Here is a 46,604-nt window from a genome sequence, read left to right on the forward strand (position 1 = left end):
GTTGCCCAGGTGGTCGGCCATGAGGGGCTTCAGCGAGGCGTCGATGGAGGCAGCCGTGCATGATGCCGTTCGCGTCGATGTCGTCGTCAGGCTTCGGCGAACTCGAACGGCAGTGCGTCCACGCACGCCTGGTACTTCTGCACCATTTCGTGTTCGGTGTGCGCCGCGACGAACAGGTGCGCCAGCTCGAAGCTGTAGCTGTCCTGCTCGGGCAGGTCCGACAGCCGCTGCCCCGCCTCCGGCACGATCGTGATCTGGGTGCCGTCGATGCGGTCCTGCACCGCGGCGATCTCCTCGGGCGTCGGCACCCGCGTCACCACGCCGTCCTCGAACCGGCGCAGGTACCACTTGGCGGCGATCTGGTAGGTGCCCTTGGTGGGGCGGCGGCCGGGGTCCTGGCCCAGGCCGAGCCGCACCATGATCTCGTGGTTGGCGACGCCGTCGACGAACTCGAACAGCTCCGCGTGCGACTGCGAGTGCCGGGGGTTGATCTCCAGCAGGGCGACCTGGCCGGACTCGGGGTCGCAGAAGAACTCGATGCTGAAGGTCCCGTTGTCGAAGCCGATCTGCTTCATCACCCGCTCGGCGACGTCCCGCATCCGCTGCACGGGCTCCTCCCCCAGCTGCGACGGGTACTGGTGGCGCAGGAAGGACGAGCTGTCCGGGTAGTTGATCGAGTCGAGGGCGCCGTAGACGGTGACCTCACCCTGGTAGACGTACCCTTCGACAGCCGCCTGGACGCCGCGCAGCGCTTCTTCGGCCAGGCACGCGGCGCCCCCGACCCTGGCGATCTCCGGCGGGAGCTCGACCTGCTCGAGCACGGAGCCGAACGGCTCCCCCACCCGGCCGACACCGGCGCGGATCTCGGCCACGGCGTCGGCGAATTCGGCGTCGTTCTCCGCCTTGAAGGCGAGCTCGGAGGAGAACGACTTCACCGGCTTGAGCCACATCGGGTAGCCGACGCCCTCCGGCGGGGCGGGTTTCCGGTCGTCGAGGTCGACGATGCCGAAGCTCGGCAGCTCGTCGATGACCTTTCTCTGCTCGAGCCGGCTCCAGTACTTGTGTTCGCACTTCAGCACGGCCTCCAGCGACACGCTGGGCAGGCCGTACCGGGCGCACAGGATGGGAACCAGCGACGCGGCCGGGAAGTCCCAGTAACTGACGATCGCGCCGACGTCGCCGTCGAACGCGTCGAGCTCGTGCTGCGCCGTCTTCAAGAGCGCTTCGAAGTCGATTTCGCCGTGTTGCAGCTCTTCGGGGGTCAGCAGGCCGTGGAACCGGTAGCCGGAAGCCCACGGCAGGCGCTCCAGCACCCGCTGGTTCTCCTCGTCCAGGCCGATCACGAAGATGTCGGTACTCATGCGAAAGGGCTACCCGACGCGCCGAGCGGGCCAAACGGGCCGGATGGCCGGTTTGGCCGGACCGGCAGCGGGCATCCGCAGGCATGACAGCCCTGCCCGAACCGCTTTCGCTGTGGGTGGAAACCGCCCCTTCCCCGGACCGCACCGGCGTGCCGGTGCCGGAGTCCGTCGATGTCGCGGTGCTCGGCGCGGGCATCGCCGGGCTCACCACCGCGCTGCTGCTCGCGCGCGCCGGCCGGTCGGTCGTCGTGCTGGAGGCCGAGCGGGTCGCGGCCGGGGTGTCCGGCCACACGACCGCGAAGGTCAGCGCCCAGCACGGGGCCAAGTACGCGGACTTGGCGTCCCGCCACGGCACCGGCGCCGCGAAGGCCTACGCCGGAACCCAGACGGCGGCGCTCGAATGGATCGCGGCCACCTCGGCCGAACTGGCGATCGACTGCGGTTTCACCCGCGCGGACAGCTACGTCTACACGACCCGGGACAGCACCGTGGACTCCCTCAGGCGGGAGGCGGACGCGGCCGCCGCGGCGGGCCTGCCGGCGTCGTTCACCGAAGAAGTCGCGCTCGACGTGCCCGCGCTCGGGGCCGTGCGGACCATCGGGCAGGCGCACTTCCACCCGCGCCGGTGGCTGCTCGGCCTGGCCGCCGAGATCGAGCGCGCGGGCGGCACCATCGTCGAACACGCCCGGGCGACCGCGCTCAACGGGCAGACCGTCCGCACTTCGCGCGGCGACGTCGTGGCGGGCGAAGTCGTCGTCGCGACCCACTACCCCGTGCTCGACCGCGGCCTGTACTTCGCCCGGCTCGACCCGATGCGCGACCTCGTCGTCGCGGGCCCGGCGGCGGGCGGCACCGCACCGGAGGGCATGTTCCTCGACGCCGACACGCACCACTCCGTGCGCGGGTACACCGAACAGGGCACGCCGATGGTGATCGCCGGCGGCGAGCACTACCGGGTGGGCGCGCACGTCAACGTCGAACGCCGGTACCGGCGGCTCGCGGAGTGGGCCGACGCGCACGCGGGCCTGCACCGGGTGACCCACCGCTGGTCGGCCCACGACATGTCGACGCCGGACCTGCTGCCCTACGTCGGCCGCTACCTGCCCGGGACGAAGAACCTGTGGGTGGCCACCGGGTTCGGCCAGTGGGGCATGACCGGCGGCACCGCCGCGGGTCACGTGCTGGCGGCGCGGATCCTCGGCGAGCCGCACCCGGCCGCGGACCTGTTCGACCCCAACCGCTTCGACGCCCGTTCCGTGCTCGAGGTGGCCCAGGACAACCTCACCGTCGCGAAGTACCTCGTCGGCGACCACGTCGCCGCGCTGTGGCGGTCCGAGAAGCTCGACGACCTGCAGCCCGGGGAGGCCGAGGTCGTCCGCGTGGGCGGCGAGCTCGTCGCGGCCCACCGCGACGACGCCGGCAAGCTGCACACGGTCGGCGCGCACTGCACCCACCTGGGCTGCCTGGTTTCGTTCAACGACGCCGAGAAGACCTGGGACTGCCCCTGCCACGGCTCGCGGTTCGGCGTCGACGGCGAAGTGGTGCAGGGCCCGGCGGTCCGCCCCCTGCGCCGCGGCCCGGAATGAGCCGGTGGGGGACGTTCCTCCCCTCTGCCCGAGGAACGTCCCCCACCGGTCCGCCCGGCTAACCGGACGCCAGTTTCTTGCCCGCGTCGTACAGCAGGTGCAGGGCGTCGGCCACGCCCACTGCCGTCAGCACCGTCGCCGCCAGGCGGGTCCCGCGCGGCGCGATCACCAGGCCCGCGGCCAGCCCGGTGCCGATCCAGACGTCCAGGCAGAACGGACACGACAGCAGCTCACCCGCGGCGTGCTCGACGTGGCTCTTGCCGGGCACGGACTCGTTCAGCTCGGTGGCGCCCGCCGGCTCCTCGTAGCGGGTGAACGGGGCTCGCAGCGGGCTCGTGACCGCCGCCTTCGCGAGCATGCGGCTGGCCTTGAACGTCGCGGTGCCGAGCAGCGCCGTGTCGCCGAGGCCGAACCGGCGGGGCAGCCCGGCTCCGAGGAGGCGCCCCAGCACGGTCAGCCCGCCGACGAAGGCCGCGTAGGCCCCCATCGCGCCGACGTAACCGACCAGCGGCCGGTCGGCCTCCCCGGCGTAGTCGCGCTGGACTTGCTTCGCCTTCTCGGTGACGTCCTCGAGCACGCTCATTCGTCCGCCGATCCGGGCTTCATCATCTTGCCCTGCTGTTTTGCCTTGGCCTCGTCCGGCAGGAGGCGGGAGCCGGCCGCCTGGACCTTGTTCTTCACCGCGCCGGGCACGATTTTGTCCTTCCCGGCCATCAAGGCTTCGTAGCCGGCCTCGGCGATCTCGGCCGGGGAATCCTTGTCCCCGGCGGCGATCTTGGTGTCCGTCATGTCGGCTCGCTCGAAGAACTCGGTGTCGACCGGGCCGGGCAGCATCGCGGTGACGGTGACGCCCTTGTCCTTCACCTCGGCGCGCAGGCCTTCGGAGAACGACGTCAGGAACGCCTTCGAGGCGGCGTAGACGGCCTGGTAGGGCGCGGGCGACGTGCCGGCGATCGACGAGGTGAACAGCACCCGGCCGTGGCCGCGGCCGACCATGCCGGGCACGACCCGCTTGGTCAGGTGCACGGCCGAGCGGACGTTCAGGTCGACGACAATCAGCTGGTCCTCCAGCCGGGTGTCCCCGGCGAACTCGCCGTTGATGCCGACGCCGGCGTTGACCGCCAGTGCTTCGACCGGGCGGTCCGCGAGGTGGCGGACGAGCTCTTCGACGCCGTCCGGGGCGGCGAGGTCGGTGCGGACCGCTTCGACCCGCGCGCCGCACGCGCGGACCTCGTCGGCGGCCGCGGCGAGCTCGGCGTCTTCGGCCGCCAGCACGAGGTCGAAGTCGTGCCGGGCGAACTGTTTCGCCAGCTCCAGCCCGATTCCGCTCGACGCGCCGGTGACGACGGCCAGTGGCCTGGTTGCGGTGGTCATCATGCTCCTTCCGGGGTTCGCCCGCTGGCTACCCGCCGCCGCGGGCGGCAATCATGGTTTCCCGGTACGCCGGGCGGGTATTTCGCGGCGGTGGGACGCACCAGACTCCGGCGCAGTGACCTGCGCGGCCCGGGCATCAAGCGCATCCGCCGCGGCCGCGGGTTCTCCTACGCCATGCCCGACGGCTCACCGGTCACCGACGACGAGCTGCTGGCCCGGATCAAGGACCTCGTCATCCCGCCTGCCTGGCGGAACGTGTGGATCTGCCCGTACCCGAACGGGCACGTCCAGGCGGTCGGCACCGACGACGCCGGGCGGCGCCAGTACCTCTACCACGACCAGTGGCGGCGCGACCGCGACGAGGAGAAGCACGACCGCGTGCTGCAGATGGCCCGCCGGCTGCCGCAGTGGCGCGCTTCGGTGGCGGACGACCTCGCCGGGCGTGGCTTGACCCGGAAGCGGGTGCTCGCCGCGGCCCTGCGCATGCTCGACCGGGGGATCTTCCGCACCGGCGGCGAGGAGTACGCGGAGGAGAACGGCACCCACGGCGTCGCGACGCTCCTGCGCGAGCACGCGGCGGTCCGCGGTGACGAGTGCCGGTTCTGCTACGTCGCCAAGGGCGGCCTGGACCGTGAGGTGGCCATCTGCGACGCGGAGCTGGCCTCGGTGCTGAAGTCGCTGCTGCGCAGCCGGCCGGACAGCGACCGGCTGCTGGTCTACCGCGAGGGCGGCAGCTGGCACGAGGTGCACGCCGCGGACATCAACGAACGGTTCAAGGAGCTGGCGGGCCAGGACTGCACGGCGAAGGACATGCGGACGTGGAACGCGACGGTGCTGGCGGCAGCGGCGTTCGCCGCGGCGGACCCCCCGACGTCCGAGACGGCCCGCAAGCGCGCCGAGGCGAAAGTGATGAAAGAGGTCTCGACGGCGCTCGGGAACACCCCCGCGGTCTGCCGGTCGTCCTATGTGGACCCCCGGTTGGTGGAGGCGTACCGCGCGGAGAAGACGATCGCCCCGGCGCTCAAGCGCGCGGCCCGCCTCGAGGGCGACGAGGCGCGGGCGGTGCTGGAGAAGGCGTGCGCGCGGCTGCTGAACGCGTCGTGACGGTGTGGAGTGGGAGGCACGGTGGGATCCATCCGAACGTGTACTGGCCCGCGGCAGCGGTCGTCGGGGAACCTGGAGAGGATGACATCTTCCGCAGTGCGCTGGCGCGCGTCGATCAGCCTCACCGTGGGCGACGACGGGCCGGTGTCGAGCATCCTGGAGTCCGACCACGGGAGTGAGGGGTCGGCGCGGGAGTGGATCGAGCGGAAGCTCCCCCGGACGCGCTTCCCGGCGTGGATCCCGGCAGCCCGGCGGCGGGACGGCGTGGAGTTGTTCGGCCGGGTGGCCCGCGGCCGGGTGGTGCCGGACCAGCTGCTCCCGACCTGGGAGTCGGAAGCAACGCCGGTGTGGCACGCCGACCGAGCCGGGGACCAGGTCCAGTGGCGCCGCTGCGCGGCCGACGATCGCTGAGGTCAGGCCCGCCTCGAATCGCTCGACCTGGCCCCGAGCTGGCCAAGCCGCCCGCCTGGTCCCCCTACGGGATGGATCAGTACTCGCGGAATTGCCAGACCGGCAGGCGAACCCACTCGAGCGACTTGACCGCGATCTGCGCGCCGGCCGCCGGGCTCAGGCCTTGCCCACGTCCGTGCGCAGGAGGCAGAACTCGTTGCCCTCCGGGTCCTGCAGCACCACCCACGACTCCTCCCCGGTCTGGCCCACGTCCGCCGGACGGGCGCCCAACGCCGTCAAGCGTGCCAGCTCCGTCTCCTGGTCCACCCCCGCCGGGCTCACGTCGAGGTGCAGCGGGAGCTTGCCCCGGCGGGGGTCTTCCGTCCGAGCCAGGATCAAGGTCGGCGGCCCTTCGCCGAACCGGGCGCCCGGCGGGCCCAGGGCCAGGCCGTCCGGCTCGTGGCCGATCACCTCGTAGCCGAGGACCGCGCACCAGAACTCCGCCAGGCGGTCGGGATCGTGGCAGTCCAGCACCAGTTCGGTGATCCGGCAGGCCATCCGCTCACTTCCGTTCGGACTCCGCCACCGCCGCGGCTTCGTCGTCGTCCATCGCCTTCGTGTCCCGCGGCGGCAGGAACGGCTCCTCCTGGTCCTCCACGCGGCCCGCCTCGATGGTGCGGCCGCGGGCCAGCTCCGCGTCCAGCTCGGCTCCCAGCAGGATCGCGAGGTTGGAGATCCACAACCATACAAGGAACGCGATCACCCCGGCCAGCGAACCGTAGGTCTTGTTGTAGGAGCCGAAATTCGCGACGTACAGCGCGAAACCGGCCGACGCCGCCACCCACAGCACCACGGCCAGCAGCCCACCCGGCGTCAGCCACTTGAACCCCGGCAGCCGCACGTTCGGGCCCACCCAGTACAGCAACGCGAACGCCAGGCTGACGAGCAGCGCGATCACCGGCCACTTCGCGATCTCCCACACCAGCACGCCCGTCGAACCGAGGCCGATCAGGTCGCCGATCCGGCGGGCCACCGAACCGGTCGCCACCACGCCGAGCGCGCACGCCGCCAGCAGCACCACGATGCCGACCGTCAACGCGACCCGCAGCGGGATCGTCTTCCACACCGGCCGTCCCTCCGGCATGCCGTAGATCGCGTTCGACGCCCGCATGAACGCGCCGATGTAGCCCGACGCCGACCACAGCGCGCCCAGCAGGCCGATGATCGCCAGCGGGCCGGCCAGGCTCCGCGAGCCTGTCAGCTCCTTGATCGCACCGACGATGATGTCCTTGCCCTGGCCGGGCACGAGCTGGTTGACGTTGTCGATCACCGTCTGGATCTTGTCCGGGCCGAGCAGACCGAGGATCGCGGTGAGCACGATGATGCCCGGGAACAACGAAAGCACGCCGTAGTAGGTGAGCGCCGCGGCCCAGTCGGTCAGGTTGTCCCGGTTGAACTGCTTGAAGGTCCGTTTGAGCGCCGCACCCCACGACTGTTTCGACAGCTCTCCCGGTCCTTCGGGTTCTTTACCGTGTCTGGCCACCGTCGCCACCTCCTGCTCCGTCCCGGCGGGCATACCCCGTCCGGGAGTGGGTATGCCTGTTTCGTCACCCCGAACCAGGAGGAAGCCGTGCCCGAGGTCAGCCGCGTGATCGACGTACCGCCCGACGCCGTGTTCGCGGTGCTCGCCGACGGCTGGCTCTACGCCGGCTGGGTGGTCGGCAGCTCCCACATCCGCGACGTTGACGAGGACTGGCCCGCGGTGGGCTCCCGGATCCACCACAGCGTCGGCCCGTGGCCGGTGCACATCCAGGACGTGACGGTGGTCCGGGCGGTCGAGCCGGGCTTGTCCCTGTCGTTGGAGGCGCGCGGCTGGCCACTGGGCGCGGCCGCGGTCGGCCTGACGCTGGTCCCCCACGGCGACGGGCAGACGCTGGTCCGGATGACCGAGCACATCGTCCGCGGACCCGGCAAGGTGCTCCCGGAGGCGGTGCAGGCGCTGATCGCGAAGCCGCGCAACACGGAGTCGCTGGCCCGCCTCGCGGACTTGGCGACGGGCAAGCACGCCCGCGCCCGGCACGGCCACCCGAGCCCCTGAGCCGCGGGCGCCGGCCGGATTGCCCCTGAGCAGCGCGGGTGCCGGCCGGATTGGCCCCCGGCAGGTTCGGCAACCCGACCGCGGTCGGTCGCGGATCGCGGCCGACCGCTGGGCCTCTCGGGCGTTCCCGGCCTCGACCGCGGATCGCGCGCCCGGCCCGCTCAACCGCTTCCCGGCCGAGCCGTAGATCGCCCGGCCACTCAAAGCGCTCCGGGCTTCAACCGTAAATCGCGCGCTCGACCACTCAGCCCGTCAAGCGCCCGTCCTCAACCGCAATCACGCGCTCGGCCACCCATCCCCTCGACGCCCCGCCTCAGCCGTAGATCGCGCGGTGGGCCGCCCGGATCACCGCCGCGTATCCGCCGCCCAGCATTCCCGCGCGGGCCATCGCCGCGCGGGCCGCGTTCGCTCCCGGGCCGCCGTGGACCGCTCCTCCCGGATGGGCGGATGCTCCCGCCAGGTACAGGCGGTCCACCGGTGTGTCCGCGCGGCCCGTGCCCGGCACCGGGCGGAAGAACAGCTGCTGGTGGATCGCCGACGTGCCGCCGTTGACCGCGCCGCCGACCAGGCCCGGATCGTGGTCCTGGAGCTCGACGGGGCCCTGGATGTACCGCGCCTTGATCAGGCCGGTGAACCCCGGCGCGTTGGCCTCGACCGTCTCCTCCATCCGCCGCGCCCGCCGTTCGAGCGCGGCCCGGTTCTCGCACGTGCCGCGCGGCACGTGCGTGTACGCCCACGCCGACTCCGTTCCCGGCGGCGACCGGTCGGGGTCGGTCGTGGTCATCTGGCCCAGCAGCAGGAACGGGCGGCGCGGCATCCGGCCACGGCCGAGTTCGCCGCCGAACGCCGACAACCCGTCCAGGTCCGTGCCGAGGTGGATGGTGCCGGCCCCGCGCGCCGCTTCGGCCGTCCACGGGATCGGGCCGGACAGCGCCCAGTCCACCTTCACCGTCGCGCTGTCCCACTGGAACCGCTCCAGGTCTTCGACGAACCGGGAGGGCAGCCACTCCGGCGCGAGCAGCTCGCGGTACAGCAGCGGCGCGGGAACGTCGGCGAGCACGGCCTTGCGGGCCCGCACCGGGGCACCGGCGGCGTCCCGGACACCCAGCGCCCGCCCGCCGGCGACGAGCACTTCGCGCACCGGACGTCCACAGTGGACTGTGCCGCCGCGCGACTCCAGCCGGCGCACCAGCGCCGCGGTCAGCTCGCCCGCACCGCCCGCCGGCACCGGGAACCCTTCGCCCTGGCCGATCATCGCCATCAGCCAGCCGAACACCGCGCTGCCCGCGTTGTCCACCGAAACGTCGCTGTGCGCGGCGTTCCCCGCCAGCAGCAGCTTCGCGCCTTCCCCGGTGAACAGCTCGTCGCCGAACCGGCGCACCGGCAGCGTCAGCATGCGCGCCAGCCGCAGCGCGTCGCCCGTTCCGGTGCGGCGCAGCAGCTTCAGTGCCGGGCGCACCGGCGGGAACGACGCGAACAACGTCTCCACCAGCGGCTCGCGGATTTCGGCCCACTCTTCGAACAGCCGGCGCCACGCATCGCCGTCGCCGTCGCCGAACTCCTCGACCGACGCCGCCGTGCGGTCGATGTCCCGGGAAAGCACCACGCACCGGTCGTCGGGCAGCACGTGCGCCAGCACGTCGGGCGCGTGCCGCCAGCTCAGGCCGTGCTCCTCGAGCCGCAGGCCCCGGATCGCCGGGGACACCGCGCTCATCGGGTAGAAGGCGCTGAAGAGGTCGTTGCGGAAGCCCGGCTCGGTGACTTCGGCGGTCCGGACGGCGCCGCCGGCGTGCTCGGTCGCCTCCAGGACCAGCACCGACCAGCCCGCGTCGGCCAGGAGGTTCGCCGCCACCAGGCCGTTGTGCCCCGCGCCGATCACCACCGCGTCGACGGCTTCCGTACTCACTCCGGCCTCCTGGCTGGTCAGGCTTGCGACTGGTGGCTCGGCCCGACCCGGGTGAGCGAGCGGAGCCGGGCCAGGACCCCGTCGCGGCGCGGCGGGGCCAGGGGCGGGCTCGCCGCCCCCGCGCCCGACCGGAGCCCGGCGACCAGGTCGGCGAGCGCGGCCGCGGCGTCATACCGAGGTTGCCAGCCCAGGGCGGTCTCCGCCAGCGTGGTGTCCCCGAGCGCGGCCCGGTCGGCCAGTTCGAGCCAGCCGGGGTGCACCGGCAGCACCCCGCCCAGCCACGCCGCCCGGGTCGCGAGCTGCACCACCGGCTTCGGCACCGGGACGCGGGTGCCGCCGAGAACCCCGGCCAGCGCGTCGGCGTCGAGCACCTCCGGCGCGGCCAGGTTGACCGCGCCGGTGAAGCCGGTGTCCAGGATCAGCCGGATCGCCTCGGCGACGTCGGTGGTGTGCACCACCTGCGCCCGCAGGTCCGTCCACAGCGGAACCGGCAGCCGCCGCCCGCCGACGAGGTGGGCGGGCACCGCCGGGCCGAGCAGCCAGCGCGCGAACTCCCCCGCCGCGCTCCGGTGCAGGATCGCGCACGGCCGGATCCGCGCCACCCGGACCTGCGGGTACGTCTCTTGGAACCGGTCGAGCAGGGCTTCCAGCGCGGCCTTGCCACGGCTGTAGGCGCTGCCCGCGATGCCCTCGCACGGCCAGTCCTCGGTCACCTTCTCCCAGCGGGGCGCCGGCCCGTAGGCGGCCACGGACGAAGCGACGACCAGGTGCGGCACCCCGGCGCCCGCCGCCGCGGCGAGCACGTGCCGGGTACCTTGGTCGTTGGTGCGCGACATCGGCGGGTCGCCGCGCACCGGCGAGATCGCCCACGCCAGGTGGACGACGGCGTCCGCGCCCGCGAACACCTCCACCAGCTCCTCCTCCGCGCCGGGGCGGCCGACGTCGACGGCCCGCCAAGCCGCCCGGCGGTACGGCTCGGCCGCGGTGTCCGGCAGCCGTCGCGCGAGCCCGACCACGTCGTGGCCGGGCTCGAGCGCGTCCAGCAGGGCCGTTCCGACGTTCCCGGTCGCCCCGGTGATCACGATGCGCACCCGAAAGGCTTACCCGGTGTCGCCACGGTGAAACTCGGTGACAACCGGGGCTTCGCCCCGGGGCGGGGGCTTCGCCACCCGGACCCCCGAAAACTCAGACCAGATCCCGCGGGATCCGCCGGTGCCAGTTCCGCGAGACGATCCGGCGGGCCCCGTCGTAGCCGTCGAGCTGCGCGTCGATGACGAACTCGGTGTCGGTGCACGAGACGCGCGTGCGGGTCTCGCTGCGCGCCACCCAGTCGCCGCGCGCGAAGGTGACGTCCCACGCGGTTTCCGCCACCGGGGAGCAGAAGTCGTCGGCGACCCAGCTGTACCGCTCACGGACGTCCCGGGTGACCTCCAGATCGAGGTCGTCGTACCGGACCGTCCCCGCGTCCTTCACGATGTCCAGCGCCGACCGGTAGTCGACGAGGTCCCGCGAGACCGTCCAGCGCTGCTCCCCCGGCGTCACGGCCGTCACGGACATCGGCGGCGCGCCCTCGGGTTCCCCGAACGGCCGGGCCGGCAGTTCGTCCGGCTCGGCGACCGGGCGGACCGGCAGCTCCAGCGCGCTGTGTCCGGTGTGGACGGACAGCAGCACCGGCGTCGGCGGCGGCCAGGCCAGCGGCCAGTACGACGTGGACAGCGAGAGCCGGATCCGGTGCCCCGCCGGAAAAGCCTGCGCCACGGCGTTCAGCTCGATCTCGACCGGGCACCGCTCGCCCGGTGCCATCGGGGCCGGCTCGTCGTGGCCGTCACGGTGGGTCAGGTTGAGCAGCCCGTAGGTGACGCGGGTGGCCCGCCCGTCCGGTGCGACGTCGGACAGCCGCGCCGCCACCATGGCGACCGGCTGGTCGGCCGAGACCTCCAGCCGCACCTTCGGGGACCCGAGGATCTCGCAGCGCTCGGTGAGCACGTCGGTGTCGAAGACGAGCGACCCGCCGTCCTCCTCGCGCTGGTCGTAGGGCAGGTCCGGCGGAGCGCTGTAGGACGCCCACTTCCCGGAGAACTGCCCGACCGACAGCGGCGACGACACGGTCAGCGCCTCATCGGGCACCGTCTCCCCCGGCCGCGCGAGGCGGTGCGGGGCCAGCGGCAGCTCCTGCGGCTTGACGTGCGGCGACGGCCAGGTGGCCTCCCCGACCCAGCGGCCGGGGCGGTCTTCGTAAGACGTCGACGGCGGCACGCTCTCCTGCATCCAGGTCCGCAGCACCGGCCCGTCCATCGCGCCGTTCTCGTCCCCGCGCAGCCAGTGGTCCCACCACCCGACGACCTCCTGGAGGTAGCCGATCGCCGGGCCCGGCTCGCCGAGGTGCGGGTACTTGTGCGACCACGGGCCGATCAGGCCGCGCCGCGGCACGTCGAGGTGGGCCAAGAGCCGGATCACGGCGTTGGAGTACCCGTCGGCCCAACCGCTCGAGGCCAGCACCGGCACCTGGACGTCGCTGTAGTTCTCCGACACCGACGCGTGCCGCCAGTAGTCGTCACGGCGCTGGTGGCCGAGCCAGTTTTCGATCCACAGGCTGCAGTTGTCCAGCCGCTCCAGCCACATCTCCCGCCAGCGGTCGCCCACGACCGCCGGGTCGGGCGGCAGCGTGGCGTAGGCGAACATCGTGCCGGACTCGGCGACGTTGTCCGACAGCAGGCAGCCGCCCATGTAGTGCATGTCGTCGGCGAAGCGGTCGTCGGTGAACGACGAGATCACGATCGCGCGCAGGCTCGGCGGTTTCCGGGCCGCGACCTGCAACGCGGCGAACGCGCCCCAGGAGATCCCCATCATCCCGGTGTCGCCGGTGCACCACGGCTGCCCGGCGATCCACTCGAGGACCTCTTCGGCGTCGAGCTGCTCGCGTTCGAGGTACTCGTCGGCCAGGACGCCTTCGGACTCGCCGGTGCCGCGGATGTCCACGCGCACGCAGGCGTACCCGTGCCCGGCGAGGTAGGGGTGGTGGATGGAGTCGCGGGGCGCGGTGAGGTCCCGCTTGCGGTAGGGGATGTATTCGAGGATCGCCGGCACCGGCTCGGTGTCCGACGAGACCGGCCGCCAGATGCGGGCGGACAGGACGGTCCCGTCGGACATCGGGATCCGGACGTGGTCTTCCTCGGTGATTTCGTACGGCAGCGAGGTGACGGCTCGCAAGAGCAACTTCCTCCCGGGGTTACTTGGCGGGCTGCAGCAGGATCTTCTGGGCGCCGTCGAGCTTCTTCTGGAAGATCTCGTACGCGCGGGGCGCCTCTTCCAGGGGCAGCTTGTGCGTGGCGAAGCCTTCGACGCCGAGCGGGTCGCCGTCGCCGGTGAGCACCGGCATGATGTCCTCCAGCCAGTGCCGGACGTTGGCCTGGCCCATTCGCAGCTGGATCTGCTTGTCGAACAGTTCCATCATCGGCATCGGGTCGACCATCCCGCCGTAGACGCCGGACAGCGAGATCGTGCCGCCGCGGCGGACGCTGTCGATGGCGGCGTAGAGCACGCTCAGCCGGTCGATCCCGGCCTTCTCGGTGATCTTCTCGCCGAGCGGCTGCGGCAGCAGCCCGACCAGGGTGTGCGCCAGCTTGCCGACCGGGGCGCCGTGCGCCTCCATGCCGACCGCGTCGATCACCGAGTCCGCGCCGCGCCCGTTCGTCAGCTGCCGGATGGAGTCGCCGATCTCCTTGTGGTCACGCGTGTCGAGCGCGGTGGCGCCGTGTTCGCGGGCCCGGGCGAGGCGCTCGGGCACCAGGTCGACCCCGATCACCTGGCCGGCGCCGCGGTGCCGCGCGATCCGGCAGCACATCTGCCCGATCGGGCCGAGGCCGAAGACCACGACCGTGCCGTCCTTCGGGACGTTCGCGTACTCGACGGCCTGCCAGGCGGTCGGGACGACGTCGGAGAGGTAGACGAACCGCTCGTCCGGCGGGCCGTCCGGCACCTTGATCGGCCCGTAGTGGGCCTGCGGCACCCGCAGGTACTCGGCCTGGCCGCCGGGGACCTGGCCGTAGAGCTTGGTGTAGCCGAGCAGCGACGCGCCCTTGCCGTGCTCTCTGACCTGCGTCGTTTCGCACTGCGACTGCAGGCCGCGCTCGCACATCCAGCAGTGGCCGCAGGAGATGTTGAACGGGACCACCACGCGGTCGCCCGGCTTGAGGTTCGTCACCTCCGGCCCGACCTCCTCGACCACGCCCATCGGCTCGTGGCCGAGGATGTCGCCCTCGGTCATGAACGCGCCCAGCACCTCGTACAGGTGCAGGTCGGAGCCGCAGATCCCGGTCGAGGTGATCCGCACGACCGCGTCCGTCGCCTCCTCGATCTTCGGATCCGGCACCTCTTCGACGCGGACGTCGCGTTTGCCGTGCCAGGTCACTGCCTTCATGGCTCTCCCTTTCCGCGGACGGGGGTGTCAAGCCCCGGCTTCCCGCGGGTGGCAGCCGACAAACTCAAGTGAGCAGGTCGGCCACCAGGTAGACGGCCGCGGCCACCGCTGCGGCGGCCGGGAACGTCAGCACCCAGCCCATGATGATGTCGCGGGCGATGCCCCAGCGGACCGCCGAAAGCCGCTTGGTCGCCCCCACTCCCATGATCGCCGCCGTGATGACGTGCGTGGTCGAAATCGGCGCCTTCACCGCGAACGCCGTCACGTACAGCACCGACGACGCCACCGACTCCGCGACGAAGCCGTGCGGCGGGTCGAGCGGGAACACCCGCCTGCCGAGCGTCCGCATGATCCGCAGGCCACCCGAATAGGTGCCCAGCGACAAGGCCGCGGCGCACGCCAGGGTTACCCACAGCGGGACGGCGAACGTCGGCTGCTGCCCGGCCGCCACCAGCGCCAGCACGATCACGCCCATGCCCTTCTGGGCGTCCTGCAGGCCGTGGCCGAGCGCGAGCGCCGAGGCGGAGACGATCTGGAACCGGCGGAACACCCGGCCGCTGCGGTGCGGGTTCGCCCGCCGCAGCAGCCACAGCGCGGCGACCATCGCGAGGTAGCCCAGCACCAGCCCGATCAGCGGCGACGCCACCATCGGGATCAGCACCTTCTCGGCGATCCCGGCCCAGTGCACGGTGCTCGCGGCGGCCAGTGCCGCGCCGACCATGCCGCCGATCAGCGAGTGCGAGGACGACGACGGGAGCCCGAAGTACCAGGTGATCAGGTTCCAGGTGATGGCCCCGGCCAGCGCGGCGAAGACCACGGTGAGCGCGTCCGGCCCCACCGGGACGTCGATGATCCCCTTGGCCACCGTCGCCGCGATGCCGGTCGAGAGCAGCGCGCCCGCCAGGTTCATCACCGCCGCCAGCACGAGGGCGGCCCGCAGGGTCAGCGCCCGGGTCGACACCGCGCTGGCGATGGCGTTGGCCGCGTCGTGGAACCCGTTGGTGTAGTCGAAGACGAGCGTCAGCACGATCACGGTGACCAGGGCGGCGGTCCCCGTCACTCAGGACTCCTTGACCGCGATGGTCTGCACCACGTCGGCCAGGTGCTCGAACGCGTCGGCGGCCAGCTCGAACTGCTCGACGACCTCCTTGGTCTTCAGCACCTCGAGGGCGTCCCCACCCGGCTCGAACAGGTGGGCCAGGATCCGCCGGTAGACGCGGTCGGCCTCGTTCTCGAGCTCGTTGATCTCGATCCAGAACGGCTCGAGGTCCCCCACCTTGGCCAGGCCGGGCATCGACGAAGCCGTCAGCTCGGCGGCCCGGCAGAGCACCCGGACCAGGACGTCGGTCCCCGGCGGGAACGAGCCGATGCGGTAGAGCACGGCCAGGTCCGCCGCGGTGTCCGTGAAGTCCAGCACGTCGTCGATCTTGGCGGCGAGCGCTTGGATGTCCTCGCGGTCGAACGGCGTCACGAACGAGCTGTTGAGCTCCACCATGATCGTGTGCGTGAGCTCGTCGCCCTGGTGCTCGACCTCGTGCAGGCGCTTCGCGATCGGTTCCCGCTCGGCCGGGTCGGCGGCCACGAGTTCCCTGAGCAGGGCGGTCGCGGTGACGAGGTTCTTCGCCGCCTCGGCGAGTAGGTCGAAGAACCGGGTGCCCCGTGGGGTGAAGCGCATGGATGTCCCTTCGTCGCGCACGCCCGTCCGGGGCCGGGTACCCCGTCCGGCCGAACGTTTAACGGCCGATCTCCGGGAAATCAGGAGTCATGACCGATCCCGGATCCCGGCGCCTGAGAGTACTGCTCTGGCATGTGCACGGCTCGTGGACCGACGCTTTCGTCCGCGGCCGCCACGACTACCTCCTGCCGGTGTCTCCCGACGGTGCGCCCTGGGGCCTCGGCAAGGCGGGGCGGAACTGGCCGTCGGTGACCGAAGTGCCGCTCGACCGGCTGGCCGAGGCCGAGCCCGACGTCGTCGTCCTGCAACGCCCGGAGGAACTCGACTTCGCCGCCCGCCTGGGCGTTCCGGCCGTCTACGTGGAACACAACGCGCCCCGGCCGTACGCCGCGGCCAGCGAACACCCGCTCGCCGGCCGCTCCGACATCACCGTGGCGCACGTCACCCACTTCAACGCCGCCATGTGGGACTGCGGCCGCGCGCCGGTGACCGTGGTGCCGCACGGCATCCCCGATCCGGGACCGCGCTACACCGGCGAGCTCGCGGCCGGTGTCTCGATGATCAACGAGCCGGTGCGGCGGGAGCGGGTCACCGGCGCCGACCTGCTCGGCACGCTCGCCGAGGGCGCCCCCGTCGACGTCTTCGGCATGGGGACCGAGGAGCTCGGCGCGCCGCTGCGCGGGCTGGGCGACGTCCCGGCGCCGAAGCTGCACGACGAGATCGCCCGCCGCCGCGTCTACCTGCACACCGCCCGGTGGACGTCGCTCGGACTGTCCCTTTTGGAAGCCATGCACCTGGCGATGCCGGTCGTCGTCTTCGCCGCCACCGAGGCGGTCGAGGCGGTGCCGGACGACGCGGGGGTGCTCTCCACCGACGTCTCCGTGCTGGCCCGGGGTTTCCGCGAGCTGCTGCACGAGCCCGACTTCGCCGCCCTGGCCGGCAAGAACGCCCGCGAACACGCCCTGAAGCACTACGGGCTGGACGCCTTCCTGACCGCTTGGGACCACCTCCTCGCCGAGACGGCCCGTTGAACCGTGAAGGGAACGCCTCACCGATGAAGATCGCCATGGTGTCCGAGCACGCCAATCCCCTCGCCGCGCTGGGCGAAGCCGACGCCGGTGGCCAGAACGTGCACGTCGCCGAGCTGTCGGCCGCGCTGGTGCGCGCCGGGCACGACGTCACCGTCTACACGCGCCGCGAGAGCCGCGACGAGCCGCCCGAGGTCCGGACGCCGCACGGGTACCGCGTCGTGCACGTGCCGGCCGGGCCGGCCCGCAAGGAGCCGAAGGACCACCTCCTGCCCTACATGGGCGAGTTCGGCAGCTTCCTGCGGGACCGGTGGGCGCTCGAACGCCCGGACGTGGCGCACGCGCACTTCTGGATGTCCGGCCTCGCGACCTCGCTGGCGGCGAGCGCGACCGGGACGCCGGTGGCCCAGACCTTTCACGCCCTGGGCGTGGTCAAGAAGCGCTACCAGGGCGACCAGGACACCAGCCCCGCCGACCGCGTCCGGCTGGAGCGGATCATCGGCCGCCAGGCCGGGCGCGTGATCGCGACCTGCTCCGACGAGGTCTTCGAGCTGTCCCGCCTCGGCGTCCCGCGGTCGCGGATCTCGATCGTGCCCTGCGGCGTCGACCTCGGCCGGTTCTCCCCCGACGGGCCGATCGCCCCCCGTCGGCTGCCGCACCGGCTGGTCGCCGTGGGCCGGCTGGTCCCGCGCAAGGGGTTCGACATCGCCATCGCCGCGCTGGCGCAGCTGCCGGATACCGAACTTGTCATCGCCGGCGGCCCCGAGCGGGGCAGGCTGTCGCAGGACCCCGAGGCCGGGCGGCTGCGGCAGCTGGCCGACCGGCTCGGCGTCGGCGACCGCGTCCGCTGGCCCGGCCAGGTGTCCCGGGAAGGCATGCCGGCGCTGCTGCGCTCGGCCGACGCCGTCGTGTGCACGCCGTGGTACGAGCCGTTCGGGATCGTGCCCCTGGAGGCGATGGCCTGCGGCGTCCCGGTGGTCGCGGCCGCGGTGGGCGGCCTGACCGACACCGTCGTCGACGGCGTCACGGGGTTGCTGGTCCGCCCGCACCAGCCGAAGGAACTCGCGTCCCGGGCGCGGCGCCTGATCGACGACCCAGCGCTCTGCCACGCCTACGGCACCGCGGGCCGCGACCGCGCGATGGCCCGCTACTCGTGGGACCGCGTCGCCGCCGACACGCTGCGGGCCTACCACAAGCTGGTCCCCCAGCAGGCCGCCACGGCCGAGGCCCGCTGACGGCAACGCCCTGAACGACTCTTTCCTGACGCCGGATGCCAGGAAAGAGTCGTTCATGACATGCGCTCAGCCCACGTAGCGGCGCGCCTTCGACTCACGCTGCGGGGCTTCCAGCAGGCGCAAGCCGTGTTCGACGTGCTGCGGGACCACCCGGCGATCCCGCAGCACCGACGGCAGGCCGCGGGCCACGTCCAGGAGCGCCGCCGCCGTGGCGCCGTCGAGCGGGGCCGAGCGCAGCACGTCACGGCCGCGGCGGAAGACCGCCGGCCAGGGACGGCGCAGCAGGAGCGTCCACAACGTGTTGCGGATGCCGAGGCGACGGCGGTGGCGCGGGTCGCGCAGCTTCGACGGCGCGTGGTGGATCACGACGTCCTCGGCCCAGCACATCCACCAGCCGCGCGCGGCCAGGTCCAGGGCGAACAGCTCCTCCTCACCGCCGAGCCACATCCGCGTCGAAAAGCCGCCGACCTCGCGGAACGCGCTGACGCGCACCGCCGTCAGGCCCGCCATGATGCCGAGCAGCGCCGGCCCCGGCAGCCAGTCCGGGCCGGGCACCGGCGACTCGCGCAGCTCCGGCGTGATCGGGTCCTCGGCCAGGCCGGGCTCGACCAGGCAGCGCCCGGTCACCGACCCGAGACCCGGATACGCCTCCAACAGGTCGGCGGCCCGGGTCAGCGCGCCGGGCTGCCACGTCGTGTCGTCGTCGCAGAAAGCCACGTACGGTGTCGTCACCTCTTCGACGGCGATGTTGCGTGCCACCGCGCCGAGGTTCTCCGCCAGCCGGAACAGGCGGACGCCGGGGAATTCCCGGGCGACCATGCCGGCCGTGCCGTCCGCGGATCCGTTGTCCGCGACGAAGACCGGCGCCGCGTCCGGCAGGGACGTCATGTGCGCCAGCGTCTCGCGCAACTGCTCGCGGCGGTTGCAGGTGATGATCACGACCGAGATTCGCGCCATTCGGCGGTCCTTTCCAGAGTCCGGGCCTGGTGTTCGACGTGGGCGGGCAGGACGCGCCGCGAACTCAGCGCCCGCGGCAGCCGCGGTACCGCGCCGAGGACGGCCCCGGGGGCCCGTACCAGCGTCCGCGCCACCTCGCGGCGGCAGACGCGGGGCGGGCGGCGCAGCACGGCGATGAGCAGCCGGTTCCGCAGTTCGGCCCGGCGGCGCCACGACGAGGGCGGACGCGACCGGGACGGGTGGTGGTGCGCGCGCAGGCGCCCGACGTAGCAGACTTCCCAGCCGTGCGCGGCCAGGTCGTAGGCCAGCAGTTGTTCCTCGGCCCCGAAGTGCAGCAGCGGGCTGAAGCCGCCGACCTGCAGGTACGCCGTGCGGCGCACGATCGCGGAGCAGGCCAGGAAGCCGAGCACCAGCGGCCCGGGCGCGCCGGCCGGGTGCCCCAGCGGGCTGCGCTCCATTTCGGGCGTCACCGGGTCGTCCCGGCATTCCGGGCCGACGAGGGTGCGCGCGGCGAGCAGGCCGGTCTTCGGGTGTTCGTCGAAGATCCGCTCCGCCTCGGCCAGCGCGTCCGGCGCCCACCACGAGTCGTCGTCGCTGAAGGCGATGTACGGCGTGTCGGCCGCGATGACACCGAGGGTGCGCGCGGCGGCGCCGAGGTTCTGCGGCAGGCGGATCACGCGCACGTTGGCGTGCCGTCCGGCGACCTCGGCCGTGCCGTCCTCGGAAGCGTTGTCCAGCACGATGACCGGCGGCCGGGGGTCCAAGGAGGACAGCCGGCCGAGGGTGCGTGCCAGCTCGGTGGCGCGGTTGCGGGTGGCGATGACGACGGTCGTGCGCGCGCTCACCGCGGCCCCACCAGTTCGTCCACCAGCGCGGCCAGGGACGCCGGGTGCGCGGGCGGCCGCACCGACGCCGGGAGGCACCACTTCAGGCGGGCGTCGAGCAGCGCTGGGTCGGCGACGTCTTCGGCGGCCACCACCGGCCAGTCCAGCGCCCGCCCCTGCGCGGTCACCTTCCCGCCGCCGGCCACCGGGTCGACGGCGAGCACCGGGACCCCGGCCTTGAGCCCGAAGACCAGCCCGTGCAACCGGGTCGTCACCACGGCGTCCATTTTGGACACCAGGGCGGCGAACTGGTCCGGGGTCGCGCACCGCTCCCAGTCCGCGTGCGCGAGCCGGGTGTCCAGCGGCACGCGGGCGCAGTCCAGGCCGGCGAGCCAGCCGGTCAGCGCCGCGTGGACGTCGGCGTGCCGCCCGGCGCTGCCGTATTCCGGCTGGTGCGGCGCCAGGATCACCCCGAGCACCGGCGTGGGCGAGACCTCGGCCCCCAGGGACAGGTCGAGTTCGGCGGTGACGCCGTCGTCGCGCGGGAGAACCCGGTGGAACCCGGTCACCGCCGGGTCTTCGGCGTCGGGCACCGACACCCCGACCGCGATCCGGCGGCAGGCGGCGTACCGCTCGTGCAGCGAACGCACCTGCGGCCCGTGCACCGGGCCGCAGGCGAACACCACGTGCGTGTAGTCCTCGGGTGGCGCGTCGGGCAGGTGCAGGGCGCCGGGGCGGAAGCCCGGGCTCCACGCGACCCGGTGGTCGATCCCCGCCTCCGCCAGCGCGGCCCCGGCCGCACGCAGGCTGAGGACGTCACCCGCCGTGGCTTCCCCGTGCAGAAAACTGGCCCAACCGGTGAGCAGAACTCGCATGGTACGGGCGATTACCCGCTCTCCACCCCCTTACACAGTTTTGCGGCCACCGGGGCCGGGTAGCCGCGACGACATGGAGAATCCGGCAGTGACCAGGCGGTTCGGGCGTGCGGTGGTGACCGGGGGTGCCGGCTTCGTCGGCGCGCACCTGTGCGAACTCCTGCTCGAAGAAGACATCGAAGTCGTCGCCGTCGACAACCTCGTGACGTCCTCGGCGGACAGCCTGGACCACCTGCGCCGCCACGCGGGGTTCCGGTTCGTGCGCCACGACGTCACGCAGCCCATGCCGCCGGGCTGCGAAGCCGACGTCGTCTTCCACCTGGCCTCGGCCGCGTCGCCCCGTGACTACCTGGCTCTGCCGCTGGAAACCCTGCGCGCGGGCTCGCACGGCACCGAGCAGGCGCTCGAGCTGGCCCGGCGCGAGGGGGCCCGGTTCGTGCTCGCCTCGACGAGCGAGGTCTACGGCGATCCCTTGGAACACCCTCAGCGCGAAGGGTATTGGGGCAACGTCAACCCCATCGGGCCGCGCAGCGTCTACGACGAAGCCAAGCGCTACGCCGAAGCGCTGACGTCGGCCTACCGCCGCGAATTCGGTACCGACACGGCGATCGCGCGGATCTTCAACACCTACGGGCCCGGCATGCGCGCCCACGACGGCCGGATGATCCCGGCGTTCCTCGACCAGGCGCTCAAGAACGTGCCGATCACCGTCACCGGCACCGGCGAACAGACGCGGTCCATCTGCTACGTCGAGGACACCGTCCGTGGCCTGCTCGCGCTCGCGCGGTCCGGCCACGCCGGGCCGGTGAACATCGGCAACCCGCACGAGCTGACCGTCCGCCAGGTGGCGGAACGGATCAAGGACATCACCGGGTCCGGTTCGCCCATCGAGTACGTCGACGCCGTCGTCGACGACCCGCAGCGGCGCTGTCCCGACATCTCCCTCGCGCGTGACGTCCTCGGCTGGGAACCGAAGATCGACGCCGACGACGGGCTCCGTCGCACTGCGGCGTGGTTCCGCCGGGCGCCGTTGCGCTGAGTAGCGACGCCCAGGGCTTTTCGCGCCATCGTTTATCAACGACTTCGCCGGGTAGCGCTATAGGCGAGAGCGGGCCTCACGAGTCCGCACCGGAACGCCAGAGGCAGGTCGATGCGCATACTCGGGATCAATGCCGTCTTCCACGACCCGGCCGCCGCGCTGGTGGTGGACGGGGAGATCGTCGCCGCGGCGGAGGAAGAGCGGTTCAGCCGCCGCAAGCACGGCAAGCAGGCGGTGCCGTTCTCCACCTGGGAACAGCCCGCCCAGGCCGCCGCCTGGTGCCTGGCCCAGGCGGGACTGTCCGCGAAGGACCTCGACGCCGTCGGGTACTCCTACGACCCGGCACTCGTCGAGCCGGGCCTGGCCGGGCACGACCCGAGCGGCGAGGAACTGCGGACGGAGTTCGCCAAGCGGGCACCGTTGTTCCTGAAGTCCGCTTTGCCCGGGCTCGACCCGGGGATCGTCAAGTTCGTCCGGCACCACGTCGCGCACGCCGCGTCGGCCGCGCTGGCCGCGCCGTTCGGCGACTGCGCCGTGCTCGTCGCCGACGGACGTGGCGAGAGCACGTCCTATCTGGCCGGTGAGTACCGCGACGGGCGGTTCAAGGAACTGGCCGCCCAGAAGCTGCCGGACTCGCTCGGCCTGCTCTACGAGGATCTCACCGAGCACCTGGGCTTCGCGCGGTCCAGCGACGAGTACAAGGTCATGGCGCTCGCCTCCTACGGCAAGCCGGAGTTCCTCGACGAACTCTGCGAACACGTCCACGTCACCGGCGACGGCGGTTTCCACGCCTCCGGCGTCGATCTGGCGTCGCTGGCCCCGCGCCGCGACGCCGGCGAGGAGCTGACCGGCCGGCACGCCGATCTCGCCGCGAGTGTCCAGAAAGTCCTCGAAGACATCCTGCTGGAGCTGGCGGACTGGCTGCACGAGGCCACCGGCCAGCGCGACCTGGCGATGGCGGGCGGGATCGCGCTCAACTGCGTCGCCAACAGCCGGCTGCACGCCGAGGGCCCGTTCGAGCGGATCTGGGTGCAGCCCGCCGCCGGGGACGCGGGCACCGCGCTCGGCGCCGCACTGCAGCTGGCGGCCGAAGCCGGGGAACGCGGTGCTCCCATGGGGGACGCCGGTCTCGGCCGCGGGTGGACCGACGAAGAACTCGAAGAGATCCTGATCAAGGCCAAGCTGCCTTACGAACGACCGGACGACCTCGCCGAGACGGTCGCCGAAGCACTGGCGAACGACGAGGTGATCGCCTGGTTCCAGGGCCGCGCCGAGTTCGGCCCGCGGGCGCTGGGGCACCGGTCGCTGCTGGCGCACCCGGGCCGCAAGGCGAACCTCGAGCGGCTCAACGACGTCAAGGGCCGTGAGCAGTTCCGCCCGGTGGCGCCGATGGTCCGGGCCGAGCGGGCGGCCGAGATCTTCACCCGCGGCCCGCTCCCCAGCCCGTACATGCTGTTCGTGCACGACGTCGCCGAAGAGTGGCGCGACCGCATCCCGGCGGTCACGCACGTCGACGGCACCGCCCGCGTGCAGACCGTCGAAGAACGCGAAAACCCGGTACTGGCCCGGATGCTGGCCGCTTTCGAGCGCCGGACCGGCCTGCCGGTCGTGATCAACACCAGCCTCAACACCGCCGGCCGCCCGATGGTCGACTCGCCCCGGGACGCGCTGGAGTGCTTCGGCTCGGCCCCCATCGACCTGCTCGCGCTGGGGCCGTTCGTGCTCCGGCGTCCCCGTCCCACCCGAACCGGCGCGGCGTCGCCGGAGGAGAAGGAGGTGCCGTGATGGAAGACCATCTCGCCGCGCTGGCCGAGGCCGCCGGCCGGGCCCGCGAATCCGCCCCCAAGATAACCGCGTGGGGCCGGCACCTCGCCGGGGTCTTCGAGGCCGGCGGCAAGCTGCTCGCCTGCGGCAACGGGGGCAGCGCGGCCGAAGCCCAGCACCTGACCGGCGAGCTCGTCGGCCGGTTCCGCCACGAACGCCGCCCCCTTTCGGCCATCGCGCTGCACGCGGACACGTCCGCGACCACGGCGATCGTCAACGACTACGGCGACCACGAGGTCTTCGCCCGCCAGGTGCACGCGCACGGGCGGCCGGGCGACGTGCTGGTGTGTCTGTCCACCAGCGGCGGCAGTCAGAACGTCGTCGCCGCCGCCAAGGCCGCGCACGAGCTCGGCGTGACGACGTGGGCGCTGACCGGGCCGGCCCCCAACCCCCTCGCCGCCCTGTGCGACGACGCCGTGACGGTCGAAGCGCCGAGCGTCGCGACCGTGCAGGAAATGCACTTGGCGCTCGTGCACGGCCTGTGCGCGGCCCTCGACAACGCGCTCGGGGTGACCGCGTGAGGCCGCTGGTCGTCCTCGGCGACACGCTGCTGGACGTCGACGCCGAAGGCACCGCCGAACGGCTGTGCCCGGAGGCGCCGGTGCCGGTGGTCGACCTGACGGCCCGGCGCCGCCGCCCCGGTGGGGCGGGGCTGGCCGCGTTGCTGGCCGCGCGGTCGGCGGCCGAGGTCGTCCTGGTCACGCCGCTCGGCGGCGACGAAGGCGGCCACGCGCTCACCGGGCTGCTGGAACCGGACGTCACCGTGCTGCCGCTGCCGCTGCGCGGCACGACGGTGTGCAAGACCCGGATCCGCGCGGGCGGGCAGTCGTTGCTGCGCCTGGATTCCGGCGACGGCACGGCGACCGCCGACCCGCTGCCCGCCCGGGCGCACGACGTCCTGGCCGACGCCGGTGCGATCCTCGTGGCCGACTACGGCCGCGGCCTGACGCGCAACCCGGACGTCCGGCGGCTCCTGCGGGAGCTGGCCGAACGGATCCCGGTGGTGTGGGACCCGCACCCCCGCGGCGCACAGCCGGTACCCGGGACCCGGCTGGTCACGCCGAACCTCGCCGAAGCGCGCGCGGTGCTCGCCGGGCACGAGGAACCGGCCGAGCTCGCCAAGCTGCTGCGCGGCCACTGGCACGCCGACGCGGTCGCGGTCACCGTCGGCGCCCGCGGCGCGGTGCTCGCCGACGGCCTCGGCGAAACGACGGTCCCGATCCCCGCGGCGGCCCGGACTCCCGGCCACACCGCGCCGGACACCTGCGGTGCGGGCGACCGGTTCGCGGCCGCGGCCACCGCCGCCCTGCTCGGCGGCGCCGACACGACCGAAGCCGTGGTGACCGCCGTCGAGGCGGCCGCCCGGTTCGTCGCCGCCGGCGGCGCGACCGCGCTGTCCACCGACGACGGCCCGGTGCCCGACCCGCAGCCGGCGACCGACGCCTTCGGCCTCGCCGAGCGGATCCGCGGAACCGGCGGCCGCCTGATCGCCACCGGCGGCTGCTTCGACCTGCTGCACCCCGGGCACGTGAGCCTGCTGCGGCAGGCCCGCGCCCTCGGCGACGCGCTCGTCGTCTGCCTCAATTCCGACGCGTCGGTGCGGGGCCTGAAGGGACCCGGCCGCCCGCTGGTCCGCGACCGCGACCGCTCCCGGCTCCTCTCCGCTTTGTCCTTTGTGGACGCCGTCGCCGTCTTCGACGAGCCCTCGCCCACCGCCGTCCTGGAGAAGCTGCGGCCGGACGTGTGGGTGAAGGGCGGCGACTACGCGGAAGCGGACCTGCCCGAACGCGAAGTGGTCGAACGGCACGGCGGCGAAGTCGTGCTCGTCCCGACCGTGCCCGGCTACTCGACGTCCCGGCTGGTCGCCGCGGCGGCCAGCGCCTGACCCCCTCGCCCGCGAAGGAGAGCGATGCGACCCCTCGGCAACGTCCTGATCACCGGTGGCGCGTCCGGCCTCGGCGCCGCCACCGTCGACGCCGTCCGCAAGGCCGGTGGCACCCCGTACGTCCTCGACCGGGTCCGCCCGGACGACCCGGCCGAATACGTCGAAGCCGACCTGACCGACACCGCCGCGACCGAGGCCGCGGTGCGGGAGCTCGCCGAGCGCGCGGGCGGCCTGGACGGCGTCTTCACCGCCGCCGGCACCGACGCCTGCGGCCCGCTCGGCGAAGTGTCCACCGAAGACTGGGAGCGGGTCGTCAAGGTGAACCTGTTCGGCACGGCCGCGGTGATCCGCGCAGCGCTCCCCTACCTGGAACGTTCGCACGGCACGGTCGTCACCGTCGCGTCCACCCTGGGTATCAAGGCGGTGAGCGACGCGACCGCCTACTGCGCCTCGAAGTTCGGCGTCGTCGGCTTCACCCGGGCGCTGGCCGCCGAGCTGGCCGGGCGCGTCGGCGTCACCCTGCTCGTCCCCGGCGGGATGTGGACGCACTTCTTCGACGACCGCACCGACCAGTACAAGCCGCCGCCGGACGCGAAGCTCAACCAGCCCGAGCACGTCGCGGGCACCGTCGTGTTCGCGCTGCAGCAGCCGCCGGGCGCCGAGGTCCGGGAACTGGTCGTGTGCGCGTCCGAGGAGGGGTCGTGGCCGTGAGTGCCGCGGTCCTCGTGCTGCGCGCGCTCGGCGTGGGGGATCTGCTGACGGCGGTGCCCGCGTTGCGCGCCCTGCGTGCGGCGTACCCGGGCGACCGGCTGGTGCTGGCGGCGCCGGAAAGCCTGCGGGACCTGGTGGAGCTGATCGACGCGGTCGACGAGCTGCTGCCGACCCCGAAGCTCGGCGAGCTCGCCTGGCCCGGCCCGCCGCCGCGGCTCGCGGTGAACCTGCACGGCAGCGGCCCGGAGAGCATCCACGACCTGCTCGCCGCCGACCCCGCCGAGCTGCTGACCCACCGCCACCCCGACTTCCCCGACGTGCCCGGCCTCGACTGGCGCGACGACGTGCACGAGGTGGACCGCTGGTGCCGGCTCGTCGAATACCACCACCTGGAGGCGGACCGGTCGGCGCTGGCCCTGCCCGTGCCGACGGGCCCGAGCCCGGCCCCGGACGCCGTCGTGGTGCACCCCGGCGCGGCGTTCCCCGCCCGGCGCTGGCCGCCCCGGCGGTTCGCGACGGTCGTCCGGGACCTGGCCGCGCGCGGGCACCGGGTCGTGCTCACCGGCAGCGCCGGCGAACGCGACCTCGCGCTTTCGATCGCCGAAGCGGCCGGGCTCGGCGACGACGCCGTGCTGGCCGGGCGCACCGGCCTGGCGGAACTGGCCGCGCTGGTGGCCGGGGCGGCGCTCGTCGTCTGCGGCGACACCGGTGTCGGGCACCTCGCCACGGCGTTCGGCACGCCGTCGGTGCTGCTGTTCGGCCCGACCCCGCCCCGGCTGTGGGGCCCGCCGCCGTCCGCCCGGCAGCACGTCGTGCTGTGGGCCGGGAATGTCGGCAACCCGCACGGCGAGGAGCCCGACGGCGGGCTGCTGCTGCTCGGCGAGGAGCGCGTGCTGGCCGCGACGCGGTCGGCTCTCGAAATGCGGGTGGCCCATGGCTGAGCACATCGGGATCGTCGGTGCCGGCTACGTCGGGCTGACGAGTGCCGCCTGCTTCGCGCGGCTCGGGCACCGGGTGACCTGCGTGGACGCCGACGCGTCCAAAGTGGATGAACTGGACCACGGCGTGGTTTCCATCGCCGAACCCGGCCTCGCCGAACTGGTCGGCCAGGGCCTCGCCGACCGGACCCTGAGCTTCACCACCGCCCAGGCGGAGCTCTACGGCGCGGACCTCGTCTTCCTGTGCCTGCCCACGCCGCCCGCCGAAGACGGGCGCCCCGACCTCGGCGTCCTCGAACAGGTCGTGCCGCAGCTCGGGCGGCTGCTGCGGCCGGGTTGCGTGGTGGTCACCAAGTCGACGGTGCCGGTCGGCACCGCGGCTCGACTGCCGCACCTGCTCGGCCGCGACGACCTGCCGGTCGTGGCCAACCCGGAGTTCCTCCGGGAAGGGCACGCCGTCGAAGACTTCCTGCACCCGGACCGGGTGGTGGTCGGCACCGACCCGGCGGATTCGCCACCGGCGCGGCGGGTCGCGCGGCTGTACGAACCGACCGGTGCCCCGGTGGTGGCGACCGACTCGGCCAGCGCCGAACTCGCGAAGTACGCGAGCAACGCGTTCCTCGCCGTGAAACTGTCCTACGTGAACGTCCTGGCCGAACTGTGCGAGCGGTTCGGCGCGGACGTCCGCGAGGTCTCGCGCACCATGGGCCTCGACGCGCGGATCGGCCCGGAGTTCCTCGCCCCCGGCCCCGGCTGGGGTGGTTCGTGCCTGCCGAAGGACACCTCCGCCCTGCTGCACGCGGCCGAGTCGGCGGGCGTCGACTTCGGCATCCTGCGCGACGCGGTCCGCGTCAACGCCCGCCAGCGCGCCCGGGTGGTGCGGGCCGTGCGGCAGGCCGTGACCGGTTCACCCGCCGGCTCCCTCGCCGGAGCCCGCATCGGCCTGCTGGGCCTGGCCTTCAAGGCGGGCACCGGCGACCTCCGCGACTCCCCCGCCCTGGCCGTGGCCGACGACCTGGCCCGCGCGGGTGCCGAGCTGACCGCGCACGACCCGGCCGTCGGGTGCGTGCCCGGCACGGGTGCGGTCCAGGTCGTCGACGACCCGTACCTGGTGGCCAAGGACGCCGCGGCGCTCGTCGTGCTCACCGAGTGGCCCGAGTTCCGGGACCTCGACTGGGCCCGGCTGGCCGCGTCCGCCGACCGCGCGGTCGTCGTCGACACCCGCAACCTGCTCGATCCCGACGTCCTCGCCGAGGCCGGGTTCGCCCACGTCGGCGTCGGCACCCATCCCAGGAGGAAGTCATGACCCTGCGCGTCCTCGCGCTGACCTGCACGCTCAAGCCGTCGCCCGCGAAGTCGAGCAGTGATCTCCTCGCGCGGCAGCTGCTCGACCTCTTCGCCGAACGCGGCGCCACCGGCGAGCTCGTGCGCGTGGTCGACCACGACGTCCGCCCGGGCGTCGAGGCCGACATGGGCGACGGCGACGCGTGGCCGGACATCCGGCGGAAGGTCGCCGCCGCCGACGTCCTGCTGATCGCCACCCCGACGTGGGTCGGCCACATGTCGAGCGTCGCGCAGCGAGTCCTGGAACGCCTCGACGCCGAGCTGTCGGAAACGGACGACGAGGGCCGCCCGGCGATGTTCGGCAAGGTCGGGGTGGCCGCGGTGGTCGGCAACGAGGACGGGGCCCACAAGATCATCGCGGACCTGTTCCAGGCGCTGAACGACGTCGGCTTCACCGTCCCGGCCCAGGGCGCGACCTACTGGAACGGCGAAGCCATGCAGGGCGGCGACTACCAGGACCTCGACGAGACGCCGGAAGCCGTGGCCTCGACGAACGCGACCCTGGTGCGCAACGCCGTCCACCTGGCCACGGTGCTGCGGGAGCAGCAGTACCCGGCCAAGTGACTACGCCATTCGAGTGACATCACTGCGCCGGACGAGTGTGGCGCAGGACACGTGGGTAACCCACCGGGACCTATCGTCCGCGTCAGGGGGCTCCACCATGCCGAACCGTGTCATGATCAGCCGCGACAGCAAGCCGATCCCCTGCGAAGAGTGCGGCCTGCCCACGTTGCACGTCGCGCGGCTGGTGTCCGGTGACGGCACGCTGCTGGGCCAGACGATGGTGTGCACGGCCTGCCGCCGGCACCGGTCCGAAGCCGAGGCGGTCGCGGTCCAGTAGTCTTCAGCACGTGAAGGCCGCCTCTTCGGAGGCGGCCTTCACCGCTTTTCCAGCTGTTCGAGGAGCAGCCGCGCGGGCAGTGTCATGCTGCCGAGGCCCAGCCGGGCCGGGACGCCGTCTTCCTCGGCGGTCACCAGCCGGTGTTCGAGCTTTCCCAGCAGAGCCCGGCATTCGTCCAGTTCGACGGGCTCCCCGGCCGTCGCCACGGACTGCACGGCTCCCGCCAGGTGGTGCATCAGGTCGGCCAGCGCTTCCCGCGCGTCCGGCCACGGGTACTCGAACGGGTGCTCCCGCCGGCCCGCCGTCATGCGCACGCCGGCGATCAGCTGCGACATCGCGGGCCAGAGCCCGATGAGGGTCCGAAGCGGACGCTCGTGGCGCGTCCCGGCGGACGGCCGCCCGCGCCGGAGGTTCAGCATCCGCCCTTCCCGCGTCAGGCCGACGGCTTCTTCGGCCGCCAGCACCTGGCTGCGCGTGTCCTGCTCGTGCGACAGCAGGTGGCCGAGGTCCTCCGGCGGCTCGTCCCGGCGGATCAGGTCGGACAGCGACTCCAGCAGGTCCGCCAGGGCTTTCCCGAGCCGCCCGGCGGCCGCGGCCAGCCGTTCGCCGTAGAGGGGCGGGAAGATCAGGGTGTTGACCGCGACGCCGATGGCCGCGCCCAGCGCGGTTTCCAAGAGGCGGTCGCCGAGCAGCACGGGCTCACGGGCGGTGCCGTAGGAGATGACGAGCATGCCGGTGACGCCGACCCAGACGCCGGCCTCCCCGAACCGCCGCCAGCTGCCGGCCAGCAGCCCGAGAAAGACCACGGCGGCGAGAGCGACGGCCTGCCACGGGATGAAGTGCCCGGCAACGGCGGCGAGGAGTACCCCGGAGGCCACCGAGCCGACCTGCTGGATCCACCCGCGGAGTGACCGGTAAACGGTGGCTTCGACGAGGAAGACGGCGGCGTAGGGCGCGAGAAACGGCTGGGGCAGGTGCAGGACGAGGGTGGCGAGAAGCCAGGCGGCGGTCGCGGCGAGGGTGGCTTTGGCGCTCTGGACGAGGATCCGGCGTTCACGGCCGGGGACGCGGAGAGCACGCGCGATCCAGCCGGCGGGAGTGCGGTCGCGGGGTTCGGTCTCCGCCGCGGATCCGGTACTCGCGGAGTTGTCGCCGCTCCGCAGCCGAAGCACGCGGGCGAACCGGCTCCTCCCCCGCCGGGCCGCCTCCGGCGAGCCGGCGGATCGCTCAGCGCGCACCGCGGTGGCGGACCGGCCGGCCGGGGTGCGGCCGTGCCGCTCCCCCGCCGGGGAGGCATGGCCGCTCCGCCCATCCCGCACCGCGCCGGCATCCCCGCCACCGACAATCCGATCGTGCCGCTCCTCCGCCGGCGAGGCATGGCCGCTCCGCCCATCCTGCACCGCGCCGGCATCCCCGCCACCGGCAGCCCGATCTTGCCGCTCCTCCGCCGGCGAGGAGCCGGCGTCGCTCTTCGGCCGGCCTCCCCGATCCGGATCTCCCGGCGAACCGGGTCGTTGCTCCTCCAGCCGGTGTTCGCCCGGTCTTTCCCGCTGTCCGGTCATGCGGGCGGGGCGATGTGCACGAGCTTCGTCTGGGTCATCTCGTCGAGCAGCTCCGGCCCGTAGCCGTACCCGTTGCCGCTGCGGCCGCGTGGGTGGGCCGCGCCGCCCGGGGCGCCGCCGAACACGTTGTTCACCTTGACCGTCCCCGCCGGCAGCTCGCGCCACGCGCGCTGGGCGTGCGCCATCGAGGCCGTCAGCACCGTCGCCGCCAGTCCGTAGTCGCCCTTCGCCGCTTCGGCCAGGCCCTCGTCGAAACTGTCCACCACCCGGACCGGCGCCACCGGGCCGAACGTCTCCTCCGTCATCACGCGCAGATCCGGCGCGCAGCCGGTCAAGACCGTCGCCGGGTAGTGCGCTCCGGGACCGTCCGGCACCGAGCCTCCCGTCAGCAGCCGGGCGCCGCGAGCGACCGCGTCGGAAACGTGGGCCTGCACGTGGTCGCGGTGCCGCCGGTCCACCAGCGGGGCCACTGTCCGCGACTCGGCCTCCTTCACCAGGGCCGCCAGGAACGGCTCGGCGATCGCGGCGCACACGTAGATCCGTTCGACCGCCACGCAGATCTGGCCCGAGTTGGCGAACGCCCCCAGCGCCGCCTGACCCGCCGCCCACGCCGGGTCGACGTCTTCGTCGATCACCAGCGGGTCGTTGCCCCCGTTCTCCAGCAACGTCTTCGCGCCCGTCGCGGCCGCGCTCGCGGCGATCGACCGGCCGGTGGCGGTGCTGCCGACGTGGGCGATGACGTCGACGTCGTCACGCGTTGCGAGGATCGCGCCGACCCCGCCGTCGCCGTGCAGGGTCTGCAGCGTGCCCTCCGGGAAGACACCGCCGAGCACCTCGCCGAGCAGCTGCCCGGTGTGCGGCGCGCGCTCGCTCGGCTTGTGCACCACCGTGTTCCCGGTGGCCAGCGCGGCACCCAGCAGCCCGCAGGCGACCGCGACGGGGTCGTTCCACGGGGTGAGCGCCACGACCACGCCGTGCGGCTCGGGCACCATCAGATCCGTCGCACCGACGTCGCCGAGCAGGCTGCGGCCGCGGTGGACCGGGCCGAGCTCGGCGTACTGGTCCAACGTGCCGGCACCGGCGAGCACGCCTTCGCGGGCTTCGTCCCGGGGCTTGCCGGTCTCCGCTTCGTTCGTCTTCGCCAGCTCGCCGGCGTGGGCCCGCAGCCGTTCCGCCGCGGTGTGCAGCAGCGCCCCGCGCTCGGCGGCCGGGGTCCGGGCCCACTGCGCCCGGGTCCGGCGGGCCAGCGCGAGCGCCGCGTCGATCTCGTCTTCGCCCGCGGTCGGCACAGTGCCCACCACGCTGCCGTCGGTCGGGTTCCGGATTTCGATCGTCCCCGCGGTCATCCGCACCTCCTTGTCGTCGCTCGCCGGTTACCCGCGCCCGACGGCTTCGACACGCCGTTTGATCACCCCCGCCCCGGGTATCCCGGTCCGGTGACTGCTTCGCTCGACTACACCGTGGTGATCCCCACGACGGGCCGCGAGACGCTTCGGCCACTCCTGGAAACCCTCCTCACCGGACCGGACCCGCGGCCGGCGGAAATCCTCGTCGTCGACGACCGCCCGGGCGGAGGTGAACTCGCCGTCCCCGACGGCGTCCGTGTGCTCCGCTCCGGTGGACGCGGGCCGGCGGCGGCGCGGAACCTCGGCTGGCGCACCGCGAAGAGCGAGTGGATCGCGTTCGTCGACGACGACGTCGTGCTCGCCCCGGACTGGCCGCGGCAGCTCGCCGCCGACCTCGGCTCGCTGCCGCCGGACGTGGCCGCCTCCCAGGGACGCATCACCGTCCCGCTGCCGGCGGACCGGCGGCCGACCGACGACGAGCGCGGCACCGCGGGCCTCGAGCACGCCCGGTGGATCACCGCGGACATGGCCTACCGCCGTCGCGCCCTCGTCGAGGCGGGCGGTTTCGACGAGCGGTTCCCACGCGCCTTCCGCGAAGACTCCGACCTGGCGCTGCGGGTCGCCGAAGCCGGGCACCGGATCGACCAGGGCGAACGGCTGACCACGCACCCGGCCCGGCGGGCCGGGTTCTTCTACAGTCTCAAGGCCCAGCGCGGCAACGCCGACAACGCGCTGATGCGGGCCAAGCACGGGGTCCTCTGGCGGCAGCGCACCGGCGCCGGGCACGGCAGGCTCGGGCTGCACGCACTGTCCACAGTGGCCGGTTTGGCCGCGCTCGCGCTGCCGGTGCTGCGCCACCGCGGCAAGGCGCTGCTCGCGGCCGGCGTGTGGGCCGGGCTGACGGCGGAGTTCGCCACCCGCCGGATCCTGCCGGGCCCGCGGACGCCCGGTGAAGTGGCGCGCATGGTCGTCACCAGCGCCCTGATCCCGCCCGCCGCGTGCTACCACCGGCTGCGCGGCGAGATCGCGGCCCGGCGGCCCCGGCCCCCGGTCGCGGTGCTGTTCGACCGGGACGACACGCTGATCGTCGACGTCCCGTACCTCAACGACCCGGACGGCGTCCGCCCGGTGCCCGGTGCGGTCGAGCTCGTCCGCGGGTTGCGGGAGCGCGGCATCCCGGTCGGGGTGGTGAGCAACCAGTCCGGTGTCGCGAAAGGACTGATCACGCGGGAGCAGCTCGACGCGGTGAACGCCCGCGTCCAGGAACTCTTCGGCCCGTTCGGCACCTGGCAGGTCTGCGTCCACGACGACGGCGACGGCTGCGCGTGCCGCAAACCCGCGCCCGGCATGGTGTTGCGCGCCGCCGGCGAGCTCGGCGTCGACCCCGCCTCCTGCGTGGTCATCGGCGACACCGGCGCCGACGTCGACGCCGCGCTGGCGGCCGGCGCCCGCGCCGTGCTGGTACCGACCGGCCGCACGCTCGAACCGGAGATCGCCCGGGCCCGCCGGCACGCCGCCGTCGCCCGGGACCTGTCCGAGGCGCTGCGCGTCGCCGGGGTCGCCGGATGACCCGGGTGCTCGTCGCCCGCCAGGACAACCTCGGGGACGTCCTGCTCGCCGGGCCCTGCGTCCGCGCGGTCGCGGCGTCCGGTGCGCACGTCACGCTGTTGACCGGACCGCACGGCCGCGCCGCCGGCGAACTCCTGCCGGGCGTGGCCGACGTGCTCACCTGGACCGCGCCCTGGATCGACCCGGAGCCGCCACCGGTGACCGCCGAGGACACCGGCGCCTTCGTGTCCTCGATCCGGTCCCGGTCCTTCGACCGCGCGCTGATCCTGACGTCGTTCCACCAGTCCCCGCTGCCGCTGGCGCTGCTGCTGCGCCAGGCCGGCGTGCCGTGGATCGGCGCGATCTCCGAGGACTACCCGGGCAGCCTGCTCGACCTGCGCCACCGCGTCGACGGCGATCCCCCGGAGCCGGTCCGCATGCTGTCGCTCGCCGAAGCGGCCGGGTTTTCGCTGCCGCCCGACGACCACGGCGCCCTGGCGCTGCGGCGCCCGCTGCCGAACATGGCCCGGTTGACCGGCGGCGGTGCGTACGTCGTGGTGCACCCCGCGGCGTCGGTGCCCGCCCGCCAGCCGTCGGCGGCCTGGAGCCGCGAAACGGTGCGGGCCCTGGCCGCCGACGGGCACCGGGTGCTCGTGACGGGCGCGCCGTCGGAACGCGCGCTGACCCAGGAGGTGGCCGGGACGTCGGCGGTCAACCTCGGCGGCCGGACGACCGTGGCGGAGCTGGCGGCGGTGCTGTCCGGCGCTCGGGTGGTGGTGGCGCCCAACACTGGTCCCGCGCACCTCGCCGCCGCGGCGGGCACCCCGGTGGTGTCGCTGTTCGCCCCGGTCGTGCCGCAGGAGCGGTGGGCGCCCTACGGTGTCCCCACGGTGGTGCTCGGCGACCAGCACGCGCCCTGCCGCGCCACCCGCGCCCGCGTCTGCCCGGTCCCGGACCACCCCTGTCTCGACACGATCGACCCCGCCGACGTCTGCCGCGCGGTGACGGCCCTGGCGCTGCCCGGCACCGTCGTTCCGGAAACTGTGGAGGCATCGCGGTGATCGCGGCCCGGGCGCACCGCCCGGGCCGCGGGGGACGTCAGCCGCCGATCTCCTTGCTCACACCGCTGGGCCCCTCGTAGGTCCGGTCCGGCAGGCCGCGCACGACGTCCAGCGTGCCCGGGTCGGCGCCGTTCTTTTCGGCCGCCCGCACCAGGTCGTCCCGCTTCGCCGGGTAGTCGACACCGGACAGGTACTTCTGCAGTTCGATCGGGTTCGGCTTGCTCACGGGAGCTCTCCTTCCGTTCGGGAACGGCGCGGTTACCCCGTCTTCCCGCCGGCACACGCTCAGGACGGCACCGGCTGCTCCCCCGCCGCCGGGACGCGGCCCGGCCGGTCTCATCGGGACGAGATCCGCGGCGGCCGCCGCGTTTAGTCCCCCGCGGGGGTGGTAGCCGAGGGGGAACGAAAGGAGATGCCCGTGTCGCTCCCGGCGCCCCTGCCCGCCGACGCCGCTTCGCCGCGGCGCGCCGTCGTCACCGGCGCCGATTCCGGCATCGGCCGCGCGGTCGCCGCCGCTCTCGCCGGCGGCGGCCTGGACGTCGGCATCACCTACCACTCGGACGCCGACGGCGCGGAGGAAACCGCCGCGGAGGTCCGTTCGTACGGCGTGACCGCGCACGTCCGGAAGCTCGACCTGACCGAGCTGCCCGGCGCCGCCGACGTCGTCGACGCGTTCGCCGAGGACCTCGGCGGCATCGACGTCCTGGTCAACTGCTCCGGCACCGGCAGCAGCGAGCTGGCCGTGGACCTCGACTACGAGAAGTGGCGCCAGGTGCTGGACGTCGACCTCGACGGCGTGTTCCTGCTCTCGCAGCGCGCGGCCCGGCACATGATCGACGCCGGGCGCGGCGGCCGGATCATCACGATCACCAGCGTCCACGAGCACGTGCCCCGCGTCGGCGCCGCACCCTACTGCGCCGCGAAGGCCGGCGCGGGCGCGCTGACCCAGGTGCTCGCCCTGGAGCTGGCCGAGCACGGCATCACCGTGAACTCCGTGGCCCCAGGCGAAATTTCGACGCCGATGACGGGACAGACCGACGCCGACCCGCGCGAGCAGGACCGGCCCGGCATCCCGCTCGGCCGCCCCGGGCACGCGGCCGAGGTGGCGGCCGCGGTCGCGTTCCTGGCGACCCCGGCGGCCGGCTACATCACCGGCACGTCGCTCGTCGTCGACGGCGGCCTGCTGCTGATGGGTGCCCAGCACGGGACCGCCTACCGCGGTCACGACTGGCGTTCCCCCTGAGACCGGGGGCCCGCGTCCCGGCTGCAGGGACCGGCGCGGGTCCCGGCCGTGGGCCGGACGGCGGACCCCCCAGCCCGCCGTCCGGCCCCTTCCACTTGTCCGTTTCCGCCCGTGTGCGGCGGGTATCCGGCCGCGGAGAGAAGGAGAAGACCTCATGTCGTCCGCCGAAACCCGCTCCCGGACCGGGGCGTCCTGGCTCCGTCCGGTCGTCGCCGTCCTCGGGCTGCTCTACCTCGCACTGGGCATCGCCGGGTTCCTGACCCCGGAAACCGCCGCCGTCGGCCACGAGACCGGCCGCGCCGTCTGGATCTTCAGCGTGACCCCGCTGCTCAACCTCGTCCACACGGCGGTCGGGGTGCTCGGGCTGCTCGCCGCGACCCGGCGCAGCGGGGCGATCATCTACTGCTGGGTGCTGTTCGTCGGCTTCACCGGGATGACCGCTTACGGCATCCTCGCCACCGCGCTCGTCAACCCCGAAGACCCGATCAACCTGAACTGGGCGGACAACTGGCTGCACGGGCTGACCGCGGCCGCCGCGCTGGTGCTCGGCATCGTCGCGGCGCGCGCGGTCAACCGGCGCGCCGCGAGCTCCCGGTGACCGCGGTCGTTTCGGCCCGCGAGCACCGGGTAGCCGGGGAAGGACACCGCGTGAAGGAGGTTCCCATGCACCGCGAAAGCGACCGGCATTCCCCCCGGGAAGACGACGCGACGAAGGCCGGGCTGCGCGGGACCCTGCAGGGCAACGGCTCGTCGCGCGCCGAGGAGTGGCGCGAACCCGAGCTCCCGGCCGACGACGAATCGGACGTCCCGCCGTTGGGCGGCGGCGCATGACCGGCGGTGATGCGGCGGCGGTGGGTGAACCCGCCGTCGTCGTGCACTACCGGCTCCACGCCGAGTTCGCCGTCGGATCCCGGTGGCTGCGCCGGATCCTGGGCGCGCGGGCCGGGCTGGAGCTGGACGCCGCCGGCCTGCGCGTCCGGTTCGGGCCATGGCTGGTCGAAACGCCGCTGGGCAATCTCGCCGGAGCCGAAGCCACCGGCCCGTACCGTGCTTTCCGCGTCTTCGGCGTCCGGCTTTCGCTCGCCGACCGCGGCCTGACCTTCGGAACGACCACGCAAGGCGGCGTGTGCCTCCGGTTCCGGGAACCCGTCCGGGGCATCGATCCGTGGGGCCTGCTCCGCCACCCGGGGCTGACGGTGACGGTGTCCGAACCGGAACTGGTCGCCGAAGCCATCAACCGCATCGTGGCGGAGTCATGACGGCGGCGCGCATCCTGGCCGTGGCGGTCGACTGCCGTCAGCCGGACCTGCTGGCCGAGTTCTGGGCCGCGGCACTGGGCAACGCGAAAACCCGGACGTGGACCGACTCCCACGGTCTGACGTACCGCCAGCTCGACGTCGACGACGGACCGGCGCTGTTGTTCCAGCCGGTGCCCGAGGAGAAGACCGTCAAGAACCGCCTGCACCTCGACCTGGCGCCGGTGACGGGCGATCAGCGGGCGGAGGTCGAACGCCTGGTGATGCTCGGGGCGAAGGTCCTCGACGACCCGGCCGACGACCCGTGGATCGTGCTCGCCGACCCGGAAGGCAACGAATTTTGCGTCCTGCCGCCCCGCTGACTCACCGGCCGCCGCGGTTGCTCCGGAGTGGCCCTGGGCCAGGGAAGCGCGTTTCGAGTTGAGTCTCCCTCAAGGGGAGACTGCAGGCTGTGCGCATGGACGACGAGAACCTCCTCACGATCGGGGCTCTGGCGGCGCGGACCGGTCTGTCCGTCAAGACGATCCGGTTCTACTCCGACAAGGGGATCGTTCCGGCGACCTGTCTCAGCCCGGCCGGCTACCGCCTGTACGACGTGGCTGCCCTCGCTCGCCTGGAACTGGTTCGCACGCTCCGTGAGCTGGACATCGATCTGGCCACGGTCCGGCGCGTGCTCGCCGAGGAGACCTCGCTCGCCGAGGTCGCCGCCGCGCACGCGGCGGCTCTCGATGTGCAGATCCGGGCGCTGCGCCTGCGGCGTGCGGTCTTCGCGGCGGTCGCGAACCGGGAATCGACCCCTCAGGAGATGGATCTGATGCACAAGCTGGTGAACCTGTCCGATGCCGAACGGCGCCGCTTCATCCACGATTTCATCGATGACACCTTCGGCGGTGTCGACGCCAATCCGGCCATGGTGGAACTGCTGCGTTCGAGCATGCCGGAGCTGCCCGAAGACGCCACACCCGAGCAGGTCGAGGCGTGGATGGCGCTCGTGGAGCTGGTGCAGGACAACGACTTCCGGGCCGCGGTCCGGCGGATGGCCGAGTACCAGGCGGCCCAGCGCGCCGACGGGGACACGACCGGCCTGCACCACGATCTGACCGAGACCGTGCGCGAAGACGTCGGCCGGGCGCTCGCGGCCGGGATCGCCCCGGACTCGGCCCAGGGCGGCGCCATCGTCGCCACGCTCAGTGCCCGCTACGCCGAGACCTTCGGCAAGGCCGACGACGACCGGCTGAAGTCGTGGATCCTCGAACGGCTCGAGGTCGCCGACGATCGTCGCGTCACGCGGTACTGGCAGCTGGTGGCCGCCATCAACGGCTGGCCTCCGGTCCCGGATCCGGAACCGGTGTTCACCTGGTTCGCCCGGGCCCTGCGCGCTGCCCGCGCGGGTCAGGCCTGACCGACCGGGTCGCCGGCGTAAGCGGCCAAGCGGTCGTCGAAGCCGTCCGCGGTGCCGGGTCTGCGGAAATCCGGGGGATCCGGCCGGCCGGGGTACTTCTCGCCGTACAACCCGGTCACGAACTCGACGACGGTTTCGGGCGGGGGCAGCACGTCCTCGCCCAGGTAGGCCAGCACGACGACGTCTTCGCCGGACGCCGACTCGACCGCCGCGGCCCAGCCGTCGCGCTCGTCCCACAGCAGCGCCGTCTCATGAGCCGGGAACCGCGCGAGCCGGCGCTCGAGCGCGACATACGCACCGGCCGGGACGTCCACCTCGCAGAACCAGGCGGGTGCGTCCAGCTTGGCCGCGACGGCCAGCAGGTACTGCCGCAGCCCGCGCGCCGCCGCGCCGAGCCCGTCCCGTTCGCTCATCCCGCTCCCGCCCCTTCGGTCGGTGCCCCATCGGGTGATACCCCGTCACCCACAGGGTCAATCCGGGGCGCCCCGGGTGGAGCAGCACGTCACCGGCGGTCCTCTGTGGAACCCAGCCGGTCACGAGGTGAGCAGGTCCAGCACCTCGTCGTCGCCCAGCTGGCGGAAATCGGCGTACCACTGACCGACCGCGCGAAAATCCGGCGGCTCCGCGACGCAGACGACGTCGTCGGCTTCGGCCAGCACCCGCGCGACCGCGCCGGGGGCGGCGACGGGTGCCGCGAAGACGAGCGTCCGCGGCCGGGCCGCGCGGAGGTCACGCAGCGCCGCCGTCGCGGTGACGCCGGTCGCGAGCCCGTCGTCCACGAGGAGGACGTCACGGCCGGTGAGACCGGCGGGCACCCGGCCGGCGCGATAACGCGCGAGCCGGCGGCGCGCTTCCGCCCGTTCCCGGGTCTCGGCCCGGGCCATCCGCGCGGCGGTCAGTTTCAGCGCGCGCAGACCGGCCTCGTCGTAGATCGCGGGGCCGTCCGGGGTGACCGCGCCGACGCCGTACTCGCGGTGGCCCGGCGCGCCGATCTTGCGGGCGACCGCGACGTCGAGTTCGGCGCCGAGCCACCGCGCGACGACGGCGGCCACCGGCACGCCGCCGCGGGCGAGCCCGAGCACGACCGGATCGGCCCAGGTGCGGCGCCGCAGTTCGCTCGCGAGCCGGCGTCCGCCGTCCTCCCGGTCGGCGAAGATCCGCGGACGAGCCGGCCACGCGGGCATCAGGTCACGGGCGCCACTCGTCGCGCCAGTCGGGGTGGGCTTCGTAGACCGACGCGATGAGCTTGACGGACGCATCGTCGTGGACGTCGCGGATCTCGCGGCGCAGGAACTCGGCCTTCTCGGCGAACGGCACCGGGTGCCGGTCTTCCATCGCCTCGACCGGCCCGCCGGCCAGCAGCAGGCCGTCGCCGTCGTCGGCGTACATGATCCGCAGCCGCCCGCGCCGCTCGGCCTCGTCGATCAGCGGCAGTTCACCCGCCCGGACGCGCTCTTCGTCCTCCGCGAGCCGGGCGAGCACGAATTCGTCGAGCTTCGCGGTCGTGGTGTCGTCGAGATTCGTCATGGGCCCGGGATACCCGCGCGGCCACGGCCTCAAGCGTCCGCGCGGCTCAGCCGCCTGGCCACCGCGAACCCGGTGCCGAGCAGGACGGCGCCCCCGGTGAGCCACGGCCACAGGGGCATCGGGTCGCCCCCGTCCGGGCGCGCTGCCACCGTGGCGGCCGGCACGGCCGCCGCCGGGCCCGCCACGGTGAGCCGGAACGGGACGGTGCCGGAGACCGGGTGGCCGTCGGCGGAGGTGACGCGGTACCGGATGGTGTAGGCCCCGGCCGGGCCGAGCGGACGCAGCGGCGCGGAGACCCGGGCGTCCACAACGGACGCCGGACCGGCCTCCCAGTGCGAAGTCCCGTCGGGCCCGAGCACCGCGAGTTCGGTGAACCGGTTTTCCACCGGCTCGTTGAACTCGAGCACGGCCTCGGCCGGGCCCTCGGCGACGGAGGCGTCCGCGGCCGGCGAACTGGACACCAGGACACTGTGCGCGTCCGCCGCCGGCGCGGACAGCAGCACCGCGCCGCCGGCGGCCGCCAGCGCGGCGGCGAGCCGGACCGGGAAAGACCAGCGGGAAGTCATGTTTTTCTCGCCTTCTCGGGAATTCGAGCGATACCGGAACCGTAACGAGCGGATCCGGTGTCACAACGGGAGATCGTGAAACGGCTGTGTTAACCAATTCTCACCGCCGCGGCGGATCACCACCCGCGGATCAGGCAAATCGGGCAGCTACTCCGACGGTTTGCCTGCCCGGTCACCCGAACAGCGCAGCAGAACCGGCTTTCGGCCCAGCAACTCACCGTGCCGAGCCATCCGCGGGCCGCTCGACTTAACCTGGCCTTCACGTGGAGATCACCCCGCGAAACATGCCGGCTGGTTTATTGCTCCCACATCCCGCTTTCCCCGCCGCTCCGGAATTGCCGTTTCCCGCGAGCGAATTCCCGTTCTCTGGAGGACGAAACCGTGCGAGGACCCGCCCTGCGCCGTGACCACGTGATCGCCGCGAGCCTGGCCGGCGCGGTCGTGATCGTCGTCGGCTACGCTTCCGGCCTCGGCCTGCGTCCCGGCACCGCCGCGGCCACACCACCCGTGGTCGCGGACGGCGGCCACCCCGCCACGCCGGAAACCCCGGGCGCGCAACCACTTCCGGCCGGCCAGCTGCCCGCGGGCGGTCCGGTGTCCCCGCTGCCCGCGATGCCGGTGGGCGACCAGCCGGCGGACCCGGTGCCGTCGATGCCGTCGATGCCCGGCGACATCGGCGTGGTTCCCGTCCCGGATCCGGGGTCCCCCGATCCCGGCACCCTGCCTCCCCCGTCCTCGCCGGAGCCGACGACACCGACGACACCGGCGCCACCTCCGCCCGGAACCGACGTGCCCGCGTGCCAAGCCGGTGTGCCACAACAGGTCCTCGACACCGTCGGTGGGCTGCCCCTGCTCGGCTCCCTCACGACCGGGCTCGGGGTGACCGGGCCGGCCGGGGTCGGCGCACTCGTCCTCGGCTACTGCCGCACGGCCGACGGCGGGCTGGAGCCCGCGATGGTCCCCGCCGCCGGCCTCCCAGCCACCACCGTCCCCAGTGGACGGTGAGCCGGTGGAGCCCGTCAAGGCGTGGTACGTGCTCGCCCGCACCGTCGACTACGCCGGTCTCACGCTGTTCGCCGGCGGGCTGCTGTTCCTGGCCGTGCTCTGGCCCGCCGGCGCCGGCCACCGCGGCGCCCGTTCGGTGCTGATCACCGGCTGGGTCCTCGGCCTGGCCGGCACGCTCGCCGGCCTGGGCCTGCAGGCGGCGTGGGCCGCGCAACGCCCGGCCGGCGACTTCCTGGCCTGGGACCTGCTCAGCCAGGCGCTGGACAGCCAGTTCGGGCGCATCTGGTTCGCCAGGGCGCTGCTGTGGCTGCTCGGCGGGGTGGCGCTGGCCTGGCTGCTGCAACGCGGCCGGGACGCGGCGACGGCGTTGCCCTGGCGGGTCGGCGCCGGGGCGATCCTGCTCGGGCTGCTCCGCACGACCGGGCTCACCGGCCACGCGGTGGAGAGCACCCGGCCCTGGCTGACGCAGCTGGCGGACTTCGCGCACCTCGCCGGCGCCTCGGCGTGGATCGGCGGCCTGGCCGTGCTGCTGTTCGGCGTTCTGGCCCGCCGCGACCCCGAAGAGCTCGCCTCGGTGATCCCCCGCTACTCGAAGCTGGCGATGACGTCGGTCGCCGTCGTGGTCGCCGCGGGCGTCGTGCTCGCGTGGCAGACCGTCGGCAGCGTCGGCCGCGTGTTCGGCACGGCCTACGGGCGGACGCTGCTGGTCAAGCTGGCCGTGCTCGCCGTCGTGCTGCTGGCCGCGCAGGTCAGCCGCAGCTGGGTGGGCCGGCGTCTCGACTTCGCCGTCGTCCTGCGCGGGGACGCCGCCACCGTCCGCCCCTTCGTCCATTCCGTCGCCGCGGAGACCACGCTCGTGCTCGTGGTCCTCCTCGCGGCGAGCTTCCTCGTCACGGCCAGCCCCGGCCGCTGATGGCCCCGCGAAAGGAGTCCTCGATGGACAACCCCACCCCCACCGCCCCCGAGCAGCCGGAGGTGGTGCGGCGACGGCGGAGCTGGCCGGTCGCCGTGGCGATCCTCGCCCTGGCGACCGCGCTGGTCAGCCTCGCCACGCTGCGCGACGACCGGACCGAGCAGGCCGCACCGAGCCAGGCCACGAACGTCGACCTCGCCGCACTGGCCCAGCAGGGTCCCCTGGCCGTCCCGCTGTACCAGGGGCTCGCCCAGGAACAGGCGGGCGGGGCCGCCCCGGCCGCGGCGCCGTCCACCAAGTCGGTCGAAGCCATGGGCTACAAGTTCTCGCCGGCCGACCTCACGATCGACGTCGGGGACACGGTGACGTGGACCAACCACGACACCGCTCCGCACAACATCGTGGTCACCGACGGGCCGGAGAAGTTCACCTCGCCGACCCTGCAGACCGGCCAGACCTTCAGCCACACCTTCACCAAGGCGGGCAAGTACTCGTACTACTGCTCGATCCACCCGGACATGAAGGCGACCGTCACCGTGACGGGCGCGGCCCCGACCAGCGCCCCGCCGTCCTCGACCCCGACGTCCGCCCCGACCTCGGCACCGAGCCACTCGATGCCGGTACCGTCCACCCCGGCCGGCGGCGGCTCCTGCGTGCCGAAGGCGGTCCTGCAGCCGATCCTCGACCACATCAAGAGCGCGCACCTCGAGACCTCACCCGGTCAGCAGGTGCAGGACATCCTCAACCTGGACCAGTACCTCAAGACCCACACGGTGTGGCTCGAAACCGTGCTCGCGCCGGCGTTCGACGGATCGGCGGGCCAGGTCGCCACCGACACGCTGGCGCCGATCATCGCGCACATCAAGAGCGCACACCTCGAGGAGTCGCTGGGCCAGCAGGTGACCGATCTGCTGAACCTCGACCAGTACATCAAGACGCACACGGTGTGGCTCGAGAACGTGCTCACGCCGATGCTGAACCAGGCGAGCTGCTGACGCTCGCCGTCGTCACGGGTGGCCCGGTTCCCGGCCGGGCCACCCGCTCCCATCCCCGGAGGCCACTCCTCATGTCCGACACCGCCGTCCTGCCCCGGACCGGCTACACCCTGCGCCGCGACCGCTGCGTCATCGAGATTTCCCCGCGCCCGCCGTGGGTCCGCGGTCGCTTGACCGCGACCGGCGGGCACTGGACACCCGGCGCCGCGCTCACGGTCACCTTCGACCCCGGCTCGCTGCGGACCGGGATCCCCTTCCTCCGCCGGGCGTTCCGCGGCGGCGAACTCACCTTCACCGCCGGCGAAGTCGCCGAGGACCCGTTCGTCGTCGAGGGCAGCGTGGCCGGACGGGCGGTGCGCCTGCGCGGCGACGTCCGGCACCGGGACTCCCGCGGTGTCGTCGTCTGGGCCGCCGGAACCGTCCTCCCGGCCCGCCGGAAACCCCCGCACGCGGGGCGGTTCGGGCGGCTGCTGGCCCGGCGCCGGCTGCGCGTCGAGATCGCGATCGAGTTCGTCCGATGAGGCGCGCCGCCCTGGCCGTGGCCGGTCTGCTCGTGTTCCTGAACCTGCCGCTCGTGAGCCCGGCCGCCGCGGCGACGCAGCAGGTCATGATGCAGGGCTACGCCTTCTCCCCCGCCGCGCTGACCGTCCGGGTCGGCGACACGGTCACCTGGATGCAGCACGACGAAGCCCCGCACGACGTCGTCACGACGAGCGCGCCGGTCGCGTTCCGCAGCCCGCAGCTTTCGGCCGGGCAGAGCTGGAGCTACACGTTCCGGCAGGCGGGCACCTACCAGTACTACTGCTCGGTGCACCCCGACATGCGGGCCTCGGTGACGGTGCTGCCGGCGCCCACGACCGCACCGCCGAGCACGGTCCCGAGGACCACGCCGAAGACCAGCCCGGCACCGACCGCGGCCGCGGCCGTGCCGGTGGCCACCACGCCTCCGCCCACCACGTCCGCGGCGGCCGCCGCCCCCGCCGCGCCGGCCACTCCCGTCGCCGGGCCGCCACCCGCGGTCCAGCAGGCGACCGCGGCGACGACGGCGACCCTGGACCCGATGCTGCTGGTCGCCGGGCTCGTCACCGGGATCGCGGTGCTGTGCCTGCTGCTGCTGAGCTCGCGGCGGCCGTGAATTCCTGTCCGGAACCTGTCCCGGCAAAGGACTGGACCAATAATATCGGCTCGGCACAATGGGAGCATCGCCCTTCAGCGCGGAAGGTGACCGATGCACTTCCTCATTCCCCTGCTGACCTTCGTCCTCGCGGCCACGCCGACGCCGGCACCGGCGCCGGCCGCCGCGCCGCTCGCGACGATCTGCAACAAGTACTGCGACGCGCGGGATCCCGCGTCGTCGCCAGGCGACCGCGGAGGCCCGTCGGCCGGCGTGAGCGGCCGCCGGATCTCCCTGCACCTCGACGACGGCGACGACATGGGCTGGGCGGCGATCACCGGCGGTGGCGCCGGCGACCACGTCTGGCTGGACCGCTCGTTCGACGCCGGGCGCACGTGGGCGTCGGGCAGCAAGCTCGGCGACACCGCGACGCCGTCGGGGGCGACGGGCTGGCGAACCCTGATGTACAACGCCGACGACTGGGCGAACCGGGGTGTCGGGCTCCTGCGCGCGTGCGGACAGCCCGCGGGGTCGGGGACCATCGCCTGCACCGGCTGGGCCCGCCCGACCTGGAACGCGTGGGACCGCCGCACCGCGGCCGCGACGGCCCTGATGGAGCGGTACAACCTCGGCACCGGCCTCTTCGACACGACCGGGTGGTGGAACTCGGCCAACGCGCTCACCGCGGTCATCGACAACGCCCGGATCAGCGGCATGGGCAGCTACCGCTACGCGATCGACACGACGTACACGAAGAACCTGTCGGCGCAGGGCGGCAGCTTCCACAACGACTACCTGGACGACACCGCGTGGTGGGGCCTGGCGTGGGTGGACGCCTACGACCTGACCGGCGACAGCCGCTACCTGAACACCGCCCGCGCCGACGCCGACCACATGTCCGCGTACTGGGACGGCGTCTGCGGTGGCGGGGTCTGGTGGAACACGACCCGCACGACGAAGAACGCCATCCCGAACTCGCTGTACATCCAGCTGAACGCGGCCCTGCACAACCGCATCCCGGGCGACACGGCGTACCTGGCGCGCGCCCGCGCGGGCTGGACGTGGTTCTCGGGCACCGGGATGATCAACGGCGCGAACCTGGTCAACGACGGCCTGAACATGTCGACGTGCGCGAACAACGGCCAGCCGGTCTGGACGTACAACCAGGGCGTGCCTCTGTCGGCACTGACCGAGCTGTACCGCGCCACCGGCGACGCGGGCCTGCTTGCGAAGGCCCGGGCGATGGCGAACGCGTCGACGACGAACGCGGCGCTGAACCCGGGCGGCATCCTCCGCGACCCGGGCGAGACGGCCGGCGGCGGTGGCCTCGACGGCCCGACGTTCAAGGGCGTGTACGTCCGGGACCTGGCGGTGCTGAACACGGCCCTGCCGGACCACCCGTACACGGCCTACCTGCAGCGGCAGGCGAATGCGGCGTACGCGAACGACCGGGACAGCGCGGAGGCGTACGGGCTGATGTGGGCGGGCCCGTTCGACCAGTCCGACGCGGCCCGGCAGCAGAGCGCACTGGACCTGATGAACGCGGCCCCGTGACGGAAGCCGGAACTCGCGTGATCAAAGCCGGATCTCGCGTGATTGAAGCCGGAACTCGCGTGATCAAAGCCGGATCTCGCGTGATTGAAGCCGGAAC

50 protein-coding genes are annotated in these 46,604 nt (G+C 73.3%); 29 read left to right on the plus strand and 21 right to left on the minus strand.

The features are described 5' to 3' along the window. Positions 1–86: 86 nt before the first annotated feature. On the minus strand, positions 87–1,361 hold the full coding sequence (locus tag ACFVYA_RS32480) for an acetyl-CoA carboxylase biotin carboxylase subunit family protein (RefSeq protein WP_387050454.1): 1,275 nt from the start codon (positions 1,359–1,361) through the stop codon (positions 87–89). Between the two features lie 83 nt (positions 1,362–1,444). On the opposite strand from ACFVYA_RS32480, the gene ACFVYA_RS32485 reads away from it, so the two are divergent. Further along, positions 1,445–2,947: an FAD-dependent oxidoreductase gene (locus ACFVYA_RS32485; RefSeq protein WP_387050456.1), complete on the plus strand. Its 1,503-nt coding sequence runs from the start codon at positions 1,445–1,447 to the stop codon at positions 2,945–2,947. Between the two features lie 58 nt (positions 2,948–3,005). Here ACFVYA_RS32485 and ACFVYA_RS32490 read toward each other — a convergent pair whose 3' ends face one another. Continuing rightward, positions 3,006–3,530 (minus strand): DUF1360 domain-containing protein, encoded by a 525-nt coding sequence (locus ACFVYA_RS32490; RefSeq protein ID WP_387050458.1) that lies wholly within the window; start codon positions 3,528–3,530, stop codon positions 3,006–3,008. Beyond that, positions 3,527–4,321 (minus strand): SDR family NAD(P)-dependent oxidoreductase, encoded by a 795-nt coding sequence (locus ACFVYA_RS32495; protein ID WP_387050460.1) that lies wholly within the window; start codon positions 4,319–4,321, stop codon positions 3,527–3,529. The genes ACFVYA_RS32490 and ACFVYA_RS32495 overlap by 4 nt, the downstream gene beginning before the upstream one ends. A 90-nt stretch (positions 4,322–4,411) precedes the next feature. On the opposite strand from ACFVYA_RS32495, the gene ACFVYA_RS32500 reads away from it, so the two are divergent. After that, a complete protein-coding gene (locus tag ACFVYA_RS32500; RefSeq protein ID WP_387050461.1) occupies positions 4,412–5,425 on the plus strand; it encodes a DNA topoisomerase IB in 1,014 nt (337 codons plus the stop codon). A gap of 81 nt (positions 5,426–5,506) precedes the next feature. Further along, the gene (locus tag ACFVYA_RS32505) at positions 5,507–5,836 is read left to right on the plus strand and encodes a hypothetical protein (protein ID WP_387050463.1); all 330 of its coding nucleotides are present in this window, start codon (positions 5,507–5,509) and stop codon (positions 5,834–5,836) included. A gap of 156 nt (positions 5,837–5,992) precedes the next feature. Here ACFVYA_RS32505 and ACFVYA_RS32510 read toward each other — a convergent pair whose 3' ends face one another. Continuing rightward, positions 5,993–6,373, minus strand: a complete 381-nt coding sequence (locus ACFVYA_RS32510; RefSeq protein ID WP_387050465.1) for a VOC family protein — start codon at positions 6,371–6,373, stop codon at positions 5,993–5,995. A gap of 4 nt (positions 6,374–6,377) precedes the next feature. Next, positions 6,378–7,391 carry a YihY/virulence factor BrkB family protein gene (locus ACFVYA_RS32515; RefSeq protein WP_285991359.1) on the minus strand — a complete coding sequence of 338 codons (1,014 nt, stop codon included), beginning with the start codon at positions 7,389–7,391 and terminating at the stop codon, positions 6,378–6,380. A gap of 54 nt (positions 7,392–7,445) precedes the next feature. On the opposite strand from ACFVYA_RS32515, the gene ACFVYA_RS32520 reads away from it, so the two are divergent. Then, on the plus strand, positions 7,446–7,913 hold the full coding sequence (locus ACFVYA_RS32520) for an SRPBCC family protein (RefSeq protein ID WP_387050466.1): 468 nt from the start codon (positions 7,446–7,448) through the stop codon (positions 7,911–7,913). 313 nt (positions 7,914–8,226) lie between these two features. Here ACFVYA_RS32520 and ACFVYA_RS32525 read toward each other — a convergent pair whose 3' ends face one another. From ACFVYA_RS32525 to ACFVYA_RS32550, 6 genes are all read right to left on the minus strand, one after another. Further along, complete coding sequence (locus tag ACFVYA_RS32525; RefSeq protein ID WP_387050468.1) at positions 8,227–9,819, minus strand: phytoene desaturase family protein; 1,593 nt, start codon at positions 9,817–9,819, stop codon at positions 8,227–8,229. A gap of 17 nt (positions 9,820–9,836) precedes the next feature. Next, positions 9,837–10,910 carry an NAD-dependent epimerase/dehydratase family protein gene (locus ACFVYA_RS32530; protein WP_387050469.1) on the minus strand — a complete coding sequence of 358 codons (1,074 nt, stop codon included), beginning with the start codon at positions 10,908–10,910 and terminating at the stop codon, positions 9,837–9,839. 94 nt (positions 10,911–11,004) lie between these two features. After that, positions 11,005–13,029, minus strand: coding sequence for a CocE/NonD family hydrolase (locus ACFVYA_RS32535; protein ID WP_387050470.1), 2,025 nt, complete (start codon positions 13,027–13,029; stop codon positions 11,005–11,007). Positions 13,030–13,048: 19 nt separating this feature from the next. After that, complete coding sequence (locus ACFVYA_RS32540; RefSeq protein WP_285991354.1) at positions 13,049–14,239, minus strand: zinc-dependent alcohol dehydrogenase; 1,191 nt, start codon at positions 14,237–14,239, stop codon at positions 13,049–13,051. Between the two features lie 64 nt (positions 14,240–14,303). Continuing rightward, complete coding sequence (locus ACFVYA_RS32545; protein WP_387050471.1) at positions 14,304–15,299, minus strand: anion permease; 996 nt, start codon at positions 15,297–15,299, stop codon at positions 14,304–14,306. Continuing rightward, a complete protein-coding gene (locus tag ACFVYA_RS32550) occupies positions 15,300–15,914 on the minus strand; it encodes a DUF47 domain-containing protein (RefSeq protein WP_387050473.1) in 615 nt (204 codons plus the stop codon). It abuts the gene before it with no gap. Positions 15,915–16,003: 89 nt separating this feature from the next. Between ACFVYA_RS32550 and ACFVYA_RS32555 the strand changes: the two genes are divergently transcribed. Together ACFVYA_RS32555 and ACFVYA_RS32560 are read left to right on the plus strand one after the other, a co-directional pair. Next, positions 16,004–16,945: a glycosyltransferase gene (locus ACFVYA_RS32555; RefSeq protein ID WP_387050474.1), complete on the plus strand. Its 942-nt coding sequence runs from the start codon at positions 16,004–16,006 to the stop codon at positions 16,943–16,945. A 23-nt stretch (positions 16,946–16,968) separates the two neighbouring features. Continuing rightward, entirely contained in the window at positions 16,969–18,177 is a 1,209-nt protein-coding gene (locus ACFVYA_RS32560) for a glycosyltransferase family 4 protein (protein ID WP_387050476.1), read from the plus strand. Between the two features lie 66 nt (positions 18,178–18,243). Here the strand turns inward: ACFVYA_RS32560 and ACFVYA_RS32565 are convergent, their stop codons facing one another. Genes ACFVYA_RS32565 through ACFVYA_RS32575 form a run of 3 tightly spaced genes read right to left on the minus strand, consistent with a single transcriptional unit; the run spans position 18,244 to position 20,833 of the window. Then, positions 18,244–19,134 carry a glycosyltransferase family 2 protein gene (locus ACFVYA_RS32565; protein WP_387050477.1) on the minus strand — a complete coding sequence of 297 codons (891 nt, stop codon included), beginning with the start codon at positions 19,132–19,134 and terminating at the stop codon, positions 18,244–18,246. Further along, entirely contained in the window at positions 19,113–19,979 is an 867-nt protein-coding gene (locus tag ACFVYA_RS32570) for a glycosyltransferase family 2 protein (protein ID WP_285991348.1), read from the minus strand. The genes ACFVYA_RS32565 and ACFVYA_RS32570 overlap by 22 nt, the downstream gene beginning before the upstream one ends. Then, positions 19,976–20,833, minus strand: a complete 858-nt coding sequence (locus ACFVYA_RS32575; protein WP_387050480.1) for a polysaccharide pyruvyl transferase family protein — start codon at positions 20,831–20,833, stop codon at positions 19,976–19,978. The genes ACFVYA_RS32570 and ACFVYA_RS32575 overlap by 4 nt, the downstream gene beginning before the upstream one ends. 73 nt (positions 20,834–20,906) lie before the next feature. Here ACFVYA_RS32575 and ACFVYA_RS32580 point away from each other — a divergent pair, with 73 nt between their 5' ends. The 9 genes from ACFVYA_RS32580 to ACFVYA_RS32620 all read left to right on the plus strand — a co-directional run bounded on the left by ACFVYA_RS32580 (position 20,907) and on the right by ACFVYA_RS32620 (position 29,415). Continuing rightward, positions 20,907–21,872, plus strand: a complete 966-nt coding sequence (locus ACFVYA_RS32580) for an NAD-dependent epimerase/dehydratase family protein (RefSeq protein ID WP_387050482.1) — start codon at positions 20,907–20,909, stop codon at positions 21,870–21,872. Positions 21,873–21,983: 111 nt separating this feature from the next. Next, entirely contained in the window at positions 21,984–23,657 is a 1,674-nt protein-coding gene (locus ACFVYA_RS32585; RefSeq protein WP_387050483.1) for a carbamoyltransferase, read from the plus strand. After that, on the plus strand, positions 23,657–24,217 hold the full coding sequence (locus tag ACFVYA_RS32590; protein ID WP_285993812.1) for an SIS domain-containing protein: 561 nt from the start codon (positions 23,657–23,659) through the stop codon (positions 24,215–24,217). Before ACFVYA_RS32585 ends, ACFVYA_RS32590 begins: the two co-directional genes overlap by 1 nt. Continuing rightward, the gene (locus ACFVYA_RS32595) at positions 24,214–25,581 is read left to right on the plus strand and encodes a PfkB family carbohydrate kinase (protein WP_387050485.1); all 1,368 of its coding nucleotides are present in this window, start codon (positions 24,214–24,216) and stop codon (positions 25,579–25,581) included. The genes ACFVYA_RS32590 and ACFVYA_RS32595 overlap by 4 nt, the downstream gene beginning before the upstream one ends. 24 nt (positions 25,582–25,605) lie before the next feature. Further along, positions 25,606–26,292, plus strand: coding sequence for an SDR family oxidoreductase (locus ACFVYA_RS32600; RefSeq protein ID WP_387050487.1), 687 nt, complete (start codon positions 25,606–25,608; stop codon positions 26,290–26,292). After that, positions 26,283–27,233 carry a glycosyltransferase family 9 protein gene (locus ACFVYA_RS32605; RefSeq protein WP_387050488.1) on the plus strand — a complete coding sequence of 317 codons (951 nt, stop codon included), beginning with the start codon at positions 26,283–26,285 and terminating at the stop codon, positions 27,231–27,233. Before ACFVYA_RS32600 ends, ACFVYA_RS32605 begins: the two co-directional genes overlap by 10 nt. Then, a complete protein-coding gene (locus ACFVYA_RS32610; protein ID WP_387050489.1) occupies positions 27,226–28,536 on the plus strand; it encodes a UDP-glucose dehydrogenase family protein in 1,311 nt (436 codons plus the stop codon). The genes ACFVYA_RS32605 and ACFVYA_RS32610 overlap by 8 nt, the downstream gene beginning before the upstream one ends. Further along, positions 28,533–29,138 (plus strand): flavodoxin family protein, encoded by a 606-nt coding sequence (locus tag ACFVYA_RS32615; protein ID WP_285991340.1) that lies wholly within the window; start codon positions 28,533–28,535, stop codon positions 29,136–29,138. Before ACFVYA_RS32610 ends, ACFVYA_RS32615 begins: the two co-directional genes overlap by 4 nt. A 97-nt stretch (positions 29,139–29,235) precedes the next feature. After that, the gene (locus tag ACFVYA_RS32620; protein ID WP_285991339.1) at positions 29,236–29,415 is read left to right on the plus strand and encodes a hypothetical protein; all 180 of its coding nucleotides are present in this window, start codon (positions 29,236–29,238) and stop codon (positions 29,413–29,415) included. Positions 29,416–29,453: 38 nt separating this feature from the next. Here the strand turns inward: ACFVYA_RS32620 and ACFVYA_RS32625 are convergent, their stop codons facing one another. Beyond that, a complete protein-coding gene (locus ACFVYA_RS32625) occupies positions 29,454–30,578 on the minus strand; it encodes an aromatic acid exporter family protein (protein ID WP_387050523.1) in 1,125 nt (374 codons plus the stop codon). Positions 30,579–30,973: 395 nt separating this feature from the next. Further along, entirely contained in the window at positions 30,974–32,323 is a 1,350-nt protein-coding gene (locus ACFVYA_RS32630; protein ID WP_387050491.1) for an aldehyde dehydrogenase family protein, read from the minus strand. 90 nt (positions 32,324–32,413) lie between these two features. Here ACFVYA_RS32630 and ACFVYA_RS32635 point away from each other — a divergent pair, with 90 nt between their 5' ends. Beyond that, complete coding sequence (locus ACFVYA_RS32635; protein ID WP_387050493.1) at positions 32,414–33,892, plus strand: HAD-IIIA family hydrolase; 1,479 nt, start codon at positions 32,414–32,416, stop codon at positions 33,890–33,892. Beyond that, positions 33,889–34,932 (plus strand): glycosyltransferase family 9 protein, encoded by a 1,044-nt coding sequence (locus ACFVYA_RS32640; protein WP_387050496.1) that lies wholly within the window; start codon positions 33,889–33,891, stop codon positions 34,930–34,932. Before ACFVYA_RS32635 ends, ACFVYA_RS32640 begins: the two co-directional genes overlap by 4 nt. A 37-nt stretch (positions 34,933–34,969) precedes the next feature. Here ACFVYA_RS32640 and ACFVYA_RS32645 read toward each other — a convergent pair whose 3' ends face one another. Further along, positions 34,970–35,158, minus strand: coding sequence for a DUF2795 domain-containing protein (locus tag ACFVYA_RS32645; RefSeq protein ID WP_086849994.1), 189 nt, complete (start codon positions 35,156–35,158; stop codon positions 34,970–34,972). Positions 35,159–35,344: 186 nt separating this feature from the next. On the opposite strand from ACFVYA_RS32645, the gene ACFVYA_RS32650 reads away from it, so the two are divergent. From ACFVYA_RS32650 to ACFVYA_RS32675, 6 genes are all read left to right on the plus strand, one after another. Then, a complete protein-coding gene (locus ACFVYA_RS32650) occupies positions 35,345–36,175 on the plus strand; it encodes an SDR family oxidoreductase (protein ID WP_387050499.1) in 831 nt (276 codons plus the stop codon). Positions 36,176–36,329: 154 nt separating this feature from the next. Beyond that, positions 36,330–36,773 carry a DUF4383 domain-containing protein gene (locus tag ACFVYA_RS32655; protein WP_387050502.1) on the plus strand — a complete coding sequence of 148 codons (444 nt, stop codon included), beginning with the start codon at positions 36,330–36,332 and terminating at the stop codon, positions 36,771–36,773. A 65-nt stretch (positions 36,774–36,838) separates the two neighbouring features. Then, a complete protein-coding gene (locus ACFVYA_RS32660) occupies positions 36,839–37,006 on the plus strand; it encodes a hypothetical protein (protein ID WP_387050503.1) in 168 nt (55 codons plus the stop codon). Next, positions 37,003–37,434 (plus strand): hypothetical protein, encoded by a 432-nt coding sequence (locus ACFVYA_RS32665; RefSeq protein WP_387050505.1) that lies wholly within the window; start codon positions 37,003–37,005, stop codon positions 37,432–37,434. Before ACFVYA_RS32660 ends, ACFVYA_RS32665 begins: the two co-directional genes overlap by 4 nt. Then, entirely contained in the window at positions 37,431–37,793 is a 363-nt protein-coding gene (locus tag ACFVYA_RS32670) for a VOC family protein (protein ID WP_387050506.1), read from the plus strand. The genes ACFVYA_RS32665 and ACFVYA_RS32670 overlap by 4 nt, the downstream gene beginning before the upstream one ends. A gap of 95 nt (positions 37,794–37,888) precedes the next feature. After that, positions 37,889–38,833, plus strand: coding sequence for a MerR family transcriptional regulator (locus ACFVYA_RS32675; protein WP_387050507.1), 945 nt, complete (start codon positions 37,889–37,891; stop codon positions 38,831–38,833). Here the strand turns inward: ACFVYA_RS32675 and ACFVYA_RS32680 are convergent. From ACFVYA_RS32680 to ACFVYA_RS32695, 4 genes are all read right to left on the minus strand, one after another. Continuing rightward, complete coding sequence (locus ACFVYA_RS32680) at positions 38,824–39,246, minus strand: DUF6292 family protein (RefSeq protein ID WP_285991329.1); 423 nt, start codon at positions 39,244–39,246, stop codon at positions 38,824–38,826. The genes ACFVYA_RS32675 and ACFVYA_RS32680 overlap by 10 nt on opposite strands. Positions 39,247–39,366: 120 nt before the next feature. Next, the gene (locus ACFVYA_RS32685; protein ID WP_387050509.1) at positions 39,367–40,017 is read right to left on the minus strand and encodes a phosphoribosyltransferase; all 651 of its coding nucleotides are present in this window, start codon (positions 40,015–40,017) and stop codon (positions 39,367–39,369) included. Positions 40,018–40,021: 4 nt separating this feature from the next. Continuing rightward, positions 40,022–40,360, minus strand: coding sequence for a hypothetical protein (locus ACFVYA_RS32690; RefSeq protein WP_387050511.1), 339 nt, complete (start codon positions 40,358–40,360; stop codon positions 40,022–40,024). 29 nt (positions 40,361–40,389) lie between these two features. Continuing rightward, on the minus strand, positions 40,390–40,926 hold the full coding sequence (locus ACFVYA_RS32695) for a copper resistance CopC family protein (protein ID WP_387050512.1): 537 nt from the start codon (positions 40,924–40,926) through the stop codon (positions 40,390–40,392). A gap of 381 nt (positions 40,927–41,307) precedes the next feature. On the opposite strand from ACFVYA_RS32695, the gene ACFVYA_RS32700 reads away from it, so the two are divergent. From ACFVYA_RS32700 to ACFVYA_RS32725, 6 genes are all read left to right on the plus strand, one after another. Beyond that, the gene (locus ACFVYA_RS32700) at positions 41,308–41,931 is read left to right on the plus strand and encodes a hypothetical protein (RefSeq protein WP_387050514.1); all 624 of its coding nucleotides are present in this window, start codon (positions 41,308–41,310) and stop codon (positions 41,929–41,931) included. Positions 41,932–41,935: 4 nt separating this feature from the next. Then, positions 41,936–42,844, plus strand: coding sequence for a CopD family protein (locus ACFVYA_RS32705; protein WP_387050516.1), 909 nt, complete (start codon positions 41,936–41,938; stop codon positions 42,842–42,844). 23 nt (positions 42,845–42,867) lie between these two features. Further along, positions 42,868–43,839 carry a plastocyanin/azurin family copper-binding protein gene (locus ACFVYA_RS32710; RefSeq protein WP_387050518.1) on the plus strand — a complete coding sequence of 324 codons (972 nt, stop codon included), beginning with the start codon at positions 42,868–42,870 and terminating at the stop codon, positions 43,837–43,839. 71 nt (positions 43,840–43,910) lie between these two features. After that, positions 43,911–44,360, plus strand: a complete 450-nt coding sequence (locus tag ACFVYA_RS32715) for a hypothetical protein (protein ID WP_285991322.1) — start codon at positions 43,911–43,913, stop codon at positions 44,358–44,360. Beyond that, positions 44,357–44,974 carry a cupredoxin family copper-binding protein gene (locus ACFVYA_RS32720; protein ID WP_387050520.1) on the plus strand — a complete coding sequence of 206 codons (618 nt, stop codon included), beginning with the start codon at positions 44,357–44,359 and terminating at the stop codon, positions 44,972–44,974. The genes ACFVYA_RS32715 and ACFVYA_RS32720 overlap by 4 nt, the downstream gene beginning before the upstream one ends. A gap of 93 nt (positions 44,975–45,067) precedes the next feature. After that, a complete protein-coding gene (locus ACFVYA_RS32725; protein WP_387050521.1) occupies positions 45,068–46,507 on the plus strand; it encodes a glycoside hydrolase family 76 protein in 1,440 nt (479 codons plus the stop codon). Positions 46,508–46,604: the final 97 nt, after the last annotated feature.

The sequence above is a fragment of the Amycolatopsis sp. NPDC058278 genome, assembly GCF_042881395.1.
Classification (GTDB): domain Bacteria; phylum Actinomycetota; class Actinomycetes; order Mycobacteriales; family Pseudonocardiaceae; genus Amycolatopsis.

Excerpts from the sequence above, each read along its gene's own strand:
- ACFVYA_RS32480 (WP_387050454.1), bottom strand. The coding sequence starts at position 1,361 with ATGAGTACCGACATCTTCGTGATCGGCCTGGACGAGGAGAACCAGCGG.
- ACFVYA_RS32485 (WP_387050456.1), top strand. The coding sequence starts at position 1,445 with ATGACAGCCCTGCCCGAACCGCTTTCGCTGTGGGTGGAAACCGCCCCT.
- ACFVYA_RS32490 (WP_387050458.1), bottom strand. The coding sequence starts at position 3,530 with ATGAGCGTGCTCGAGGACGTCACCGAGAAGGCGAAGCAAGTCCAGCGC.
- ACFVYA_RS32495 (WP_387050460.1), bottom strand. The coding sequence starts at position 4,321 with ATGACCACCGCAACCAGGCCACTGGCCGTCGTCACCGGCGCGTCGAGC.
- ACFVYA_RS32505 (WP_387050463.1), top strand. The coding sequence starts at position 5,507 with ATGACATCTTCCGCAGTGCGCTGGCGCGCGTCGATCAGCCTCACCGTG.
- ACFVYA_RS32510 (WP_387050465.1), bottom strand. The coding sequence starts at position 6,373 with ATGGCCTGCCGGATCACCGAACTGGTGCTGGACTGCCACGATCCCGAC.
- ACFVYA_RS32515 (WP_285991359.1), bottom strand. The coding sequence starts at position 7,391 with ATGCCCGCCGGGACGGAGCAGGAGGTGGCGACGGTGGCCAGACACGGT.
- ACFVYA_RS32540 (WP_285991354.1), bottom strand. The coding sequence starts at position 14,239 with ATGAAGGCAGTGACCTGGCACGGCAAACGCGACGTCCGCGTCGAAGAG.
- ACFVYA_RS32550 (WP_387050473.1), bottom strand. The coding sequence starts at position 15,914 with ATGCGCTTCACCCCACGGGGCACCCGGTTCTTCGACCTACTCGCCGAG.
- ACFVYA_RS32555 (WP_387050474.1), top strand. The coding sequence starts at position 16,004 with ATGACCGATCCCGGATCCCGGCGCCTGAGAGTACTGCTCTGGCATGTG.
- ACFVYA_RS32560 (WP_387050476.1), top strand. The coding sequence starts at position 16,969 with ATGAAGATCGCCATGGTGTCCGAGCACGCCAATCCCCTCGCCGCGCTG.
- ACFVYA_RS32565 (WP_387050477.1), bottom strand. The coding sequence starts at position 19,134 with ATGGCGCGAATCTCGGTCGTGATCATCACCTGCAACCGCCGCGAGCAG.
- ACFVYA_RS32575 (WP_387050480.1), bottom strand. The coding sequence starts at position 20,833 with ATGCGAGTTCTGCTCACCGGTTGGGCCAGTTTTCTGCACGGGGAAGCC.
- ACFVYA_RS32580 (WP_387050482.1), top strand. The coding sequence starts at position 20,907 with ATGGAGAATCCGGCAGTGACCAGGCGGTTCGGGCGTGCGGTGGTGACC.
- ACFVYA_RS32585 (WP_387050483.1), top strand. The coding sequence starts at position 21,984 with ATGCGCATACTCGGGATCAATGCCGTCTTCCACGACCCGGCCGCCGCG.
- ACFVYA_RS32590 (WP_285993812.1), top strand. The coding sequence starts at position 23,657 with ATGGAAGACCATCTCGCCGCGCTGGCCGAGGCCGCCGGCCGGGCCCGC.
- ACFVYA_RS32600 (WP_387050487.1), top strand. The coding sequence starts at position 25,606 with ATGCGACCCCTCGGCAACGTCCTGATCACCGGTGGCGCGTCCGGCCTC.
- ACFVYA_RS32610 (WP_387050489.1), top strand. The coding sequence starts at position 27,226 with ATGGCTGAGCACATCGGGATCGTCGGTGCCGGCTACGTCGGGCTGACG.
- ACFVYA_RS32615 (WP_285991340.1), top strand. The coding sequence starts at position 28,533 with ATGACCCTGCGCGTCCTCGCGCTGACCTGCACGCTCAAGCCGTCGCCC.
- ACFVYA_RS32620 (WP_285991339.1), top strand. The coding sequence starts at position 29,236 with ATGCCGAACCGTGTCATGATCAGCCGCGACAGCAAGCCGATCCCCTGC.
- ACFVYA_RS32630 (WP_387050491.1), bottom strand. The coding sequence starts at position 32,323 with ATGACCGCGGGGACGATCGAAATCCGGAACCCGACCGACGGCAGCGTG.
- ACFVYA_RS32640 (WP_387050496.1), top strand. The coding sequence starts at position 33,889 with ATGACCCGGGTGCTCGTCGCCCGCCAGGACAACCTCGGGGACGTCCTG.
- ACFVYA_RS32650 (WP_387050499.1), top strand. The coding sequence starts at position 35,345 with ATGCCCGTGTCGCTCCCGGCGCCCCTGCCCGCCGACGCCGCTTCGCCG.
- ACFVYA_RS32655 (WP_387050502.1), top strand. The coding sequence starts at position 36,330 with ATGTCGTCCGCCGAAACCCGCTCCCGGACCGGGGCGTCCTGGCTCCGT.
- ACFVYA_RS32660 (WP_387050503.1), top strand. The coding sequence starts at position 36,839 with ATGCACCGCGAAAGCGACCGGCATTCCCCCCGGGAAGACGACGCGACG.
- ACFVYA_RS32665 (WP_387050505.1), top strand. The coding sequence starts at position 37,003 with ATGACCGGCGGTGATGCGGCGGCGGTGGGTGAACCCGCCGTCGTCGTG.
- ACFVYA_RS32670 (WP_387050506.1), top strand. The coding sequence starts at position 37,431 with ATGACGGCGGCGCGCATCCTGGCCGTGGCGGTCGACTGCCGTCAGCCG.
- ACFVYA_RS32675 (WP_387050507.1), top strand. The coding sequence starts at position 37,889 with ATGGACGACGAGAACCTCCTCACGATCGGGGCTCTGGCGGCGCGGACC.
- ACFVYA_RS32680 (WP_285991329.1), bottom strand. The coding sequence starts at position 39,246 with ATGAGCGAACGGGACGGGCTCGGCGCGGCGGCGCGCGGGCTGCGGCAG.
- ACFVYA_RS32685 (WP_387050509.1), bottom strand. The coding sequence starts at position 40,017 with ATGCCCGCGTGGCCGGCTCGTCCGCGGATCTTCGCCGACCGGGAGGAC.
- ACFVYA_RS32690 (WP_387050511.1), bottom strand. The coding sequence starts at position 40,360 with ATGACGAATCTCGACGACACCACGACCGCGAAGCTCGACGAATTCGTG.
- ACFVYA_RS32695 (WP_387050512.1), bottom strand. The coding sequence starts at position 40,926 with ATGACTTCCCGCTGGTCTTTCCCGGTCCGGCTCGCCGCCGCGCTGGCG.
- ACFVYA_RS32710 (WP_387050518.1), top strand. The coding sequence starts at position 42,868 with ATGGACAACCCCACCCCCACCGCCCCCGAGCAGCCGGAGGTGGTGCGG.
- ACFVYA_RS32715 (WP_285991322.1), top strand. The coding sequence starts at position 43,911 with ATGTCCGACACCGCCGTCCTGCCCCGGACCGGCTACACCCTGCGCCGC.
- ACFVYA_RS32720 (WP_387050520.1), top strand. The coding sequence starts at position 44,357 with ATGAGGCGCGCCGCCCTGGCCGTGGCCGGTCTGCTCGTGTTCCTGAAC.
- ACFVYA_RS32725 (WP_387050521.1), top strand. The coding sequence starts at position 45,068 with ATGCACTTCCTCATTCCCCTGCTGACCTTCGTCCTCGCGGCCACGCCG.